Origin of the sequence: Collinsella sp. AF29-7AC (genome assembly GCF_003475665.1) — a bacterium.
In the GTDB taxonomy this organism is placed as follows: Bacteria; Actinomycetota; Coriobacteriia; order Coriobacteriales; family Coriobacteriaceae; genus Collinsella.
In genome coordinates this window covers 1-57285 of record NZ_QRQX01000005.1, presented here as the reverse complement: position 1 = coordinate 57285, position 57285 = coordinate 1, and the positions used below count along the sequence as shown (strand labels likewise).

The window sequence follows — 57285 nt, the reverse complement described above, 5'->3', positions numbered from 1 at the left end:
TCCTCAGCACGGTATGCGACGCGGCCGGCAAAAGCCGCGGGCACGCCGCCCTCCGCAAGCTGCGCCGCGTCGACGAAATCGTCCGCCGCGAACCCGAGTTTTTCGCGCACGAAGGTCCTCTTCCCCGAATGCGCGCCACCTACCACGAGCATCATAGGAGCATGCCCCCCACCACCAGCATGGCAAGCATCGCGAGCTCGGCCCATTGCAGAAACCATCCGGCCAAATCCCCCGTCACCCCGCCGAAGCGGGACAGGGCAACATGGCGGTACCACGCGAGCACCAAAAGCCCCGCCACCGCCATAAAGGCGCCGACGGCCTGAGCGCACGCGACCATCCCTGCAGCCGAAGCCGCAGCGAAAGCGCAAAGCGGCACGACGATCGCCGCGCGCTTCTTCGCAGGCGAGAGCCCCGCGGCCATGCCGTCCGCCCGCGCGGCAGGCCAGCATTCAACGGCGAGTCCCGAAAGCGCGCGGGAGAACACGAGCGAGCACAGAAGCGCGAGGAACGCCCCCGCCGTAAGCGGCAGCGCGGTGAACAGGGAAAACTGCAGAATAAGGTACACAACAACACCGATGACCCCGAAGGCGCCCGCCCGCGGATCGTGCATGATCTCGAGCTTTCGCTCGCGCGGGGCCCAACTTGCAAGCGCATCGGAGGTGTCGCAGAGCCCGTCTAGGTGGATGCCTCCCGTCACCGCCACAGGCAGCGCCGCGAGCACGGCCGCGACGATGGTCGCGGGCACGCCGAGCAGGTTCGCCACGTGCCCCCACGCCGTCATGAGGAAGCCTTCCGCAAGGCCCACCAGGGGAAACGCGGCAAGTGCATGGGTTGACCCGAAATCGGTCCAGACCGATTTCGGGACGGGGATGCGCGAGAACGTTCCGAACGCCGCGCCGATTGCCTCTGCTATCTTCACCTTGTAGGTCCTTCGCCTTTCATCCACACGGGAATCCCGCATACCACTTCGACTGCATGGTCGGCCAGCGCCGCCACGCCCGCGTTCACGCGCGCGAGCGCGCGCCTCCATGCCTCGGTCCCTTCATCGTAGCGCATCCCATCGGCGAACACGTCGACGGTGACCACCACCGTATACGCAGCGGCCTGAGCGAGCCGTTCGATGCCTCCGAGTACCTCGCGCGCCGCAGCGTCGGGGTCACGCGGGGACAAGCCGCCTTCCGCGAAAAGCTCGTTCGCAACCAGGTTGCCCACGTCCTCCAAAAGAAGCGTGCAGCCGCGCGGAAGCCCGGACACTGCGGCGCCCACGTCACGCGTTCGCTCGAGGGTGGAAAACCCCTTGCCCTCGCGCAGCGCCCGATGGCGCGCGATGCGGCGGGCGCCATCTTCCCCGAAGGGCTCCATCGTTGCCAGGTACACGCGAGGGCCGTCGTGCCCGAGGCACAGGGACTCGGCGTAGGCGCTCTTGCCGCTCGCGGCGGCGCCGATGACGAGCGTCACCGTCATTTCCCGGCCTCGAAATGCTCGTAAGCAGCCATGCCAGTCGCCGTGAACGTCTTCCCATCCCGGTACACGCGCAGCGCCGAATCCAGAAGGGGGAGATACGCCATGGCGCCCGCGCCCTCGCCCAAGTGCATGCCTGCGTCGAGGGGCGCCTTTATGCCGAGCTCGCGAAGGAGCTCCCGGCTTGCGGGTTCGCTTGATGCGTGGGTGCCCACGAGGTAGCCCAAGGCGTTGGGGCACAGGCGCGCCGCGCACAGGGCCGCCGTGCAGGATATGACCCCGTCGAGGAGCGCCGGCGCCTTCGAGACCGCGGCCCCCAGGTAGAAGCCGCACATCGCAGCGATGTCGAAGCCGCCCACCTTCGAGAGCACGTCGATCGGGTCGGCGGGATCGGGCGAGTTCGCGTCGATAGCGCGGTCGACCACGTCGCGCTTGCGCGCGAGCGAGGCGTCCGAGAGCCCCGCGCCGCGCCCGACAAGGCTCCGCGCGTCCGCCCGGATGAGCACTGCGGCCACCGCCGCCGAGGTGGTCGTGTTGCCGATGCCCATCTCGCCCGCGGCGAGAAGGCGCACGCCGGCGCGGGCAAGCCCGCACGCGACGGCGATTCCGACCTCGATCGCGCGCACGGCCCCATCGCGAGACATAGCGGAGCCGTGAGCGATGTTGCCGCTCCCCCGCCGCACGTTCGCGCGCACCATGCGCGCGTCTTCTATGCCCCGGGCCATACCCACGTCGACGGGCACGACCTCGGCACCCGCGAACGCCGCCATGCGGCAGGCGCTCGCGGCCCCCTCGCACATGTTGCGCGCGACGGCTCGCGTCACATCTTGCCCGCTTTGCGACACGCCTTCGGCAACGACCCCGTTGTCGGAGAAGAATACCGCGAGCGCACGGGGAAACTCGGCCACCTCGGCGCTCCCCTGAGCTGCGGCGATACACGCGACGGCGTCTTCAAAGTCGCCCAATCCCCCCAAGGGGTGCGCGATGGAGTCCCACGCGGCGTACGCGGCGGCACGGGCGCACTCGTCTGCGGGCGCGATCCGGGAAAGCGCGGCTTCGAGCACGGCGCCCGGCGCCGACGAGAACGCGCGCTCGACTTCCTCGCGGATGCAGGCAAGCGCGGTTTCGGTTGCTTCAGCCATGCCGCCTCCTCTCTGCGAACGACGCTGCGGCAGACGCGAACGCGCGCGCAACGTCGGGGTTCGCAGGATAGTACACATGCGGGAAGCCCGCCACCAGGGACGGGGTGGTCGTCATGCACGGCCAGCCCTTGTCGCGCCGGGGCTTCTGCGCCCAAAAGTCGCCGCCCGGGCAGGTGGACTGCCAGTAGTGGAACTCGTGCGCGCGGATGCGTGTGCCGCGCGGCCCGTAGAGCCCGTCGCGTTGGGAAGTAAGCTCCACGTACCCGAAATGGGACAGCCTTCCCCCGTTCTCGCTTGCGCCCTCAAGGGCGCCCGCAACAGGCCAGCGCCGCCCCTCGCTATCGGCGATTTCGCGCTGCAGGTACAGAAACCCACCGCATTCGGCGACCGTCGGCATGCCGGATTCCACCGCGCGCCGCACCGCCTCGCGCATCGGCGCGTTCTCGGAGAGCTGCCGCGCATGGAGCTCCGGGTAGCCGCCCCCCAGATAGAGGGCGCTTGTCCCCCGGGGCAACTCGCTATCACACAGGGGGCTGAAAAAGGCCAGCTCGCGACCCAGATCCTCGAGCGCGCGCAGGTTCTCCTCGTAGTAGAACGAGAACGCCTCGTCACGCGCAACGGCGACGATGGGCCGCGCTCCCGCGATCGGCTCCAACCGGTAAGGTTCCTCGCGGATATCGGGTGCCGTCGCCGCCATTTCGAGCAAGCGGTCGACGTCGACGCTCTTTTCCACCAGCTCGGCCATCTTGTCGATGCGCGCGGAGAGCTGCTCGACCTCGTCGGCGGTCACAAGCCCCAGATGCCGGCTTTCGAGCGAGAACGCCTCGTCGGCGGGGATATTCCCCAAAACCGCGACGCCCGTGTGCTTCTCGATCGCAGGCGCCGCGTAGGCGCAGGCAGCGGCGCTCGTCTTGTTCAGCACGACGCCGCGCACGTTCGCACAAGGCAGGAACTCGGCGATGCCGCGGATTACGGCGGCGAGCGATAAAGACGCCCCGCGCCCGTTCACCACTAAAACGACCGGCGTTTCCGTGTCGCGCGCAACCTGGTAGCTGCTCGCGTCGGCCACGCCGGGCGCCATGCCGTCGTAGAAGCCCATAACCCCCTCGAGCACCGCGACATCCGCGCCCGCGGCGCCGCGTGCGAGCAGGGCGCGCAGCGTCGGGGCGTCGGTGAAGAAGCCGTCTAAGTTGCCCGAGCGCGCACCCACGACGCGGCGGTGAAAGAGCGGGTCAATGTAGTCGGGGCCGCATTTGAAAGCCGCGCATGCAAGGCCGCGACGCGCGAGCGCGCGCAGGAGCGCGCACGTGACGACCGTCTTGCCGCTCCCGCTCGAGGGCGCAGCGACCATGAAGCGCGGGATGGACGTGCTCACCGGGCGCCGCCTTCCCCACCTGCGGCGCCGCAGTTAGCAAGCGAGACTACCTCGACGGATGGGTTCCCCTCGACAGAGAGGTCCTCCCCGACAGGCGACTCAGCAAGCGCGCCGACTTCGGCAAGCTCCTCGGCATCCGCGCCCGCACCACGCGCGCTGACGAGGAACACGGGGTTTTGCGCCTTCATAAGATGGTGCGAGCCTACAGCCTCGGCACGGGCGGCCGACACCTGGCACGCCTCGAACCCCTTAAAGCGCGAACCCGAGAGGAGCGCGCACGCCTCGGTGAGCGTCTCAACGGTGACGCATGGCACGCACAGGCGAACCTGCGAGTTCTTCTCGAGCGCCGCCTCCACGATGGAGGGAAGCTCGCCCGCGCTCCCGCCGACGAACACGGCGTCGGGGACAGGCAGTTTCGCGAGCGCTTCGGGGGCGACACCGGGGACCGCATGCACGTTGCCGCACCCGAATGCATCCGCGTTCTCTCGGATGAGCCGCACGCCGGCCGCGTTGCGCTCGACCGCCCATACCGACCCCGCTCGCGCGACGAGCGCCGCCTCGATCGACACGCTCCCCGTGCCGGCGCCGACATCCCACACGGTGTCGGCCGCGGTAAGGCGCAGCTTCGCGAGCGCGACGGCGCGCACCTCCTGCTTGGTCATGGGAACGTCGCCGCGGATGAAGAGCTCGTCGGGAATGCCCGAGGAAGCGTACGGCCAGCGGGAGCTCGCGGCGCGGGATGCGCCCGCAGAGTCCGCCGCGAAAGAAGCCGCCGCGGGCGCAGACGCGCCGGCCGGCGCCTCGGAGGCTGCGCTAGAGCCCGCAGGCGACCCGGCGCAGCCTGCGAACTCGATAAGCATCACGTTCAAGTCGTCGAACGTCTGACCTGCGATTTCACTTGCGGTCGCGCAGGTGATGCGCTCGTCGGGGTACGACAGGCGCTCGGCCACCGTCACGCGCGCGTCCGCGAAGCCCGCCTGCACAAGCTCGCCCGAAAGCCGCGAGGGGTCTTCCCCGCCCGACGTGGCGAGGAAGAGCTCACCTGCGCGCTCGGCCTCGGCCACGATGTCGCACGCCAAGCCGTGAGCGCTCGCGAAGCGCCAATCCTGCCATGGACGCGCGAGGCGCGCGGCGAGATACGACGCTGAGCTTATGCCGGGAATGACGCGCACGTCCACCCGCGCGTCGCCGGAGAGCGCCTCCACCAGGCGGCGCGCGCCGCTGAACAGCCCCACATCGCCCGTCATCACGACCACGGCGCGCTGCCACGACGCCGCATCAATGAGCGCGGCGACGATGTCCGCCGTCTTCACGAGCTCGCATCTCACCACGTCGGGCGGCACGTCGATGCCGACAAGCGCGCGATGAGCGCCGATGACCACGTCGGCGATGTCGATCGCGTCGAGCGCCGCACGCGAGAGCAAGTCGGGGTTTCCGGGCCCCGCCCCGATGATCGTTACCTTTCGCATGGAATCTCCCGATACCCGCGCGGCGTGACCATACGGCCGCCTACGCGCTTCGTGTCCGCGTTGCCGACGAACACGGTGGTGAACATGTCGGCGTCGAACTCCCCCAGCTCGGAGAGCCTGCACATGCCCGACTGCTGCCCCTCGCGCCCGATGTTGCGTACCCAACCGCAGAGCGTGTCGGGGGCCTTCCATTCGAGCATAATCTTAGCCGCGCGCGAGAGCCTGTCGGCGCGCTTTCTGCTGCGCGGGTTGTACAAACAGATGCAGAAGTCGGCGCTCGCAACGGCAGCGAGCCTGCGCTCGATGACCTCCCACGGCGTGAGCAGGTCGGAGAGCGACACGACCGCGAAGTCGTGGGCAAGCGGGGCGCCGAGCACCGCCGACCCGCTCTGAGCCGCGGTGGCCCCGGCGATAACTTCCACGTCTACATCGGGGTAGTCCTCCGCAAGCTCCAGCACGGGGCTCGCCATGCCGTACACGCCCGCGTCACCGCTGCACACGAGCGCCACGGCTTCTCCGCTCTGCGCGCGCGAAAGCGCCAGGCGGCACCGTTCGACCTCGTGCATCATCGGCGTCGCGAGATGCGCCGCGTCGGGCACGGCGGCGAGCGCGAGCTCCACGTATTTCGTGTACCCCACAACGATGTCGGCCGCCTCGAGCGCGCGCCGAGCCGCAATCGTCATGCCGTCGGGGCCGCCCGGGCCGATCCCCACCACGAAGAGCTTTCCCATCACCGCTCCTTAAACGAAAGTTCGATAGTTACCTTGGAAAACGCGACGGTCACGCCGCCGTGAGCGAGCTTCGGGAAGATAAGTTTGCCCCCGCCCGCGAGCGCCGCGCGCTCGCACACATTGTCGACCCCCACCGTCGCACGCACGAAATCAGATGGCGAAACGCTGCCTTCGACCTGCGACAACTCCTCTGCGGAATACGTCGCAAGCGGGATATTGCGCGCGCGGCAGAAGGCGAGCAGACCCTCCTCGTGCGCCTTCACGTCGATCGTCGCCGCCTCGCGCACGGCCGAAGGCGAGATGCCCGCCTGCCCGCACGCGAGAAGAAACGCCTCCCCGATCGCTTCGGCGCACGCACCGCGACGGCACCCTATGCCCGCAACGATGCAGGGCACGACAAGGCGAAGCGACTCGGGCGCAGGCGCCTGCGCCCGCACGCCCGCCGGCTTCCCCGTCACACCGGCGGGTACGACCTCGCCCGTTGTCTCCGCCGCGCGAACGGACGCACCCGCATTCGCGCCAGCGAACGGCGACACGACGATATCGGCCCGAGCGCGGTCGGACGCAATGTCAACCCCCTCAGGCGGCTGTCCCGAAATCGGCATGTCGGAATAGAGCGCCACGCGCCCGCCCGAAAGCAGCCGCGCCGACACTCGCTTGATGGCCTCGGGATTCGAAACGGCGAGCCCCGCACAGCGCGCCCACGTATCCACCGCCCACACGCCGCGGACGTCGGTCGCCGTGGTGATGACGGGGATGGCCCCTGCCGCGCGTGCCACAGTTTGCGCAAGCTCGTTCGCACCGCCCAAATGCCCCGACAAAAGCGGGACGGCAAAGCGCCCCGCCTCGTCGATCGCCACAACCGCGGAATCGCTTGCCTTCGAGGCGACATGCGGCGCGATCGCCCGCACGGCGATGCCCGCCGCGCCCACGAACAGAAGCGCGTCCGACGCTTCCCACGCGAGCGCCGTCCATGCGCGCAGGTCGGCCTTCCCCTCGCCGAACCCGCGCGAAACGGAAACGTCCCAGCCAGGGTCATCTTCACCTGTCTGCGCGCAATCGGAAAGCGCGTGTGCGGTGCGCTCCGCCAACGCATACCCCCTCTCAGTGAACGCTATGCAGGAAACCCTCATCTAGCGCACCACCATCGTCGAGAAGTAGCTGCCCCGATCGGGCACATCGTCGAGCGAGCGATACACGCGCTCGCCCGGAAGCCCACAGTCCTCTACGAGCTCGGCACCGTCGAAGGCGCCCTCCTCGCGAAGGATGCGCTTCGTGTCCGCAAGCGAGCGACGCGCCTTCATGACCACCTTCGTCCCCGGCCAGCCGATTGCGCGGCGCACGTCGTCGTAGCCGCCGGGCACGATGTGCAGAGGCGACGACATCTCGGGCGTGAGGTCGCGCTCGAGCGCTGCGGCGACCGCGCAGAAGCTCGGCACGCCGGGAATGGCGCGCGCCTCGAACCCGCAGGCGCGCACGTCGGGCGCTATGCGCTGGAAGGTGGCGTAGATGCTCGGGTCCCCCAGGTTCAGCAGCGCGACGTCGCGGACCGCATCCAGGTGCGCGACAAGCTCGCGAACAAGCGAGGCATGCTCGGCCGTGCGGCGCTCGGCGTCGCGCGTCATCGAGAATCGCACGGGGATCACCGTCTTGCTTGTAAGGTCGACGGCGCCGCGCACGATGTCGAGCGCGACCATGGCCCCGTCCGCCGTCTGCGGTGCGGCGATGACCGGACACGATTCGATTGTGCGGACGGCCTTGATCGTGAGCAGCTCGGGGTCGCCAGGCCCCGTGCCCACCCCGTACAGCACGCCTTTACTCATACGTAGCCCCCAATTCCCCGATAACTGCATCGGCGCCCGACGTGCGGAAAAGCTCTCGGCGCTCGGCGTCGAACACGACCGCGGCGATGTCGCATGCGCCCGCCGCGCGGCGGCGCAACCTGTCATCGATTGCCGCAGCGAGCGAGGCGCGCGCAGCGTCCCCCACGCCGGCGGCCTCGATTACCTCGAGCGCCGCCGTGGTCGTGACCGACGACATGATCTCGCGCACGGTCTTCGCGCCAGCGCCGGCCAAGGCCGCGTGGGCGGCCAGAATCTCCGCGCGGCAGTCGGCGGTACGCGAATGGGTGTCCATGATGCCGCCCGCAACCTTCACCAGCTTGCCGATGTGTCCCACAAGAAGGACATTGGTAAATCCCTCGCGAACGCAGCAATCAATCGCATCGCCCACGAAGTTGGAGATGAAGACCACCGGCGCACCGTTTAGGTGGAAATGCCCCGAGATGAACTGTGCACCGTAGTTGCCGGGCGTGAGCACGACTCCGCGCCGCCCCATAGCCGCATGCTGCCGGATCTCGAGCTCGATGCTGTCGCGCAAGGCAGCGAGACTGCGCGGCTCGACGATGCCCGTCGTGCCCAGGATGGAGATGCCGTCCTCTATCCCCAGGTGCGGGTTGAAGGTCTTTTCGGCAAGGGAAACACCCTCGGGTACCGAAATCGTCACAGCGATATTTCCAGAAAAGCCGTGCGCGGCGCACACCTCGCGCACCGCCGAAGTGATCATCGCGCGCGGCGTCGCGTTGATGGCGGCCGCCCCCACCGGCTGCTCGAGCCCGGGCAACGTCACGCGCCCCACGCCCACGCCGCCATCGACGGAAACTTCCGATTCGCGCGCGGGCACGCCCTTGCTGCCCGCAGCACCCGTGCCCGACCCCGCATGTTCCACGCGCGCGTACACGAGCACGCCGTCGGTCACATCGGCATCGTCGCCTGCGTCCTTTCGCACGGCGCACTGGGCGCACCCCTCGCCGATACATGCGTCGACCACGTTCGCCTCGACGGGCAGCCCGCCGGGGGTGACGATCGACACGCGGCCGACGGGCTTTCGTGACAAGAGCATCTCGCAGGCCGCCTTCGCCGCGAGCGCGGCGCAGCTCCCCGTGGTGTAGCCGCAGCGCAGGCGGGTCGTCCCGGTATATATGTAGTGCTCGAAGGCCACGCTAGCTGCTCGCCTTCCGATACCCTGTGGCAAACGAAGGGTCGTAAAGCTTGCTGCGCTCGTACGACTCCGCTTGCGCGCCGTTGTGCGCAAGCCCGCCGCGAGCTCCGAGCACGCGGCCCACCACCACGAGCGCCGTGCGGTCGATGCCCTCTCGCGCGCCCGCATCGGCGAGCGTGCCCACTGTGCATCGCACCACGCGCTCCTCAGGCCAGGTCGCCTTGTACACGAGCGCCGCCGGCTCGTCGGAGCTGCGGCCCGCGGCCAAAAGCTCGGCGGAAAGCTCGGCGAGCATACCCGAGCTCAGGAAGATGACCATAGTCGAGCCGCTTTCCGCCATGGTGCGCATGCCCTCGCCCGCGGGCATGGGGGTGCGCCCGGAAAGCCGCGTGATCACGACCGACTGGCTGATTCCCGGCAGCGTGTATTCCTGGCGAAGCGCCGCCGCGGCACCGCAAAAGCTCGACACGCCGGGCACCACCTCGTAGTCCACGCCGCGCGCGTCGAGCGCGTCCATCTGCTCCTGGATGGCGCCGTACAGGCACGGGTCGCCCGTGTGCAGGCGCACCACTTCCTCGCCCCGCGCATCCGCCGCGCACATCACGTCGAGCACTTCCTCCAAGGTCATGTGCGCGCTGTCGTAGACGATGCAGGATTCCTTGCACTCGGCGAGCAGCTCGGGGTTCACAAGGCTCCCCGCCCAAACGACCACGTCGGCCGCGCGCAGAAGACGCGCCCCGCGCAGCGTGATAAGGTCGGCGGCGCCCGAACCTGCGCCAACGATATAAATCATCCGAGCCTTCCCTTCCCGTTTCTCATCGCAACCGTTTACGCCGCCCTTCGCGCAGCAGGCAAGACACGGCGCCCGCAGCGGCAATCGGCGCAAATACGTAGGCAGGAGGCGCAATGCCGCCCGCCCTGGCTTTGACACGCCCACAAACGCCCACTATCATAGTGGTAGTTTCGGCAACGAGCATATGACAATCGAATAAAAGGAAATGACCGGCGCGGCGCCCACACAGCCCACGCTGGCTTGCGGAGGGAACCAGGTGGGAATCCTGGGCAAGGGACATTACTGTGTAGGACGCGCGGGCGAACCGCCTCGCGCCCCAAGCCAGACTGCTTCGCCTTTTCCTCACGGCATCGCCGTGGCGTTATCTCCTTGTGAACCCCGAGGAGTGCGCTTCCCTTTCGAATGCAAGAAACAGGCGCGCTATCCCTTTGCGGACGAGCGCGCTTTTCTTTCGCTTGTGCCGATAAGCAACTGTCGCCGGGGGACCGGCAAACCGAGGAAAGGGAAAACCATGTCCGACCAGATGTCACGCCGCGGCTTCATGGGCGCCGCAGCAACCGGAGCCGTCGCGCTCGCCGGATTCGCGCTCGCGGGCTGCTCCAGCACCTCCGCGAGTCCCGAGAAATCGAGCGAAAAGGAGAAGGCCGTGAAGCCGGTCATTCTCGTCACGAGCTTCGGCACGAGCTACAACGACTCGCGCCACATCACCATCGGCGCCATCGAAGACGCTATCCGCGAGAAGTACTGGCAGGACTACGACATCCGCCGCGCCTTCACCGCGCAGATCATCATCGACAAACTGAAGAAGCGCGACGGCATCACGATCGACAACATGACCGAGGCGCTCGACCGCTGCGTGGAAGACGGCGTGAAGGAAATCGTCGTGCAGCCGACGCATCTCATGGCTGGCCTGGAATACGCCGACGTGAAAGACGAGCTCGACAAGTACGCCGACAAGTTCGACAAGATCTCGCTCGGCGACCCGCTGCTCACCTCCGACGACGACTACAAAAAGGTGGCCGCAGCCATTAAGGAGAACATGGCGTCCTTCGACGACGGCGAGACGGCGCTGTGCCTCATGGGCCACGGCACCGAAGCCGATTCCAACGCCGACTATGCCAAGATGCAGGAAGTGTTCAAGAACGAGGGTTTGACGCAGTTCTTCGTCGGCACCGTCGAGGCTGAACCGACCTGCGAGGATGTTATCGCCGCCGCGAGCGCCGCAGGCTACAAGAAGGCCGTGCTCGCGCCGTTCATGGTGGTCGCGGGCGACCACGCGAACAACGACATGGCAGACGAGACCGACCCCGACAGCTGGGCTGCGAAGTTCGTGGCCGCCGGCTTCGAAGTGACGTGCCTGCTCCAGGGTCTGGGACAGAACGTCGCGGTCGACGACATCTACGTCTCGCACGTGGACGACGCCATCGCCAAGCTGTAAACTCGCCGCGCACGGGGGCGCCGGTCGCGTCCCCGTGCAACGGGCATGCGCCTTTCCCCGACTGACGACGCATGCCCGTTGCATTCGCATTCCGACCGCCCACCGCACGGCACGGGCGGTCGAAGCGATTGAAAGGAACCCCCTCCATGTTGAAGAAAACCCTCGTCTTCGCCCTGTCGGCGGCGCTTTGCGCGTTCTCGCTCGCCGGCTGCGCCGGAAATTCAATCGACAGCGCAAAGGCAAGCGATGCCGATTCCCAGGAAAAGACCGAACAGGCGGCCGATGCGCCCGCGGGCGCAAGCGCTGCCCCCATCACCGCCGACAAGGTGGCCGACGGCACCTATCCAATCACCGTAGATTCCAGCTCGAACATGTTCAGGATCGTGGACGCCCAGCTCATCGTGGAAAACGGCTCCATGCACTGCGTGATGACGCTTTCCGGCACGGGCTACGGCAAGCTCTTCATGGGCACGGGCGACGAGGCTGCCGCCGCGAGCGAGGCCGACTTCATCCCCTATGTGGAAAACGCGGAAGGCAAGTACACCTACGACGTGCCCGTTGATGCGCTCGACGAGGACACCGCCTGTGCCGCGTGGAGTATTAGAAAAGAGCAGTGGTACGACCGCACACTTGTGTTCGAATCCGCCGGCGTCGATCTGCGCGCCGACGCACTGAAGTAACGCCATGCGGTCGATTCTTCCCAAGGGGGAAAACAGGAAGCTCCACAGCATCGCGGCGCGCGCGATCGCCTGCGTTCTCGTCGCCCTGCTCGCGCTTCCCTTCGCGGGGTGCAGTGCGAGCCCGAACGCGACCGGTGGCACGGCGGGCTCTCAGGAATACACGGTGAGCGTCTCGCTTTCCGGCGGGTCAGGGCGCGCAAGCATCGCCTCACCCACCACAATTGTGAAGGATGGCGACACCTACACCGCGACCATCACCTGGTCGAGTTCGAACTACGACAAGATGACCGTCGACGGCGTGGACTACGCGCCCGTAAACGACGGCGGCAACTCCACGTTCGAGATACCCGTCACGCTCGACGAGGACATCGCCGTGTCGGCCGAGACCGTCGCCATGTCGACGCCGCACACCATCGACTACACGCTCCACTTCGACTCATCCACCATGAAGGAGAAATCGGGCGACGATGCAAGCGGCGGCTCCCCTGCGGGAACGGCTTCAAGCGCCGCGGCCGACTTCCACAACGCCGATTTGGGCTGCGGCTGGGAGCCGACGGGAGCGCTTCAGCTTGAATACGCCGAGCACTTCACTGTCGACGAGTTCGAAGGCGGTCTGCGGCTTATCCGCGTTTCGAATGGGGAGCGTTTCCTCGTGGTGCCGCAAGATGCGAAGGTACCTGATGGGTTGAGCTCCGACATCGCGGTCATAAGGCGCCCCGCCGACAAGGTGTACCTCGTGTCGTCGGCGACGATGTGCCTGGTCGACGCGCTCGATGCGAACGACAATATCATCATGTCGGGCACGAAGGCCGACGATTGCTCGGTCGCAGGCTTCAAAAGCGCGCTCGAAAGTGGGGCGATCGCCTACGGCGGCAAGTACAGCGCGCCCGACTACGAGCGAATATCGGCCTCGGGCTGCACGCTCGCCATCGAGAACACCATGATCAACCACACGCCCGATGTGAAGGAAAAGCTGCAGAAGCTCGGGCTCGTCGTGCTCACCGAACAGTCGTCGAGCGAGCCCGAAGCACTCGGGCGCGTCGAGTGGATTAAGCTTTTCGGCGTCCTGTTCGACAAGGAAGACGAGGCCGCGCACCTGTTCAACGAGCAGAAGGCCCGCGTCGAGCAAACGTCGGGGCTCGCGTCGTCAGGTAAAACCGTGGCGTATTTCTACATTAACTCGAACGGGGCCGCCGTCACGCGGCGGGCGGGCGACTACGTGGCGCAGATGATCGAGCTTGCAGGCGGCAGCTACGCGCTCGATGACGCGCAGGCGTCGTCGACGTCAGGTTCGTCAGTAACGCTCGAAATGGAGCGCTTCTACGCGACGGCGAAGGATGCCGACATTATCGTCTACAACGGCACCATCGACGAGTCAGTTACCACCTTGAACGACTTCGTAGGCAAAAACGCGCTATTGTCGCAGTTCAAAGCCGTGAAGAACGGCAACGTCTGGGTCACAAGCGCCGACATGTACCAGCAGATGACTTCTACCGCCGACATTATCGACGAGCTGCACGGGGCGTTCACCGGCAATGACGCGAGCGACTTCCATTATCTGAGGAAGCTCGGTTAGCGCCATGAGAAGCCGGTTTTCCATGGCATACGACGAATCGGGGCGCGCCGCGCGGTGTCGCGTCGTGACGGCGCTGCTCGCTGTTGCCCTCATCGTGCTCGTCGGGGCCAACCTGTGCATCGGGAGCGTGCTCGTGCCCGCAGACCACATCCCCGGCATCCTTTCGGGCGGCGCGGCCAATTCCATGGAAAGCCAGGTCATCTGGGAGATTCGCCTGCCGCGCGTGCTTTCAGCCGTGCTTCTCGGCGGGGCACTTTCGCTTTCCGGGTTCCTGCTGCAGACGTTTTTCAACAACCCCATCGCCGACCCGTTCATCTTGGGCGTCTCCTCGGGCGCAAAGTTCGTTGTCGCGCTTACGATGATCGTGCTTCTAGGCGCGAACCAGGCCATGTCCTCGCCGGCCATGGTGGCCGCAGCGTTTCTGGGCTCGCTTATCACCATCGGCTTCGTGCTCCTCATCGCACGGCGCATAAGTTCCATGGCCATGCTCATCGTGGCGGGCGTCATGGTGGGATACATCTGCTCGGCGGCGACGAACTTCCTCATCGCCTTCGCCGACGACCAGTCCATCGTGAACCTGCACAACTGGTCTTTGGGTAGCTTCTCGGGTTCGAGCTGGCACGACGTTGCGGTCATCGCGGTCGTGGTGATCACCGTGAGCGCATGCGTATTCGCGATATCGAAGCCCCTTTCCGCCTTCCAGCTGGGAGAAGCCTACGCGAAAAGCGTCGGCGTGAACGTCGCACGCTTCCGCGTGGTGCTCGTCCTTCTAGCGAGCATGCTCTCCGCCTGCGTGACCGCGTTCGCTGGTCCGGTGTCGTTCGTAGGCATCGCGGTTCCGCATCTCGTGAAGTCGGCGCTAAAGTCGTCGAAACCCATCCGCGTGATTCCTGCGTGCTTCTTGGGAGGCGCCATCTTCTGCGCGGGCTGCGATTTGATCGCACGTACGCTGTTCTCTCCCGTTGAGCTTTCCATCAGCGCCGTCACCGCCATCTTCGGCGCGCCGGTGGTTATCGCGCTCATGTTGAAAAAGCGGGTGAGGTAGATGGGGGAATTCGTGCCGCGGCCCAAAAAGCTCGGAGGGAACATTCCATGCTTAGACAGTCCTGAGCTCGCACGAAAGCGCCAGAAGGCACTTTCGGCTCGTGCGGAACTGCGCGCGGAACGACTCCTCCGAGCGGAGTCGAACCTCGAAGCCCCGGTCGAAACGCAGGCTGACGGAGTTCCGCTTTTCCGCATAAGCGACCTGTCGGCGGGCTACGACAAGAAGGTCGTAGTCGGAGGCGTCGATCTGGAGGTTCGCGCGGGCGACGTTGTGGCGCTCATCGGGCCGAACGGCTCGGGCAAGTCGACCATCTTGAAAACCATCACACGCCATCTGGCACCGCTTGCCGGCGCGGTCGAGCTCGACGGGCGGGAGATTTCCCGATGGAAGACGGCGGAGTTCGCAAGGAACCTTGCCGTTATGCTGACAGATCGCCCCCGGACCGAGCTCCTCACCTGCCGCGATATCGTAGAGGCGGGAAGGCATCCCTACACCGGGCGAATGGGCACACTCTCGCCCGACGACCATAGTCGGGTCGACGAGGCCATGAAAACCGCACATGTGGAAGAGCTCGCCGAGCGCGACTTCATGCAGATAAGCGACGGGCAACGCCAGCGCGTCATGCTCGCACGCGCCATCGCGCAGGATCCGCGTGTGCTCGTGCTCGACGAGCCCACGTCGTATCTCGATATCCGCTACCAGATCGACCTGCTGCGAATACTTCGACACCTTGCGAAATCGCGGAATGTGGCTGTCATCATGTCCATCCACGAACTCGAGCTCGCGCAGAAAAGCGCCGACAAGGTGATTTGCGTGAAGGACGGCCGGGTCTTCCGCGCCGGCGTACCCGAGGACATATTCACGCGCGAGACGATTGGCGAGCTCTACGGCCTTCAGCATGGCACCTTCAACGAGCGCTTCGGCAGCGTGGAAATTGGGCGCCCGCACGGCGATGCGCACACGTTCGTCATCGCCGGCGCAGGTACGGGGTCGGCTGTGTTTCGCCAGCTCATCCGGCAGGGCAAGGCGTTCTACACGGGCGTTCTGCACGAAGGGGACATCGACTGCGAGCTCGCGCGCGACCTGGCGGCGGAATGCGTGGCCGAGCGCGCCTTCGAGCCGATCGGGGATAGAACCATAGCCCGCGCCAAAGAGCTCCTCGTCCACTGCGCGCGCCTTATCGTGTGCCCCGCCGCCTTCGGCACCATTAACGCCCGCAACGCAGAGCTCGTCGAGTTCGCACGCTCGCACAGTATCGAGGTCATGCGAGCGTGCGAAGGCGCATCGGAGGATTCCCAATTGGGGTGGAAAGGATAAACTGGACTTTCTTTTAAGGATCCTCAGGCTACAGCTCCTACGCCGGCGAGGTCTACAAGGCGCCGGAGAACCTCGTAAACAGGAATTTCCACGCCGACGAGCCCAACCTGCTGTGGCTCACCGACATCACCGAGTTCAGGCTCCCGGGCGGCGAGAAGGTCTACCTGAGCCCGGTCATCGACTGCTTCGGCGGGATGCTCGTCGCCTGGTCGATCGGGCTGCACCCCGACAAGCGCCTCGCGAACTCGAGCCTGCGCCTAATCCAAGCGAGATTCCAGACTCGACAGGCCATTGAGAGTCAGGTCGTTGGCGACCTCCGAGACGCGCTCGATAGGAACCGAGCCGTCAGACAGCGCCCATGTGCGATAGATTCCGATAATACCCGACAGCAAAAACGCCAGATAGTAGTCGAACATCTCGTCCTTGAGACCGTGGGGCAGCAGATCGCGCTCGGCAATCTCGTGCTCGAGCGGCACGCGCAAACGCGTCATAAAATCGTCGAGCGGGATGTTTTCAATCAGCTGGCGATTGAGCACGAGGTTATTGCAAAGTGCCTCGTTGATGGTCTTAAAGAAGGTAGCCGCCGCTCCGAGGGCGCGCTCGTTAGGGTCACTGCCCATAGTGGAAAGCGTCTTTTCGACCGAGTCGACGATCATCTCGACCACATCGGCGGCAATGGCATCGAGCAGGCCGTCAACCGTACCAAAGTGAACGTAAAAGGTCTTGCGGTCGACATTGGCCTCGCGCGCAATGGCACTCACCGTAATGTCTGCCAGCGGCTTTTCCATGAGCAAGCGCTCAAAAGCGGAAAGGATGGCATTGCGGCTGCGAACGATACGGCGATCAATACGCGGTTTACTGGTGGCCATGGGTGTGTCCCTTCGATATGCGAGCATTCATCAACAGATGAGAGATAATCTACGTAAGAGGATTATCCCCCATACAGCTCAAATATGCCCCGCATCATGAAGAACGCACGACTGCCCTACCGCGACTTAGGGTGCTTCTTCTTATTGAGCGCCGACGGAGATACGCGGATACCGTCGCCCGTCTGGCGGACATAGGCTTTATGAGCCGGCTTAGCGGTCCCAGAAGCCTTCTGAGCGTGCTTCCTGGGATCAACGGTAACAGCATTCGTGGGGTGCGGCTTAGTGGGCGCAGAGGGCGTCTGAGGCTCGCGGCCGAGCTTGCGCATCACGCGATCCCAGCGCGCACGGATGCTCTCGTTGTGGGCGCTCTTAAGGCCCAGCAGGGGCGCAGCCAAAATGGTCGGCGCAATAAATGTAATGAGGCGCCACAGCAGATAGCCGGCGGTCGAAGCCGACCCAAAGAAATGACCCAAGAACAATGCAAAGCCGCCCTCAGCGCCACCAGTTCCACCGGGCAAGGGAACCGCAGAGCTCAGCAGCTGGACAAAGGCGCTCGCGGCCATGACCGAAAAAAAGTCGACCTCGTGGTGGCCAAAAGCAAGCATCAGGAAATATGGAACCAGATAGAAAAACGCGAGCTGCAGCATGGTGATAAACACGGTGAGCAGCATGGAAGAAAAATGTCCGGCCGAAAGCTTGAACTTCTCGGAGAAGGAGTAGATCTCGCCGTCGACAAACGTGCGCCATCCCTCGATCTTAGTGGCCGAGACACCTATGCGCTCGAGCCAATTGATGATGCAATGGGCGACGCGCGTGACGGTCTTAGGCATGAGCGCGACGGCGAAGATACCAAGCAAGATGCAGCAGTGGCCGCCAAAACTAAAGACGCACAGCAGCGTCATGTCGCCATAGCGCTCGGCAAAAAACGGCATGCGAGCAAGCAATAGGATAGCGCCCCAGGCAACGAGGCCAAACTGATACACGATAAAACGCGTGAACTGCGTGGCGCCGGCCTCGCCGACATTTTGGCCCGCTTTGGTCAGGCGGTAGATCTGGGCAGGCGTAGAGCCCATCATCATGGGTGTCAGATTACCAAAGAAGATGCCACTCGCCTCGACCGAAATGAGGTCGCGGATACCGACGGGCGAATTGGGGTCGAGCCAAACGGCAATCGCATAGGCCACAATGCCAAAGAACAGATACATAAACATGCAAAGACACGCGACAACGAGCCAGGGCGCCTGGACGCTCGACATAGCAGCCCAGAACTGCCCCATCTGCCCGGTTACCACCAGATAGACGATATAACCCACCAGCACAACGCCGATAAAGATTGCGCCGCGGCGTGCGCTCTTATTGTCATCGCCGCCCGAGGCCTCAACCTCGACCTGGGGCTTGGACGTATGCTGAGAGGACTCCGTCATGAGACTCCTTCTAACAGTCAAAATATCTTGATTATTGTACCCGTAAGGGCCATAAGCAGAACGCAAAGCTCTTGTTCAAACGGGAATGACAGACAGTTGTTTGATAAAAAAACCCGGCCTTCCGTGGAAAGACCGGGTATCAGATGCGTGGTAGCCCGTACCAGATTCGAACTGGTGATCTCCGCCTTGAGAGGGCGGCGTCCTAAACCGCTAGACGAACGGGCCACATGACATCTGCACTGCCGTGCTGCGAGGAAATATATTACGGGACAAAAAACATCAGCGCAAGAAGAAATTCCAAATTGCCGAAAAATTGTCGACAGGTTATGGAACGCGCAGGTCAACTAATTAGCTAATTCAAGTTGAGATGAACCAAAAGGGTTTCGCGATCGTTGGGGATGTTGTCCTCGATAACGGCTTCGAGGGCGGCGTTGAGTAGCTGGCCTAGCTCGGGCCCCGGCTTCACACCGGCACGAATCAAGTCGCCGCCGTTGATAGCAAGCATCTTGAGCGAATAGGGCTCCCCCGCCTCCAACAAATCATGGGCGAGTGAGCGCATCTCTTCGATCGTCTCGACGTAATAGAAGCACGACGGCGCCTTGCCCAGCGTGTCGGCACGCTTAAGGTCCATAAGCTCGTCCATCAGGCGCGGCGTATCGACGCCCTCGCCCGAAAGCAAGCGCATCATATTGAGCAAGCAGGAGCGCTCGGGGCGCAGCGGCTTGTCGTGGTACTTAATGAGCAGGCACACGTCGCGGACCAAGTCGTGCGAAAGCGCCAAGCGATCCATGATGGCGCGCGCCTTCTTGGCCCCGAGCTCGGGGTGACCGTAAAAGTGGCCGCTGCCCGCATGGTCGACCGTAAAGCAATCGGGCTTGGAAACGTCGTGCAAAAACGCCGCCCACATTAGGCTCATTGAGGGTGTAAAGCCGTCGCACAGCGCCAACTCCCCCGCCACCGTCAGCACACGGGCGATATGCTCGTAAACGTTAAACGCATGATAGACGCTGCGCTGATCAAACCCGCGACCCGCTGCAAACTCGGGCACGGCGGCGCAGATGAGCTCGGGGTAGCGCAGCATGGCGTCTCCCCCGTGGCCGGTCGAAAGGATACCCTCGAGCTCAATGCCCACGCGCTCGCGCGCCACAGCATCGAGCAGCGGCGCGCACTCGGCAAGCGCCTGTTTAGTCTTAGGCTCGATCATAAAATCCAGACGGCAGGCAAAACGCACCGCGCGCAACATGCGCAGGGCATCCTCGTTAAAACGACGCTTGGGATCTCCAACGGCGCGGATGAGCTTGCGGTCTAGGTCGCCCTGACCATCGTAGCGGTCGACAAGACCACGCTCGGGATGCCAGGCCATAGCGTTAACGGTAAAGTCACGACGCGCCAGATCGTCCTCAAGCGACGCCGCACGCTCCACACTCTGGGGATGGCGGCCGTCGGTGTAAAAGCCGTCTAGGCGGTAGGTGGTGACCTCAATGCGCTCATCATCGCAAATAGCCGTGATGCCGCCAAATTTTATGCCCGACTCGACCACGGCAATATCAGCCGCTTCGAGCGCCTCTTTGGACTCCTGCCACAGGCCGCTGCAGCACATGTCAACATCGTGGCTGGGGCGTCCCATCAGGGCATCACGTACCCAACCGCCCACGTACCAAGCCTCAAGACCTGCTGCCTCAAGCGCACGCAGGACACGGATAGAGGCATCGGTCGGCTGCGTACCGTTGAGCGAAACATTGCACATGCCTATGGCCTCCTGCGACTATCAAATTGGCTATCGATTGCGTCTGCAAGAAGTCTAGCAAGAAACAGCCTCCACTGCACACGCAAGTCCGATAAACAAAAACGCATCCGTCCTGGTCTAAGACGGATGCGAAATAATTGAACTATTCAGGCAAGGTGCCGGAACTAGCAAACCTGACGGATTGCAATACCCTTCTGATACTCATCGACCTTGGCAAAATCGCCCAGACCCGGGCACTCGACCACGTTGGCGCCGGTGGCCATCGAGAGGCGCAGGGCATCCTCGACGCGCTCGGGGGCGTCGTGCCACACGGACAGGAAGGCGGCCAGCGAGGAGTCGCCCGCGCAGACGGTCGACAGCAGCTTGACGTCGAAGGTGCGGTTGGCAAACCAGATGTGCTCGCCGTTGGAGAAGTACGCGCCGTCGCCGCCGAGCGTCAGCAGTACATTCTTAGCGCCCTTGGCGTGCAGCTCGGCCATGGCGCCCTTGACGGACTCGTCGTCGCCACCGCTCACCTTAATGCCAAAGATGTCGAGCAGCTCGTCGTCGTTAGGCTTAATGAGCAACGGCTCCATAGCAATGAGGTCGGCCAGCTGATGGCTCGAGATATCGAGCACGAACTCGGCGCCCTTCGCCTTCACGCGACGCAGGACCTCTGCCAGGAAGCTCTCGGAGGTGTTGGGGGGCAGCGAGCCGCTGATAACCAGGCAGGTCATGTCATCGAGCGAATCGATAAGCTCAAACATCTCCTGCTCGTTGGCTTCGTTGATGGCGGCACCGGCGTTGACCATGTTGTACTCGGTGTCGGGACCGGCGTTGAGGAACACGTTAACACGCGTGATGCCGTCAGTCCACACGGGCTTGACGGGCACGCCCAGGGCCTCGGCGCCCTTAACGATATACTCACCCGAGAAGCCGGCGAAGAAGCCCAGGATCGTGGTGTCGACGCCGTAGTGGTCGAGCGTAAACGAAACGTTGAGACCCTTGCCGTTGGGGGTGTAGACAGCGTTACGGGTGCGGGTAACGGTGTTGGCGGACAAGCCATCGCAGGAGATGTTGTAGTCAATAGCGGGATTTGCAGTAAGCGTGTAAATCATGAATGTTCCTTTCACGAAGCAACGTGTTAATGAAAGTATATTCCACGCTTCGGCAAAAGGCTACAACAACTCGGTGAACGGTGTGGAACGCGTGAAGCGCGGCTCCGAGGTTCGAGTGGGACAAAAAACGGCGCCCCGGTCGAAACCGGGACGCCGTATGCGCACGAGTTTGTCGTGTTTCGCTTACTTGCGATCGAGCTTGCGAACGGCAACGCGCTTGCTGTACTCGTCGACGTGACCAAAGTCGCCGATGCCGACGGACTCAGCAACGTTGGCGCCGGTGGCCATAGCGAGCTTCATGGCCTCCTCGACGTTGTCGCGATCCCTGTACCACTTGTGCAGGAACGCAGCGAGGGTGCAGTCGCCGGCGCAGACGGAAGAGACAAGCTTGATGTTGAACTCACGCTTGGCATACCAGATGTCCTCGCCGTTGGAGAAGTAAGCGTCACCGCGGCTACCACGGGTGAGCAGCACGTTCTGGACGCCGGCCTCGTGAGCCAGCTTCATGGCAACGCGGACCTCGTCGTCGGTGTCGACCGGCACGCCGAAGATAGCCTTCATCTCGTGATGGTTCGGCTTAATGAGCAGCGGCTTCTTGTGAGCGAGCTCCTTGAGCTTGTCGGAGGACAGGTCCAGGACGACGTCGGCGCCACGGGCCTGAGCGTGCTCCATGACCTGAGCCAGGAAGTCGGGCGTAGCTTTGGGAGGCACGGAGCCGGAGACGATCAGGCACTCAAGGTCGCCCGCGGTGTCCAGGATGTTGTAGAGCTCCTCCTGATGCTGCGGCGTGATCGGAGCACCGGGGTTGAGGATGCCGTACTCGTGCTGGCCATCGTTGACGTAGGTGTTGATGCGCGTGATACCGTCGGTCCAGACCGGGCGGCAGAGGCAACCCAGGTTCATGACCTCCTCGACGATGAACTTGCCCGTGAAGCCGGCGAAGAAACCGAGCGCGACGGTGTCGACGCCCATCTTCTTAAAGGCGAAGGACACGTCGAGGCCCTTGCCGTTAGCCGTGTAGCTGGCCGAGCCGGTGCGGACGTTCTCGTCGGGCTCGAGCGGAGAGCTCGAAACCGTCATGTCGACAGCCGGGTTAGCGGTTAGCGTGTAGAACATTTACAGTACCCCCTGTATATGTGAGGGCCGCGTGGCCGGCCCATTCCAACCACGCGGTTACCTCTGATACCAAATTAGCGAGCTGCGGACTCGAGCAGTGCCTTGACCTCGGCAGCGGTGATGCAGGCGAGCGCCTTCTCGGCGAGCTCGTCGCACTCGGCCTTGGTCCACTGGCTGATGGTCTTGCGGGCGCGCAGGATGGACGGAGCGCTCATCGAGAACTCCTCCAGGCCCCAGCTGATCAGCAGCGGCTCGAGCAACGGATCGGCAGCGGCCTCGCCGCACATACCGACCATGATGCCGGCCTTCACGCCGCTCTCGATGATGTTCTTGAGCGAGCGGAGCACGGCGGGATAGTAAACCTGGTACAGGTTGGAGATGGTGTCGTTGCCACGGTCGGCGCACATGGTGTAGCCGATCAGGTCGTTGGTGCCGATGGAGAAGAAGTCGGCGACCTCGGCCAGGCGGTCAGCGAGCAGCGAGGCTGCAGGCGTCTCGACCATGATGCCGACCTCGATGTTCTCGTTGAACTTGCGACCCTCTTCGGTCAGCTCGGTCTTGCACTGCTCGACGAGCTCCTTGACAGCCAAGACTTCCTCGACGCAGGTGACGAGCGGGATCATAATCTTGACGTCACCGAAGGCGCTGGCGCGCAGCAGGGCGCGGAGCTGGACCTTGTACTGGTCGGGGTTGGCCAGGCAGTAACGCACGGCGCGGAAGCCCATGAAGGGGTTCTCTTCCTTGACCATGTGCAGGTACGGAATCTCCTTGTCGCCACCCACATCGAGCGTGCGGATGATGACCGGAGCGCCCTTGAGCGCGCTGGCGACCTTACGGTAGGCGTTGAACTGCTCCTCCTCGGAAGGAAGCTCAGCAGAGTCCATGAACAGGAACTCGGAACGGAACAGGCCGATAGCCTCGGCGTCGTGATCGAGCGCGTTGGGCACGTCATCGGGATTGCCGATGTTGCAGGCAATGATCTTCTTGATGCCGTCGGCAGTCACGGACGGCTTGCCGCGGAAGGCCTCGAGAGCCGCCTTCTCGGCAGCGAAAGCCTCGGCCTTGGCAGTGTAAGCGGCGAGCGTCTCCTCATCGGGATCGGCCTCGACGATACCCTTGCCACCGTCGACGACAACGGTCATGCCGTTGCGCAGTGCGGTGCAGCTGTTGGAAACCGAAAGGACAGCAGGGATCTCGAGGGCGCGCGCAATGATTGCGGAGTGCGACGTGCGGCCACCAGTCTCGGTGACGATACCGGCAACGTGCGCCTTATCGATCGTGGCGGTCATGGACGGCGTGAGGTCGTGCACGACAACGACGGTGTTCTCGGGCAGGACGGAAAGGTCGACGACCTCCTTGCCCAGCAGCTCGGCCAGAATACCGGTGCGGATGTCGGCGATGTCGGCCGCGCGCAGACGGAACATCTCATCGTCCATGGACAGGAACATGTTCTCGAACATGGTCGAGGTGTCCATGAGCGCCTGCTCGGCGCAGGTGCCGCCGTCAATGGCGGCGTTGATGGCGTCGGTCATGCCCGGATCCTGAGCCAGGACAATGTGTCCGCTCATGATCTCGGCCTCGGCCTCGCCCACCGTCTCCTTCATGTGATCGGCCTGAGCCTGGGTCTTCTCGCAGAAGACCGAAAGAGCGGTCTGATAGCGCTCCTTCTCTGCTGCCGAATCAGCAACCTCGTGCGGCTCAAACGTCAAGTCGGGATCGACGGCGACCATGACGGTGCCGATACCGATGCCCTCGGAAGCGTTGACTCCCTGATACATTCCCATTCCTCTCTCCGTGTCATGTGATAAAGCGTTTTGCCATATCCATGACAAAAGAGCGCAGCTACCTTAAGACAGGTCACTGCGCCCCCAAATATGAACTTAGTTGTTCAACATGCGACCCGTTTGAGTTCTACTCGCCAAGACCGCTCTTGATGAGCTCGATGGCAGCAGCCAGAGCCTCGGCCTCGTCGGCGCCGTCGCACTTGACCTCGACCTCGGTGCCGCAGGGGATACCAGCAGCCATGAGGGCCATCGGGGACTTGCCGTTGACCTCCTTCTCGGGGGTGACGACCGTCACGTCACAGGCGTACTTGCCCATGGTGGAGGCGAACAGACCAGCCGGACGCATGTGCAGACCCTGAGGATTAACGAGGGTAGCCTTCTCAGAAACCATAGTTGACTCCTTTTTTGTGTTTAACCCCTGTCATGCATGTGGCAGGAGTCAGATTCACGACGTTGTTTATATTAACTCACATCAAACGGTTTTTCATTGTGTTTCGCACGAATTGTTGGACAGATGTCGTTCGCTGTCCGCTCGCCTGCCGGGCGGGGCGGTTAAGTTTGCTGCTCTACAGTCCTGCGCAAGACGGAAAGCACATTAAGTGCTTTCCTTTGCGTGCGGAACTCGCGACAAACTTAACCGCCCCGCCCGGCAGGCAAGCTGCGGAAACTCGGTCGGTCCAGAGCAATATCATGTGAACGGAATTCTGGCTAATTTTTTGTTCGCCTGGTTGATCTAGTTGATGGAGCCTATCTATACCCTCTTGTGGACTGAGGAGTGTCCCAAACTGCCGGCAGAAAAGGAACGTCCCTAAGTGCCGAGTTGAGATGAAAAAGGCGGAGGCCCTGGTGAGGGTCTCCGCCTATTTACAGGGGGCGATGTTATTCGCTGACTGCTGGATTAGACCAAGCGAGCGTTGATCGTCTTGGCGATCTCGGCGGCGTCGGTGGAACCCTTGACGGTGGCACGGAAGTCCTGGTCCATGAGTGCCTCGGCGACCTTGGACAGGATCTTGAGGTGCGTGGTGCCAGCCTGTGCACCCGGGATGAGCAGCGCGATGGCCACGTTGACGGGAGCGCCGTCCATGGTGTCCCAACCGGTCACGCCGGACTCGTCCTTGACGACAATGACAGCGGCCTCGGTAATGGCGTCAGATTTGGCATGCGGGATGGCAAAGCCCTCCATCATGCCCGTGGTGCCCTCGGCCTCGCGGGCCAGGAAGGCGTTCATCACGGCGTCGGCGTCGCCGGCGATACCGGCCTTGACAGCCTGGTTGGAGACAAAGCTCAGGGCCTCGTCACGAGAAGCGAAGTCCTCGGCGACAAAGACGTTCTCGACCTTCACGAAGTCGGCAGCCTCGGCCTTGGGAGCCTCGACAGCAGCGGCCTTGGGGGCCTCAACCGGCTTGGCTGCAGGGGCAGCCTTCTGGTTCTTCTCGAAGTCGTACTTCTTGAAGGCCACGAACAAGATGCCACCGACCACAGCACCGATGAGGATCGCGAGGACCCACAGCGGACCGTTCTCGACAACGGGCAGGACCAGGAAGCCGCCGTGGGGCGCCGGATCGTGAACGTTGAACATAATGGTCAGGATCGAGGCGATGGAAGAACCGAGCATCATGATGGGCATGACGGGCCAGATGTTCTTGGTCATGAACGGAATGGCGCCCTCGGTGATGTGGGTGCAACCAAGGATGAGGTTGACGACACCGGCGTCGTGATCCTCCTGGCTGAAGTACTTCTTGCCGACGACGACGGCGAAGGTGGTGATCAGCGGCGGAACGATGCAGGCGGCGGAAACGGCAGCCATGAAGTTGGTGCCGAAGTTGTAGGTCTCGGTGCCAACACCGGCGGCCAGGGCCTCGGTGAGCATAGCCGTACCGGTGACGTAAGCAGCCTTGTTAACCGGGCCACCCATGTCAAAGGCGCACATGCAGCCAATAGCAAGACCCAGGACAACGGCGCCAGAGGCAGACAGACCCTTGAGGAAGTCCATCATAGCGGTGTTGATGGCAGCCATGGGGCCGGAGATGCCGAGCATGACCAGACCGACGATGGCAGTCGAGAACAGCGGGTACAAAAAGATTGCCTTGAGGCCGTCCAGGTTCTTGGGCAGACCGGCAAAGACCTTCTCGAGCAGCAGGATGACATAGCCAGCGAGGAAGCCGCCGACGATGCCGCCCAGGAAGCCGAAGCCCACACCGGCGCCACCGGCGTCGATCATGCCGGTATCGGCGTTAACGGGCAGACCCTGGATGGCGATCATGCCGGCAACAAAGCCGGGGACGAGCGCCGGACGCTTGCCGATGGACTCGGCGATGTAGGCGGAAAGCACCGGAACCATGAGGTTCATGGCGATACCGCCGATAATCTTGAGCATAGCGGCAAAGCTGTTGTAGTCGGCAGCCGTCGAATCGAAGGACGTGATGCCCCACAGGAACGAAACGGCGGTCAGAACACCACCGGCGACGACGAAGACCAGCATGTGGCTGACGCCATTCATGAGGTGCTTGTAGATGACGTGGCCGATGGACTCCTTCTCCTCGACCTCGTCCTCGACATCGGCGGCAGCGGCAACCGTATCGTCGCCCTTGGCGGCGAGCGCGCGGTCAATCAGCTTTCCGGCGGCCTCGACGGACAGGGCCTTGGAAACGCCGACGGAAACCATGGGCTTACCGGCGAAACGCTCAGCCTGGACATCCTTATCGGCTGCGACGACGACGGCCTTGGCACCGGCGATCTCGCTCTTGGTGAGCTCGTTCTCGACACCGACCTGGCCATGGGTCTCGACCTTAATGGTCAGACCTCGCTCGGCAGCTGCCTTCTCCAGCGCCTCCTTCGCCATGAAGGTGTGCGCGATACCGGTCGGGCAACCGGTGGCGGCGATGATGTCAAACTTAGCCATGTGTCCCTCCTTCTTGAGTACTGCGCCCGCAGGCGCTCCCCTACACGCGCGTCCTTGCGCGCTTTTCCACAACTGAAAGATACCAACCCAGCGCTTTCGCGGAAAGGAAAATGTCCCAATTCTCCGGTGAAAGGTTCTTTCATAACCGTAAACGGTAGGTGAAAGTTTACCATCAACACTTGAAACGGCAAGGTGTATCTTGTAATTGAAAATGCCCGTATACTATGGCATTGAAAAACGAGTCCTATATTTCATGCCAACCAGGAGCCATCCATGACCGATAGCAGCAAGAGCGCGCTCTCCCTTATTAGCACTCATCAGGGATATAGTGGATCCGAGCAGCGCATTGTCGACTATATATTGGAGCACCAGTCCGAAGCGCCGCGCCTGACGGCCGCCCAGCTTTCGCGTGCCGCAGCCACGTCCGAGGCGACGGTTTCGCGCTTTTGCCGCAAGCTGGGCTTTGGCAGCTTCCGCAGCTTTCAGTTTTCGTTGGCGCGCGACTTGGAGAGTCAGCGCAACGAGGGCCTGACCGACGAGGTCTCGCTCGACAACATGGAGCAGAGCCTTAAAAATATCTTGGCTGCCAAGGTCAGCGAGCTTAACGCGACCATCGACGGGATTGACCACGATACGCTAACGGCCGTTGTGCACGCGTTAAAGAATGCGGGCGTTATTGAGTTTGCGGCCGTAGGCAACACCAACGCCGTCGCGCTCGACGCGACGTTTAAGTTTTCGCAGCTGGGCCTTCGCTGCATGGCGAGCACCATCAGCGAGACCTCAATTGGTTTTGCGCTCACGTTGCGCCCCGGCGACGTTATCGTGCTGATCTCGAACTCCGGCAAGTCGCGCCGTCTGAATCGCATGGCAAAAGCGGCTCGCGACTGCGGTGCCACCGTGGTCGTCATCAGCAGCGACAGCAAGTCTCCACTTGCGCGCCTAGCCGACTACACCTTTAATACAGTGAACCACGAGGCGCTGCTGACAACGGGCGACTTCGCGTTCTCCAAGATGAGCGCCACGATGATCATCGAGGTTATCTACAACTTCCTGCTGCCCGAAATTGAGGACGCACGAGAGCACATCAGCTACTACGAGGAGCTCATCCAACCGGACAAGGTCGTGGAGTAGGTTTTAACGGGGGACGTTATGTACCGTTCCCACAAAACTATGCCGGTTTACTACGATGAAATCGGAATATGCGACCACATCGCGTTTTAAAAGAAAACCGCAAGCGTTCTACCTGCGGTTTTCTTTTTACAATTTTAGCTGTGCTCGAGCTATGCCGATTCATCGTAGTAAACCAGCATAGTTTTTGCCGATCGGACCTGAAAAGGAAGCGGCGGGGCAAGAATTACTGATATTTTGTCCCTCAACACCGCCAGCTCGTTCTAACCTCGAGCCTCTTCCAACATCTGCCTGGCGTGCGCTAGGCTTGCCTCCGACTGATCGCCGCTGAGCATGCGGGCAATCTCGGCGGTACGGGCGTCCCCAGTCACCTCGTCCAGATGCGTCTGAGGAACGTTGCCGGATTCCTTGCTCACCACGTAGTGTTTGTCGGCCATAACGGCGACCTGCGCCAGGTGGGTTACGACGATGACCTGATGCGTGGCGGCAAGATCGGCCAGCACACCAGCAAGAGCACGAGCCGTGGAACCACCGACACCGGCATCGACCTCATCAAACACGAGCGTATCGACACCATCGGCATTACCCAAAACCACCTTGCTCGCCAGCATAACGCGGCTCAGCTCACCGCCCGAGGCGATGCGGCGCAGAGGGCGCGGTGTGAGGCCGGCACCGCTGCGATACAGAAGCTCGTAGCTCGAAGGGCCCGCGGGTGTCCACTCAGCGCGAGGGAGATCGCGGGACTCCCAGACCAGCTCAGCGCCGCCCATCTCGAGGCGTGCCATCTGACGACCCACCTCGTGACAAAAACGCGGGGCTGCCGTATTGCGTGCGCGCTTAAGCGCCTTGGCAGCGGCGAACAGTTCGTGCTCTGCCGCGCCGAGTGCCTCGCGTGCCTTCCTAATCTGCACGTCACCATCGTCCACCAGCGATAACAACTCCCGCGAGCGGTCACGCATGGCAAATACATCGTCCATGGTGGGACCCCACTGCCGCAGAAGTCCCTTAAGGTCGGAATACCGCTCTCGCATGCGAGCGAGCTCGCGAGGATCGAACGCAACACCATCGCGATAAGCACGCAGCTCATTGGCGCAATCCTCGAGTGAGATGCAGGCGTCCGAAAGTGCGTCGGCGATGTCACCCAGTTTGCGATCGACGGTCGCCATGCGCGACAGTTCTGCCACAGCGCCGTTCACGGCATCGAGCGCTCCCCCTTCGGAAGTAAGCGATGCATGGGCGTCGTTGGCCGTCGCCACCAGCACCTCGGCATGCTCGGAGCGCGGCAGCAGCTCCTCGAGCTCCTCATACTCACCCGGCTTGGGGTCGATCTCGGCGATGCGCTCCAGGGCGAAGCGCGCCTCCTCGACGCGACTCCCCTGCGCACGCGACGCCTCCTCTACGCGACGGACCTCCTTGGCAGCCGCACGCGACACCCTAAAGCAGGCACGGTACTTTTCCAGTGCCTCGAGCGCAGAGCGACCAGCCCAGGCATCGACCATGGCAACATGATGTGCCGGATCGAGCAGGCGCTGATGCTCGTGCTGGCCGCACAGATCCATCATCACGCCGACGCGCTCGGAAAGCTCGCGCACGCTGGCAATGCGACCATCAATCTTGACGCGGCTGCGGCCCTCGGCAGAAAGGCTGCGCTGCACGGTGAAGCCCTCCGTGTCGTGCGGGCCATCGAACAAGCGCGCCTCGACGCTCGCAAGCGCCTCGCCCTCGCGCACGGTCGAAGAATCCGCGCGCTCGCCCAAAATGAGCTTAAGCGCCGAGAGCAGCGCAGTCTTGCCGGCGCCGGTCTCGCCGGTCAGGACAGTTAGGCCCGCGCTGGGCACCAGCGTCGCCTCGCGAATGAGCGCAATGTTTGAAACCTGCAGCTCATCGATCATGACGAACTCCGTAGAATACGCGGCTCACCGAGTTATAGAAGCTCTCGGGGCCATAGTCGAGCAGCAGAACATCGCCGGGACCGCGACGCACGGCTACGCTCTCGACGGTACCATCGCAGGTAATAAACTGTCCGTCGATAGCGATGGCAGGTACACTCGGTCGGTCGTCAGACATAAAAATCTCGACGACATCGCTCGGCGAGGTCAAAAAGGCACGGGCCTGAATAGTATGCGGCGCGATAGGCACGCAGACCATGCCCGTGTAATCCGGGCTCACGATAGGACCGCCGGCACTGAGGGCATAGCCCGTGGAACCAGTTGCCGTAGACACGACCACACCATCGCCGCGCAAGCGATCGATATGGTGGCCCGAAACGGTGATATCGAACTCGACCATATCGGAAAGCGGCCCGCGCGTGAGCGCCATGTCGTTGAGGGCAAAAGAACGCACGACATCCTTGGTGCCGTCCTCGCGCACAGAAACGATGTCTGCAGCGATCGTGGCGCGACGACTCACGTGGAGCTCACCGGACAGGGCATCGCTCACAACCTGCAGAATATCGCGTTCCTCGGGACTGGCCGCCGTCAAAAAGCCCAGGTGACCATAGGAAAGACCCAGAATAGGAATCTCTCGATAGTTGAGGATGCGGGCGGCGCGCAGCAGCGTGCCGTCGCCGCCGAGCGTGATGACAAGGTCGGCACCATCCACGTCGGGCGTACTCTGGATCTTGGAGCGCTGGTCGGCAGCCCAAGCGACCTCGTAGCCCTGGCGCGTCAGCCAGAGCTCGAGCATCAGGCCGCTCTCGACCGCCTCTTGCTTGTAGTAATTGGGAACCAGAAAGACCTTCATAGCGTTGCAGCTTTCTCACTCAAAGCCGATACCTGGGATTGCAACTCGTCATCGGAGTGCTCGCTGGGGGCAAACCTCGTGCCGTACAGGAAAAACTCCACGTTGCCCTTGGCGCCATGGATGGGCGACACGCACACGTCAAGCGGGAACAGGCCCTTGGCGGCAAAGAGCTCAATCGCCGCCACGAGCGTGTCAACACGCACAGTGGGATCTGTCACGATACCGCCCTCGCCCACCAGCGCCGCCGGAGCCTCAAACTGCGGCTTCACGAGCGTGCAGAACGACCCCGTCGGCGTCAGGCACGCCAGCACGGCGTCGATGATGTTCGCGATGCTCGTAAACGACACGTCGCACACGGCCAGGTCGATTGCGTCGCCGTAGCCGAGCTCGGGCAGCTGCGTCACGTTGGTGCGCTCGTGGAGCGTCACGCGGTCGTCTTGGCGCAGCGACCAATCAAACTGGGCACGGCCCACGTCGACCGAAACGACCGTGGCGGCACCGCGCTTGAGCAGGCAATCGGTAAAGCCGCCGGTAGAGCAGCCTACGTCCAGGCAGGCAAGGCCCGTGGGATCGATACAAAACGCATCGAGCGCACCCTCAAGCTTAAGGCCGCCGCGCCCAACGTACGGAATGCGCCCCTTAACGTGCAGTGGCAGGCCCGGCGTCACCTTAAGCCCCGGAGAGGTCAAACGCTCACCGCCGCTCGAGACCAAGCCGGCCATAAGAGTGCGAAGGGCATCCGCGCGATCGGCGCAGATGCCCTGTGAAATCAGTTCGTCATCGAGACGCACGCGTTTCATGAATGCCATCAACCATTCGTATCCGGGGATGCAGCCTGCCTATCTTGGGACTCGTTTGCCGCATCCTCATCGTATTCCTGCTCGAGCTTGTCGGCCTCACGCGGCGTCAGCTCAAACTTGTCGACCATATCGACCGCACGGGAACCAAGCTCAATAGCCTCGTCAAACAAATCGAGCGAACGCTCCAGGGACGTATCCTTGGAGCGAACGGTGGCGATGATCTGGTCCAGGCGATCCGAGATCTCATCGAAGTTGCGGACGGAACCCTCTGGCATGGCTACTCCTCGACGGAGTCGGCCTCGACGGCCTCAGCAGCGTCCGGATCCTCGGCAAGTACACCGGCGGCAGCCTGAGCGGCAGCGACCTTGGCGGCCGCCTCGGCAGCCTGCGCCTCCTCGCGAGCGCGATCCTCGGCCAGCAGCTCTTGGTACAAATCCTCACCCGGCAGCTCCTCGCTGCGAGCGATCTTGCCCAGCACGCCGTTGACAAACGATGCGGACTGGTCGGTGCCATAGGCCTTGGCAAGTTCGACGGCCTCGTTGATAACAATAGCGTCCGAGACCTCCTCGTCGGTGAGGAAGCGCATCTCGTAGACGGCGATACGCAGCAGGTTGCGGTCGGCGCCGGGCATGCGCATAAGATCCCAGTTCTTGGCGACGGCGCGCAGGGCACAGTCGATGCGATCGATATGCTCGTAGGCACCGCGACAAAGCTCCAGCGCATAGGGGTCGAGGGGACCCTTCGAGATCAGGAAATCGCCCTCGAGGACGCGCTCGAGCGGACTGTCCGTGGCCTCGGCCTGGAACAGCAGCTGCAGCGCCTGACTGCGGGCAAGCGTGCGCCCGCGATAAACCTTAAGGCTCAAAGGTTACTCCTTGGGGAAAACGAGGCCGTCGATGCAAACGTCAACGCGCTCGACCTCAACGCCCACCTGGGCATCGATGGCAGCGACCACGGCAGCGCGAACGGCCTCGGCGAGTTTCTTGAACGGATAGCCAAAGAACACCACAACGCGCACGGTGAGTGCGAGCTTGTCGCCGGCGACCTCGGTCTCGACCGCCGGCTCGGAAGCCGGGGCCTTGGACGAGAGCATCATGGAGACAAGGTTGGTGGCAAGGTCCTTGACGCCAACGGAGGCGATGCCCTCGACATCCGTGACGGCGCGCGAGACGATGGCGGTCAGAACATCGGGCGAAATGCCGATGCCGTCAATCTTGATTTCCTGGGGCATGAGTCCTCCTAGAAGAGTTGGTTGCTAGACGCGGGAGACGAACTTGCCGTCGCGGGTGTCAACCTTGATGACCTCGCCCTCGTTGAGGTACATGGGGACCTGGATGACAGCGCCGGTGTCGATCGTGGCCGGCTTGGTGGAACCCTGAACGGTGTCGCCCTTAAAGCCCGGGTCGGTCTGGACGATGGTGGTCTCGATGAACATCGGCGGGGTCACGCCCATGAGCTCATCGTCGGCGAAGAGCAGCTGGCAGATGTCGTTCTCGCGCAGCCACTTGGAGTTCTCGCCCACCATGTCCTCGGGAACAGGAACCTGCTCATAGGTCTCATTGTCCATGAAGATGTAGTCGGTGCCATCGTTGTAGAGGTACTGGAACTCACGGGTGGTGAGCATGACGCTCTCGAACTTGGTGCCGGCGTTGCAGGTGTTCTCGACGACGCGGCCGCTCTTGATGTCGCGGGTCTTGTAGCGCACAAATGCGCCGCCCTTGCCCGGCTTGACATGCTGGAACTCGACGATGGTGTAGACCTTGTCCTTAATGCGGAGACCGAGGCCGTTCTTGAAGTCGGCGGTAGAAATGGTAGGCATATCGACCTTTCTTGTTATGGGCAGAACGCACAAGCGTCCAAATTACATACGACCAAAATTATACACTTGCAGACGGCGCCTGCAGCGAGCGCATAAAAAGAGAATGCGGGGCGTCCGAATCGATCCGGACGCCCCGCCCCAAAATCTATCGAAATGAGCTAGCAATCGATGACGTGGAGGTCATGCGGCGTCTTGGTGAAGGGCTCGTAGCCGTTCTCGGTGACCACGCCGTAGTCCTCCAGGCGCACGCCGCCCACGCCGGGCAGGTAGACGCCGGGCTCCATGGTGATAACCGAGCCAACCTCGATGATATTCTTGCTGCGGTTGAAGTTGGGCAGCTCGTGGATGTCGATACCAACGCCGTGGCCCAGACCATGGTTGTAGTAATCGCCATAGCCGGCATCGCCGATGATCTTCTTGGAAAGCTTGAAAATGTCGTTGCCCTCGACGCCCGGATGGATAGCGGCGACGCACTCCTCGTGGGTGCGGCGTACGAGCGCGTACAAGTCGAGCTGCTCCTGGGTGGGCTCGCCCATCACGACGGTGCGCGTCATGTCGGAGCGGTAGTCGCAGTAGCCCGCGCCGTAATCCATGAGGACGAAGTCGCCCTTCTCGATCACGCGATCACTCGGGACGGCATGCGGGTTGGCGGTGTTGGGGCCGCTTGCCACGATGGAGCCGAAGGCCAGGCTGTCGGCGCCGTTGGCGAACATAAAGTTCTCGAGCTCGTTGCGGACCTGTTTCTCAGTCATACCGGGCTTAATATAGCCGAGCATGTGCTGGAAGGCGGCGTCGGTGATCGACTGCGCGTGGCGCATGAGCTCGATCTCCTCGGCGTCCTTGATGGCGCGCATCTTACGGATGTCGTCATGCATCAGCGGCAGCATGCAGGCAACGGAGCGGTCCTCCAGGCCACGCTGAATACCCTGGTAGAAATTGATCTGCATGTCGTCCTCGACAGCGCAGACGCGGCACTTGTTGGCCGCGATCTTGCCGGCGACCCAGCCGGGGATGGTGCCCTCGTCCATGTCGTAGACCCAGGGGCTGCCGGCGGGCGTGTTCTCCTCAAAGCTGTTGAGATAGCGCGAGTCGGTATGGAACAGGCACTGGTCAGCCGTAATAAACGCAGCGTGCGGGAACTCGAAGGTGTAATCGAAGACGCCCTTGACGCCCGTAAGCCAACGAAGGTTGGCCTCGTCGCGCACCACGATAGCGTCGTAGCCGCGCTCAACCATCAGGGCACGGACACGCTCGATACGACCGGCAGGACCGGCAGCAAACTCAGACATGCAGATTCCTTTCTTGTTGTCTCAAAAAGTGCGGGACGGGTCTCAACCGAACGACGGAATAGCATGTGATCCACGACCGATTGAAACCCGCCCCTCAACATGATACGAAAGACGATGGATGTCAATAAATCTTAGAGCAGTTCTTTGCGAGAAGCCAAGTAGGCGTGAGCATGGCGCTCAAGAACCTCGTCCTCAACGCTCGTGAGACGAATGGCGCCGAGTGACGCGGGCAGCGGCAACATACTGCGGTTCGAGCGGACAAACTGCTGCCTGCGGAACTCCTCGATATATGCGGCGGGCTCCAGATCGAAGGCAAGCTCCTCGATACCAAAGTCCTCCAGGCAGTCATCGACCTCAAAGACGTAATCGATATCGAAGTCGCAGGCATCATGTGCAAGGCGCGCCTCAAAGCGCATGCCCTCGGACAACAGCTGGTAGGCAGGGACCTGCGAAGCGGCATCGCCCAAGCAGGCGCGCAGGGTGCGTTCCCCCATCTTGCCAAAATCGAGCGCATGGCGAGCGCTCGGGTTCGTGGCCGTCAGCACGTCCTTGCGGGCAGTCTGAGACCATTGGACGGCATTGACGAGCGCGACCTCCTCACCAGCAAGAATCTCGGGAACAGTCTCAATAAACTGATTCCAGCGCGACTTGCTGCTCGAAAGCATGGTGCCAACAAGTACCGCATAGCCGAGCTTGAGGTCCTCGGGGTCCGCTTCGCGAACAAGGTCGAGGTCACACACGACCAAGCCCGGTTCGGGACGGAACGCGATAGCGGGAAGCGCATTGGCCGACGAGGCGACGAGCGGCTTCATGGTCGTCGCGACCGTGAGCATGGCGTCGAAGGTCGTCGGCAACAGCGCGCACTCAGTTCGGCCGCACCACTGGTTGGCGCACCAGCTAACAACCGAGCAGGTTGCGGCATCGCCAACGGCGACAACCAGATCGTCGCAGGTAACGCCGTTGGCAGACAGGGCGCCAAAGATAGCATCGGCGTCGGCCAGCGTAGCACCGGCAGGCGAAACCTCGAGGACGAGCGGCGACACGGCAAAGCCGGCATCGACCAGAGCGTGCTCAACGATCTCGCCAAAGCGGTCGGAAACAGCGCTGTTCCAGACAACCATCGCACGCTTGGGCTTGCCCACGGCCGAGGCAAACATACGCGACAGCTCACTAAAAGCGTTAAAGCCGACGCGAACATCGACACTGCGATTTTGGAAATTGATCAGTTGACGGCGAATCATAGCAGTCCACGCTCCAAAAGCATCTCGGCACAAAGGTAGGAAACGTCCTCGAAGGACTTGTTGCGAATATCAAGGGTAATATCTGCGGCCTGGCGATACAGCGGACGGCGATGCTCAAACAGGCGCGCGGCATGCTCGGGCGAGCGGAAATCGGGGCGCGTGTCGGACCGACGAATCTGGCGAATCGAATCCTCGAAGTCGCCCTCGAGGTACACGCACGTACCCATATCGTGCATCAGCTCAATATTCACCGGTGTCTCGACGATACCGCCACCGCACGAAACCAACAAGCTGCGCTCGCTTTGGAGCGAACGGAGCGCCGAGGTCTCGAGCTCGCGAAAACGATCCTCGCCCTCGGTCTCAAAAATCTCGGTTACCGACTTGCCGCAACGGCGCACGACCAGGCGGTCGGTATCGATAAAACGCCGATTGAACATGGTGCCGACGTTGCGCGCGAGCGTCGACTTGCCCGCGCCCAAAAAGCCGATAAAGAAGATATGGTCGCAGCCGTGTTTGATGTGCTGAGACATGGTGAAACCTATTCCTCGCAGGGAAGGTCGCGCAGGGCCCGGCGCTCAAAAATACGGAAGATCTGCGTATACCACAGGTCCTGCGTCGCCTGCGGCTTTACCAGGATGGTATCGACGCCGGCTAAATTGCCACTCCACACGTCAGTGTAGAGCTGATCACCGATCAGTACCGCCTCGTCGGCCGTGGCGCCGAGGCGCTTAAGACCCGCCTTGAGGGCAAACGGCGCCGGCTTCATGGCGTGGCTAATGGCCTCGAGTCCCAGCTCGCGCGCAGAGCTCATGACCTGGTCGCGATGCCAGTTGTTGGACACCATGCACAGCTTAAAGCCTTTGGCGCGGGCGGCGTCAAGCCAAGCGGAAACCGCGGCGGGAACCTGCTCGGTGTCGCGCGGCACCAGGGTGTTATCGCGATCGAGCAGAATGGCGCGTTTGCCGTCGGCCCACAGGGTATCAAGGTCGATGCGATCGACCGAGGCAACGTATCGTTTGGGGCTAAAAATCCTCATGCTAATTCCAAGACTGTTGATGCTCTTCGTAGGTTTGCGAGAAGTACTCCTCGTCCTGTGTAATGTAGAAATACAGGTCATCGGAGTCGGTCGGCTCAAGGGTGGCCTTGAGCGCCTCGAGCGACGGAGAGCAGATGGGCGTGGGCGGCAGGCCCTCGTGCTTATAGGTGTTATACGGGCTATCGCTCTGCAGGTCGTCGGCGGTAACCTCGCCGCCGGTGACATACATCATGGTCGCATCGCTGTTGAGATAACGCAGACCGTCGAGCTTGCCGGCAAGGCGGTTGTAAAAAACCGAGGCCACGTGCGCACGTTGATCGGCGTTGAGGCCCTCGCGCTCAACAATAGAGGCCAAGTTAACGATGTCGTAGTCGGACATCTCCACACCGTAGCGTTCCATGATCTTCGCCTCGCAGCTGGCAAAGTCAAGCGACTTGTACTCGGTCTTAAACTGATCGAGCATGGCGCGAATCACATCATCGGCCGTCGGCGAATCGCCCAGCGAATAGGTCTTGGGGAACAAGAAGCCCTCGAGCGAATCATTGGCCGCGCCCCTAAGGAAGCTATAGTCGTCCACGTAGTTGGAGGCCTTGGCCTGGTTGAGGAAGTCTTCCTTAGAGATGCTATTGTAGGCCTGGGCCACACGGTCGGCGACTTGATCGACCGTCAAGCCCTCGGGAATCGTCAGCGCATTGGAGCCAGCGTTGGGGCCTTCCATGAGTTGCTGAACCACCTTAGTCGCGTCCATGAGCGTGGTGAACGAATAAGTACCAGGCTTGAGCGACATATCGGCGTTGAGCTTTTTCACCGCCGCATAGTAATCCTTGGGATTTTCGACGATATGGTTCTCAGAGAGAATCGAGGCGATCGTATCGCCCGAAGCACCGTCAGGAATGGTCACCTTAACCTGCTGACCAGCCGTGACATTCGAATCCTCACCGACAAAGAAGCCCTTGACGGCCGGCACGACAAAGAAAACGATCGCGACAAGCGCTAGCACGGCGACGACGACGCCGATAATCATAGGCACCGGGGAGCTTTTCTTTTGGGCACCGCGACGAGCATGCGTGTTGTAGCTCGATCGCGTGGCCGGAGCAACGCCGTGCGAACCGCGAGCGTGATGCGAATGCGATTGGGGGGCCTGTGCTCGCTGGGTAGGTGCCTGCTGCTTAAAGCGGGTACCGCCTGCAGGCTGGGCCGTACGAGCAGTGGGCTGTCGAACCGTCCGCTGAGCAGGTTGAGCCAAACGAGAGGAGGACTGCACCGGGCGCGCGGCAGGCTGAGCTGCGCGCTGCGTCGGCTGTGCCGGACGCTGGCCAGGCTGGGCAGGGCGCGGCGCAGGCTGCCGTGTACGATTCTGCTGGCGCGGATCGGAAGCGCTAGGCATGCGAAACCTCCTCGTTTTTACGATCGAGCCATGTCTGCAAGAACAGGCTGGCGGCGATCATGTCAATCTTGCCCCTCATCTGCTTTTCGTTGAGTCCCTGCTCGCGCAGGATTCGCTTGGCCTCCTGCGAGGACAGACGCTCGTCCTCAAACTCCAGCGGAAGTTCGAGCTCGTCGGCAATCTTTTGGGCCACTGCGGCGACGCGCTCGGCCTGGGGGCCGGGCTCACCTGCCATGGTCAAGGGACGTCCACTTACCAGGATATCGGGCTCATAGTCCTCGACCAGGTAGCGAAACGTCTTTGCCATACCAGTGACCTCGGCAGCCGAAAGCACCTTGACAGGCATCGCCATCTTGCCATCACGGCTCGAGACGGCAATGCCAATCCTGGTCTCCCCTATGTCCAGTGCGAGCGCGACCACAGCGACTACTTAGGTTCTTAGGCGCCGAGCGCGGTCTTGGCGGCCGCGAGGGCATCGGCGATACCGGCAGCATTCTTGCCACCGGCCTGGGCCATGTTGGGACGACCGCCACCGCGACCATCGACCAGGCCCGCGATCTGCTTGATCACGTTGCCGGCGTGGAAACCGGCCTTCACGGCGTCATCGGAGCCGGCGGCGAGCAGGGCCGGGGTGCCCTTCTCGGTAACGCTGGCAACGACGCAGGCGACGGGGCCGGCAACCTTCTGGTGCACGGTATCCCACACATTGCGCAGGTCAGCAGCCTCAAGACCCTGAAGCTCAGCGACGACGAGCTTGTAGCCGTTCAGCTCGACAGCGCCCTCGATGGCGCCAGAGATAGCATCGGAGGAGCCACCGGTGAGTGCCTTCTTGAGCTTGTTGGACGTCTCGCGCAGCTCGGCCTGCAGGTTCTCCACGCGGGCGGGAACCTCGTCAACGCGGCACTTGAGCGCAGCGGCAGCGGCGTCAACGAGCGCCAGGCGGTCGGCCATGTAGTCGAGAGCGCCCTTGGAGGTCACAGCCTCGATACGGCGGACGTTGGAGCCCGTGGAAGACTCGGAGATGATCTTGAACAGGCCGATCTCGGCAGTGTTGGCGGCATGCGTACCACCGCAGAGCTCACGGGAGAACGGCTGATCCTCGGCGCCCACGGAGACAACGCGGACGACGTCGCCGTACTTCTCGCCAAACAGGGCGACAGCACCGGCGGCCTTGGCCTCGTCGATGCCCATGACGCGGGTCACGACCGGCTTGGAAGCGAAGATCTGCTGGTTGACCAGGTCCTCGACAGCCTTGAGCTGCTCGGGGGACAGGGCCTCGAAGTGCGTGAAGTCAAAGCGCAGGTGCTCGGGCGTCACCAACGAGCCAGCCTGGGAGACATGCTCGCCTAGGACCTGCTTAAGCGCGGCGTCGAGCAGGTGCGTGGCGGTGTGGTTGCGACGCAGGAAGCCACGGCGCTCGGCGTCGAGCGCGGCGGTCACGGTAGCACCGACGGTCAGCGTGCCCTCGGCGACGTGGCCGACGTGGGCATACAGGCCGTTGTGGTTCTTGGTATCGGAAATGGTCAGCGCAACGCCCTCGGCGGAAAGCTCGCCGGCGTCGCCCTGCTGGCCGCCCATCTCGGCGTAGAACGGGGTACGGTCGAGCACGACCTCGACGTCCTCGCCCGCAGCGGCGGAATCGACGGACTCGCCGTTGCGCACGATGGCGACAACCTTGGCGCCATCGATGACGTCGTTGTCATAGCCGTCGAACTCGGTCGCGCCAACCTTGTCGGAAAGCTCGACCCACACGTCGTTGAAGCTGCCCCAGGCATCGCCCTTGGCGTTGGCGCGGGCACGGGCCTTCTGGTCCTCCATGCAAGCGGTAAAGCCATCCATGTCGACGTCGTGACCGGCGGTGCCGGCGATCTCGACAGTCAGGTCAATGGGGAAACCAAAGGTGTCGTGAAGCTTAAAGGCAACATCGCCCGGAAGGACAGCGCCGTCGGCGAGCGCGGCCAGGGCCTCGTCCAGGTAAACGCGGCCGTTGTCGAGCGTCGTTGAGAAACGCTCCTCCTCGGAGGCGACGATGCCCTTAACGAGCGCGACGTTCTTGAGCAGCTCGGGATAAGCCTCGCCCATCTGAGCGTTGACCTCGTCGATAAACTTGGTCAGGAAGGCGCCCTCAATGCCCAGCAGACGACCGTGGAACACGGCACGACGGAGCAGGCGGCGCAGGACGTACTCGCGGCCCTCGTTACCGGGCAGGATGCCGTCCGAGATCATAAAGTCGACGGCACGGGAGTGGTCGGCGATGATGCGCAGGGAGCGGCTGGCGCCGGAGTAATCGTCGGCGTCATAGGTCTTGCCGCTGATCTCCTCGCCGAGTTTGATGAGGTGCTGCATCAGATCGCCGTCGTAGTTAGCGGTCTTGTGCTGCATGATGGCGGCCATGCGCTCCAGACCCATGCCCGTATCGAGGTTGCGGTGCGGCAGCTCCGGCATGGAGCCGTCCTCCTGGCGGTCGTACTGGGTAAACACGAGGTTCCAGAACTCAAGGAAGCGGTCGCAGTCGCAGCCAGGCTTGCAATCGGGGCTGCCGCAACCGACCTCTTCGCCCATGTCAAAGTAGATCTCGGAGCACGGACCGCAGGGGCCGGTGGGGCCAGCGGCCCAGAAGTTGTCGTCCTCGCCCAGGCGGGAGATGTGATCCTCGGCAACGCCCAGAGAGCGCCACACGTCGTGGGTCTCGTCGTCCTCGGTAAAGACGGTAAAGTACAGGCGGTCGAGCGGAAGCTTGAACTCCTTGGTGATGAGCTCAAAGGCCCAAGCGCAAGCCTGCTGCTTGGAGACGCCGCCAAAGGAGAAGTCGCCGAGCATCTCAAAGAAGGACAGGTGACGGCCGTCTTCGCCGATGCAGTCGATGTCGTTGGTGCGGACACACTTCTGGCAGGAGATCGCGCCGATCTCCTTCATGGTCTTCTTGCCCTGGTAGTACTCCTTAAACTGGTTCATGCCGGCGTTGGCAAGCAGCAGCGAAGGATCGTCGGGGACGAGGGACGAAGAAGGATAGAGCTTAAGACCGCGCTCCTCAAAGAAGTTGAGGAACTTAGAGCGAATCTCGGCCGTAGTCATTGACGGGTAATCAGCACTCATAGAGGGAATCTCCTCGGTTTCACATCGAAACAGTTCAAACGTAACGATATTACCATCCCACCGCGCCTGTGCAAAAAAGAGGGCCGCCAAACAGCGACCCTCCAGCGAAAGTGCACGTTATTTAGGTCTGTCAAATACTTTGAAAAAAATGATTTTGGTAAAATTTCATATAAGAATCGTCCGGAAGGAGCGATCGATGAATAGCAAACGGTTTGTCGTGAATGCACTAACCTCAGTAGCCCTTTTAGCAATCTTCGCTTACTCGAGCTGGTATGTGAACCAGCCGAGATTTGGCTACGCATTGTACGCAGTAACATCTGGCGATAAAGCGTATTACACCCTAAGCGCAATTGACACCATCTTTTTCTATGTGGCTGGCCCCTTATCAATCGCTTTGATCGCGTTTATTGTTATTTACAACATCAAGAAACGCTAACAGGGCCTATTTGGAATCCGAATCGTCCATGGAGCCGTCGATGCCGGTTTTGGTGTCGTCGTCAGAGCTTGTGTCGTCGTCCTTGGCAAAGGGGTTCTTAAAGAAACCCGTCGCGTCGGGCTGCAGGCCTGAGAGCTTAATCCAGGGATTATCGAGCTCGGGCTTGGGCATGGCCTTGGCCTCGGGCGCGGTCTCGTTGCCGATGAGCTCGGACTCATAGATGAACGTATCGTCTCCGAGCGCGTCGTAGGCGGCGACCGGGTTACCCTCGGTATCGCGATACGGAGTGCCCTTAAACACGGCGCCGTCGTATGCCACGAGCTGACGGCCGGTCTCGTTCTCAAAGTAGTAGACGAAGATGCCCTTGAGGGCCGCGCACAGCGGAATGGCGATAACCATGCCGATGGGGCCCATGAGTGCCGAACCGATAACGAGGGCCGTCAGGCTCATAACGGGATGAACCTGCACCGAGCTCTGCATGACCTTAGGCGAAATGACATTATCGGTGACGTTTTGAGCCACCATGGTCACGACAAGCGTCCATAACGCCAGCATAGGGCTGAACATAAAACCGAGCACCGTGGCGATCGCCGCGCTCACCCAGGGACCGACAACCGGAACCAAGTGCATAATGCCGGTAAAGATGGCCATGAGCGCTGCGTATGGATGGCCAATGAGCGTAAAGCCGATAAAAGCCAAAAAGCCACCGCAGATGGAAGTCACGACCATGCCGCGCATATAGCCGCCGACCGAACGTGAAAGGATGGCAACCATAAAGCGGTACGAGGTCTCTTTTTCCTGTCCGATGATGGTGCAGACCTCGTGGTGCATACGGGGATAGTCGCAGGCCAACCAATAGGCAAGCACCAAGCCCAGGAAGATGACGAACAGCTGCGAGGCCGTATTGGTAATGAGCGGGAATACACCGCGACCGAGCTCGGCAGCGATTTGCGAGACGTACTTGGACGCTACGGTAACCAGCGAAGAAAGATTGTCGTCCAGATACTCCTTGAGCGGCGTGTTGTTGAGCGTCTTGGCGTGCGAGAGCATCTCGTTGAGATCGCCACCCGCAACACGAAGCTGCTCGGGCAGGCGGCTCAGGACTTCCATGATTTGACCGAGCAAAATAGGCGATAGGATGCAGACGACGCCGACGAGCACGGCAACAACCACAATGAGTGCGATGAGCGAACCGAGGCCACGTCCGACGCCGTGATGCTCGAGCCAGTTGGTGATCGGAGACATCACAAAAGCGATGATGGAACCGACAGCGAGAAACTCGATGACCGGTGCCAGCATGCCCATAAGGTTAAAGATGACGGCAGCGATGACAATGCAGCCGACGACGCCCCAAATGCGCAGCGTCAGAATGCGGGTATCGCGAAGCGTGCGGTCGATTTGTTGGGGGTGCTCACTCATGAACGAACCATCACTCCGTCGGGGTCGATCTTATCTTGAATCTTCTTAAGGGTACGGCGCAGCAGGCGCGAGACCTGCACCTGCGAGATGCCAAGCTTCTTGGCAATCTCGATCTGGGTCATGCCCTTAACGAAGCGCAGCTCGATAACCTCGCGCTCGCGCGGCGAGAAATCGCGGATGGCTTCCTCGATTACCAGGCGGTCATCGGTAAAGTCGAGCTCGTTGTCGTCGTCGGCATAGCGATCGAGAATCGAAGGCGCATCATCGGAATCGGACGCACCGGGGGCCTCGATGGGCACCGAGGTGTAGGCCGAGGACGATTCCATGGCTTCGAGCACCTCGTCGACGGTCACGCCAAGGTAATCGGCGATTTCCCCAACCTTGGGCGAGCGCTGAAGCTCGTTGGTAAGCTTATCGGTGGCCTGGTTAACCTTGGCAGAGAGCTCCTGCAGACGACGCGGCACGCGCACACTCCAGCCCTTGTCGCGGAAGTGGCGCTTAATCTCGCCCAAGATGGTGGGCGTGGCAAACGTCGTGAACTCGAGTCCGCGCTCGGGATCAAAGCGATCGATAGCCTTGAGCAAGCCCAAGTACCCGACCTGCAAAAGGTCATCGAGCGGCTCGCCGCGGTTCTTGAATTTGTTGGCAAGAAACCTTACCAGGTTCATATGGGACATGACGAGTTGCTCGCGAGCATCCGGATCACCGGTCTCCTTATAACGACGAAACAGCTCGCGGGTTTTCTCCTTGTCCCAAGCGGTCTTGCCGCTCCGGGAGCGTTCGGTCATATTAGATATCCGCCTTGAGGTCGAGGGAAAGCGTTAGGGGCGCTGTAGTCTTTTCGTAGGAGTCGCACACACTCGCCAAAATGAGCTCGGCATACACGGCAGCCTGGTCATCCTCATCGACAGTCGCCTGGTCGCCAAAAGTAAAGGTCATGCCCACATGCGATTCGTCGACATCGAATTTGATCGAGATATCGTCGGAATCAACAGCCGTGCAGCCAAAGATGAAGGCTTCTTCGGCAGCCATACGAATGTCCTCGATGCGATCGACGGACATAGAGCACAGGGCGCCGACGTTGGCGGCCGTCATGCGCACCAAGCGCGCGAGACGCGGATCACCGGCAACGCTCAGCGTAATGGGGCAGGTTGCTTCGCTACTCATCGCAGGACTCCTCGGAGGTCTCGGCAGGCGTATAGGTGTAATACTGAGCAGGCTTAGCAGCGGGCTTCTGAACATCATCGTCGTCAGCAGCGGCATCGTCGTCGCCAATCAGAACGCGCTCAGTGGGCTGCTCGGCCTCGGCGGCGGCAGCGGCGAGCTTGCGATCGGCGTCGGCTGCAGGAGCCTTCACCTTATTGAAGAGCTTCTGCACGGCGCCAGCAGCAGAATCAGTTACGCTCGATACGGCATTGCTGGCCTCAGCCACGCTGCCCGTGACCTCGGAGATGTCGCGAACGACCGCCTCAACCTCAACGAGGTTAGACGTCAGAGCATCAACGGCAGTCTTGCTCGACTTGAGGAGCGGCTCAACCTGTGCCAGCGCGGGGGTGAGCTCATCGACAGCGCCATCGAGCTTTGCCACCACGGGCTGTGCCTCGGCAAGCGTATTGTTAAGGTCGCTCACGGTCTTATCGAGCGAGTCAACGACGGTGCGGGTCTTGCGCAGCGTGAGCGCGAGCTCGACAACAGCCCACACGCCGGCAACGGCGAGCACCAGCAGGGCGATTTGAATGGGACTCATACAAGCCTCCCGAAGGAATCGAAATACAGACGTTTTTCATGGTACCCCAAAGAAGGGCAAAGATACCCAAAGGGAATGTGCGAGGCGCCAATGGCCTACTTGGGAGCGTTGCCGCTACGGTCGCGCTCGCTTTGCTCCACACGCCACTCTTCCCAACCGCGGCCGGCAGGCTGCCAGAACGCGCCGCGCTCCAACCCCTCGGGCAAATAGCGCTGATCGACCCAGCCTTCGGGATAATCGTGCGGGTACTTGTATACACCATACTCGTCGCTGCCGGGACGGTGACGATCGCGCAGGTAGCTGGGCACCTCGCGAAGACCACTGCTGTGGATATCGGCCAGCGCCGCATCGATCGAGGCCTCGCACGCGTTGGACTTAGGCGCCAGACACACATAGAGCGCAGCCTGAGCCAGGTTGATGCGACACTCGGGATAGCCAATGACCTCGGCAGATTTAAATGCGGCATGCGCCACCAAAAGCGCCTGCGGGTCGGCGTTGCCAACATCCTCGGAAGCCTGAATCATAATGCGGCGAGCGATAAACTTGGGATCCTCCCCTGCATCGATCATGCGCGCGAGCCAATAGATCGTGGCATCGGGGTCGCTGCCGCGCATAGATTTAATAAACGCACTGATAATGTCGTAGTGCATGTCACCGTTTTTGTCATACGAAAACCCACGACGTGGATTGGCGATCTTCACGTCATCCACGGTAATGGGATAGCGTTCCCCGGCCGCCGGCGCTGGCGTTCCCTCAATATCGGGACGCGTAACGGCAATCTCACTCGCAAGCTCGAGCGTCGTGAGCGCCGAGCGCGCATCACCCGCGGCCAGCGTGCAAATGGTCTTGACTGTATCCTCATCGGCCGAGAACTTACCGTTTAAACCCTGCGGCGCCTCGAGCGCACGCTCAATGAGCATGGCGATATCCTCGTCCTTCAGGTGCTCAAGCTCTACCACACGCCCACGCGAGAGCAATGCCGAGTTGACCTCAAAGTACGGGTTTTCCGTCGTGGCGCCAATCATAATGACGGTGCGGTTCTCAACCGCATGCAGTAAGGCATCCTGCTGCGACTTAGAGAAGCGATGGATCTCATCGATAAACAGAATGGTGCGGCGGTCGTAGGTGTTCAGACGGGTCTTAGCCTCATCGATTACGCGGCGCAGGTCCTTCACAGTGCCCGTCACGGCGCTGACCTCGACAAACTCGCTCTTGGTATGGTTGGCGATAATGTGGGCCAGCGTCGTCTTGCCCGTGCCAGCCGGGCCGTACAGAATCACGCTCGACAGCACGTCATGCTCAATCGCGGCGCGCAGCCACGAGCCCTTACCGACGGCCTTTTGCTGGCCCACATACTCGTCGAGCGAATCGGGGCGCATACGCACCGCAAGCGGCGCATTTTTAAAGGAGCGCTCGCGCGTCGAAGCAGAAAAAAGGTCGTCCATAGCCATCCCGTGCATTAATCAAAATCGTTGTTAACCAACAGTATACCGAAAGGATACGAACTACCGTTCGTTAATATAGGTGCGGTGCGGAAACTTTAGACCTGGGAACAATTTGCTCGTCAGCTCGCAGAAATAACCATCCGTCATGCTTGCGATGTAATCGACGACGGCCTGATCCTTGTCGTCCTGCCAGGCATAGGTGCGATCGTAGTAGGAAAGCTGCTGCTCAATGCGCGAAACATGATGCTTAAAGATGTAAGAGAACTCGTCGCCTTTATTTAGATCCTGCAGGCAACGGTCGTAGAGCTTTTCGAAGGCCTCACGCAACTCTGCCTCGGAATCACCTTCGATACCGCCCTTGCTATAGATCTTCTCGTAGTTCTCGCGCTTCGCCCGGCGGATCTCCTCAAACAGGTCCTCGCTCATCTCGATACGCGGTTTGCCATAGCTATGCTCAACGATATCGATGGAAGCGTGCGTGAGAATCCAGCTGTTATAGGCGCCGCCCCGACCATCGTCAAAAGCGTCGGGCGACAGCAGGCCCGCCGCAATGGCGTCCTGACGATCACGACCGACGTAGGCGAGGATATCCGAGATACGCACCACACAGCCCTCGAGGGTCATGGGGCGCAGGTGCTCGATCGCGCCATAGCCCGTGGCAATGCAGTCCTCGACGGTACGGTCGAACTGGTCAAACGACGCCATGTCCGAGAGTTCAAAGACACGCTGCTCGTACTCGCCGTTATGGCACAGCACGCCGTCGAGCGTCTGGAGCGACACGTTGCGGCCGTACAGCGCGTCGAGCACGCGGACGGACTGCACGTTATGGAAAAAATAACGACCCGTACGCTCGTGATAGATATCGTTGAGGAAACGCTCGCCGGCATGGCCAAAGGGCGTGTGGCCCAAATCGTGGCCCAGGCCAATCGCCTCGATCAAATCGCAGTTGAGGCCCAGGGCACGGCCGATATCGCGGGCAATGCGCGAGACAAGCTGCACATGAAGGCCGCGCCGCGACAGGTCGTCGTTGCTGCGAAAGCTAAAGACCTGCGTTTTGCCTGCATAACGCGTGTACGCAGGAAGATGAAGAATCTTTTCGGTATCGCGCATAAACGCCGGACGCATAAGCGTGCCTTTGTCGGCAGCGCGATCTATACGACGAATGACCTGGTCGTCGCAGCATCGATAAGGATTAACGACACCCGAGGCGCGGTCGGCGGCGATACGCTCGACCAGCTCGGGCGACAACGCCGCGGGAATGCGGTCCATGCGCGCCTTAATGACGGCCGTTTCTTGATTAGTTGCCATGGCATGCTCCTTAAAAAGGATGCGCAATCGGTTACAATGTCCAGCCCACGACCTCGATTATGGCAAATATCGGCACCAAAAACGGGAGCAATGGCAGGGAGCGCGATTTTGTGAAGAGGCAGGAGAGGGCCAGGACAAGGAGCGCGACGGCAAATGCCACGATGCCGCCCAGAGGGTCGAGCGTGCAAAGCGCGAAAAGCGCCTTGGCATCCCCCATGCCGATGCCGGGGGCCTGGCGGAAACGCCGCCAAAGCGACTCGGTCAGCACAAGGGAAAGGTACACGATAACGGCAGGACCGGCGTGGTCAAGCGCCGTGTTCAAGCCCCTGTCCAGCCAAACGCCTGCAAACGCCGCCACGGCGCATGCGGCGGCAAGCGCGTTGGGAAACCGCCGTTCACGGACATCAATCACCGCACCGGCAAAGGCGCAGATCCAAAAGGGAATATAGACCATTGAACACCTCCCGGGGCAGTCTCTCAAAAGCAAAAACCACCATAGAGGTGCCTGTCCCCTTCGTAGTGGTTTTGGTGGTGGTTATTTAGCGCCCTGCATGACCTCGTCGAGGGTAACGCTGACGGCATGCTGCGTCGGGACCCAGTCGACCTTTAGGAACAGTGCAGCCACCGTGATGGGGATATAGCTGAACATAAAGATCGGGAAGGTAAACAGGTTGGTCACCAGGCGCCACTTTTGCGCACAATGAATGTGCTTGTACTCGAAGATGGTCGTAAGTAGAGCCAGGATAAAGAAGGTCTGATACATCATCGCGAAGGTCATAATGAGCGAGGCGGCACAAGCCTGCATCTCGACCTCGGTGGCCATGAAGCCATGCGAAAGTCCGCCAACGATGAGGAAGGTCGCGTTGGCGAGCATGGAGATCAGGGACAGCAGCATACCCGGAGCAATCGTCATAAACATGTCGTAGGCGGCAAAGCGGTGATAACGGAAGGTCGACTTGACCAGATGCTTACCGTAGGTAAAGAACACCTGGTAGAAGCCCTTGGTCCAGCGCATACGCTGCTTCCAGGACGCCTTAAACGTCACGGGTTGCTCGTCAAAAAACTCCGCCGGCGCATAGCCAATGCGAATGCCGTGAATGGCGCAGAACGTGGTGAACTGAATATCCTCGGTCAGCGTGTGGAACTGCCAGCCGTGCATACCCTCAATAACGCTAGCCGAGATAAGGTAGCCCGAACCCGATACGGCGCAGGACGTCTTGCAGATGTTGCGCGCGTTGTTGAGGAAACGCGCCTCGCGCAGATACCAAGTGGCATTCGCTGCCGAGATCCACGAGCTTCCGAAGTTCTTGGAGTTACGATAGCTCGTGACCACATGGAAGCCCTGGTCAAAGGCATCATTCATCTTGGACACATAATCGCGGGCGATAACATTATCGGCATCGAAGATAAAGTAACCTTCAAAGGTGTCGGGATACTCGTTAAGGATACGGTCGAAACCAAAGTCCATGACCCAACTCTTGCCTTTACGGGCCAGGTCATTGCGCTCGTACACAATGGCGCCCGCCTCGCGCGCGAGCTGCGCCGTGTTGTCGGTGCAAGCATCGGCGACGACAAAGACCTCGATAAGCTCTGAAGGATAATCCTGGTCCTTGATGGAGCGAACGAGGTTGGCAATCACGGCCTCCTCGTTATGCGCCGCGATAAAGAAAGCATAGCGGTGCAGCTTTTTGGCCTTGGGAGGCGCGACCTCGCCGCGGAGAGCACCGATGACAAAGAAGACCACCTGGTACAGAAAGCAGACCGTGAGCAGCGTGACGACAATCTGGTTGAAGATCACGATGGGTGTGTTGGTTTGTAAAAAGGCGAGCATGCAGGCTCCCAGGAACGTGTTACGTAAACAACCGTATATCTTACCGCAGGCTTACCGAGTTCAAGAAACCACCTAATACTGGCTAGGCTTCGAGCAGGCCGAGCTGCGGTACGATTTCGTCGCCGGCAGCAGTGCGACCAAGCGAACGCGGGGCTAAGTCGTCGAGGACGGCGGCGAGATCCCACGGCAGCTCGTCGCGGCACTCAATGCGCTCTCCCGTCACGGGATGATCGAACGCCACGCGCCAGGAATGGAGGAATTGCCTGGTCAGACCCTGATCGGCACGCGCATCGCACTTACCGTAGAGCGGATCGCCCACGCAGGCGTGGTTGATATGGCGCATGTGCACGCGAATCTGATGCGTGCGACCGGTAAACAGGTGACACTCAACGAGTGTGTAGCCGTCATCAAAGCGCGTGGAATCAAAGCGCTCAAGGACCTTAAAGGTCGTGATGGCCTGGCGCGCAAAAGGATCATCGGAAACCGCCATCTTGACACGGTCACGTGTAGAACGGGCAATGCCGGTGTTAACGGTGCCCTCATCCATGGCGATATGACCGTGAACGAGCGTAATGTAGCGGCGGTCGAGCGTGCGCGTACGGATAAGATTTTGGAGCGCGCGCTGGGTGTCGTCGTCCTTTGCCGCAAGCATAAGACCCGAGGTATCGCGATCCAAACGATGTACGATACCGGGGCGGTCCTCGCCCTGCACGGTGCCCAGATGGTCGATACCGCAGTGATAGACCAGCGCATTCGCGAGCGTACCGCTCTCATGACCATGCGCAGGATGGCACACCAGGCCGCGCTGCTTGGAGAGCACGATGAGGTAGTCGTCCTCATAGCGAATGTCGAGCGGGATGGCCTCGGGAATCACGTCGGTGGGATCGTGCGGCTCGGGCAAATCAACCGAAATACGGTCACCGGCTCGCACGGCGTACTTTTTGGACAGGCAGGTCTCGCCATTGACTACTACGGCCCCGCCCTCAATCAGATGCGCACAGGCAGAGCGCGTGGGGCAGCCGTCGTTGGCGCCCAGATAGGCGTCGAGACGCTGGCCAGCGGCATCGTCGGCAACAAGGATATGGATGTCGGCCATTAACGCTCATTCCTTTCGCGAATCTTGCGGGCACGCTCCCCACGTTGTTTAGCCTTGCGCTTGGCGCGGGCCTCGTCACGGGCGTTAAGCTCGGCGGTCGCATCGACCTCACGGGCCGCGGGGCTCAAGAACATGTAACCGAAGAGGGCGAGCACGACGCCCACGGTAATGCCGATATCGGCCACATTGAAGACGGGGAAGTCGATGAAGGTGGTGGCAATAAAATCGGTCACGAAACCAAAGGCCAAACGATCGATAGCATTGCCGATAGCACCGCCCGCAACCATCGCCATGCCCACAACCTCAAGATGGGCGAGCTGAGGTGCACGAACGAGGTACACAGCAATAGCGATAATGACCGCCAACGCCAGCACGGCGAACGCAACGCCATGGCCCTCGCCCATGCTAAAGGCAGCTCCGATATTGCGGACAAACAGAAAGTCAATCACACCGGGGATAACGGTCACATGCAGAGCATCGCCCACGGCACGAACCGCAAGCTTGGTCAGCTGGTCAACAAACAGCACGGCCAACGCCACGCAACCAGCAACACCCAACCGCCAACGCAAAGTCGGCGTCATATCCCCAGCACGACCCAAATCAATCCCCTACCCTCAAGAACATCGAATTCCGTTTAACGCAATTAACCATCTTATATTGCCACACGCAGAGCGCACGACATATTCGCTAACGCCAGATAAATAACCAGCATAAAAAGAAAGCGGCATTCCGAAAAACAGAATGCCGCTTTTATTCAGCGGAGCAAATGGGCCGAAGGCGTCCAAATTCTCCCTATAACTAAAATGCCGAGTTACCGTGCCTTAAAGGGCATTCGCGCAGCGCTTGCAGATATGCGCGTGGCCGTTGTACTCGCCGACGGTGGTGCGGTAGTTCCAGCAACGGTCGCAGCACTCGCCTTCGGCAGCCTCGATGGCAACGGAAAGCTCCTCGCCCTGGGTCAGCTCAACATCGGAGACGATGTAGAACTCGGCCAGGTCGACAGCCTTATCACCGGTCAGCAGCGCATACATCTCGGCGGGAACGACCGCCTTGACGCGGACCTGCTGGCTCTTGGTGAAGGTACCGGCAGAGCGGGCATCCTCAAGGGCCTTGGTCACGGCGCTACGGAGCTCGAGCGAAGCCTCGAGCACGCCCTCGAACTCGTTAGCCTCGTCGACCGTGATGGGCGACTTGTACCAATCGAGCAGCGCGGCGTACTTCTGGTGGTCGACGCAGCCAGCAGGCGCATAGGCCATGGCCTCATCGACGGTGTAGGACAGGATCGGCTGCAGATCGCGCATGAGCATCGAGAAGAGCTCGGCGAGCACGGTCTGGGCGCTGCGGCGCTCGAGCGAGCCGGGCTTTTCACAGTACAGACGGTCCTTCAGGGCGTCGAGGTACACGTTGGAAAGCTCGGTAACAACAAAGTCGTAGAGCGCACGGTAGGCGCGCGGGAACTCGTAGCTAGCGAAGGCGTCGTCGACCTCGGCCTGGACCTGGGTCAGACGGGCGACCATGAGCTTGTCGAGCGGCAGCAGATCGGCAAAGGCGACGCCGTCAGTCTCGGGCTCAAACTGGCCCTCGAGCTCGGAGAGCAGGAAGCGCAGCGTGTTGCGGAAACGACGGTAGGCATCGGACGTACGAGCAAGAATCTCGTGGTCGATGGACACGTCGGAGCTGGTATCGACGGAAGCAACCCACAGGCGGATGATATCGGCGCCCATCTCGTCACAGACCTTGTTGGGGTCGATAACGTTGCCGAGCGACTTGGACATCTTACGGCCCTGGCCGTCGAGGGTGAAGCCCTGCGAGACGACCGCCTTGTACGGAGCATGGCCGTTGGCACCCACCGAGGTGAGCAGCGAGCTCTGGAACCAACCGCGGTGCTGGTCGGAGCCCTCGAGGTACACATCCGCCGGATACTCCAGCTCGGGACGGTACTCGCAGACGGCCTTCCAGGAGACGCCGGAATCCCACCACACGTCGAGGATGTCCTTATCGGCCTTGAGGTGATGGCCACCGCACTTGGGGCAGACGCAGGCCTCGCCCAGGTAGCTCTCGGGAGCATCGGTGAACCAGGCATCGGAGCCCTTCTCGTGGAAGAGCTTGATGACGGCGTCGAGCGTGGCGTCGTTCATGACCTTCTCGCCGCAGTCGGCGCACGTGTAGCTCGGGATGGGCACGCCCCAGTTGCGCTGACGGCTGATGCACCAGTCGGGACGCTGCTCGACCATGGCGCCGATGCGGTTTGCCGCATGGGCCGGATACCACTTGACGTTCTTGCGGACCTCCTTGCCAGCCTGCTCGCGCAAACCGGTCTTGTCCATCGAGACAAACCACTGGTCGGTGGCACGGAAGAGCACCGGGTGCTTGCAGCGCCAGCAGTGCGGATAGCTGTGCGTGATCTTCTTCTCGAGGACCAGGGTGCCGCGCTCGCGCAGGAACTCGATGATGTGCGGGTTGGCCTCGTCGGTATCCATACCGCTGAAGGGGCCACCGGTGCCAAACTCCTCACCGGTGTAGAACTTGCCGTCGTCGTCGACCGGCATGCAGATGTCGGTGATGCCCTCCTTGAGGCAGGCAAAGTAGTCGTCGACGCCGTGGCCGGGCGAGTTGTGGACGATACCGGTACCGTCATCGACACCGACGTAATCGGCCAGCAGCGCCACGCCCTCAACACCGTCAAAGATAGGCTGCTTGTAGTGGATGTGGTGGAAGGTCTCGGCGGGAACCACATAGGGCTTGCCGTCGACCATAACCGGGGTGTACTCCCAGCCAAACTCCTCGCAGCACTTGGGAGCTAAGTCCTCGAGCATGACCTCGGCACGGCCATCGTGCTCAACGGCGACATAGGCGGCACCGGGCTTGAGGGAAACGGCCTGGTCGGAGGGGATGGTCCAAGGGGTGGTCGTCCAGATGATAAAGTCGACCGGGCCGTCGAAGTTCTCGAGGCCGGCGGGCTTGGAAGTCATCTCAAAGCGAACGAAGATGGAGGGGCTCGTCTCGTCGGAGTACTCAATCTCGGCCTCGGCCAGTGCGGTGTGGCAGTGCTTGCACCAGTGAACCGGCTTGTGGCCGCGATAGATCATGCCCTTATCGAACATGGCCTTGAAGACCTCGATATCGGCAGCATCATGCTGGTGATAGAGCGTCAGATAGGGGTTGTCCCAGTCGCCGAGCACGCCCAGACGACGGAAGCCGGCCTTCTGCAGCTCGATGTTCTCGACAGCGAACTCATTGCAAAGCTCGCGGATCTTAGCCGTGGAGGTCTGGTTGAACTTCTCGGTGCCGAGCTTCTCCTCAACCTTATGCTCGATCGGCTGGCCATGGCAGTCCCAACCGGGGACGTAGGGAACCTCATAGCCCTGCATCATCCAGTAGCGGTTGATCATGTCCTTGGAGATCTTGTTCATGGCGTGGCCGATGTGGATCGGACCGTTGGCGTACGGAGGGCCGTCGTGCAGCACGAATTTCTTGTGACCCTCGTTCTTCTTCAGAACCTGCTCGTAGACCTTATTGTCCTGCCAGTCCTTGAGTCGCTTGGGCTCGGACTTGGAAAGACCGGCACGCATGGGAAAACCGGTTTTGGGCAGATTCATCGTCTGCTTGTACTCGTTTGCCACGGTACCCCTTTCATGTCGTGGGCGCGCACGCCCGTTGGGCACCAAAAAGCGCCCGTCCCTACAAGCTGGGACGAAGCGCCGCAAAACGAGCTGTACGCCCGCAAAAGCTCTTCGCTTAACCACCCAGCTTAGATGCCCTCGCCCGCGAATTTGCGCGCTCGCATCCGTTACTCGGCCGGCCTGTATCGACGACCATCTCGGCGATGTCTACTAAGACGTGCCTGCGCGGCACGTCCGTTGGGACCGCAGCTCCGGGGTGATTTTCATCGGTCGCATGCACGGGCTCTCAGCGCTCCCCGCTCTCTGTGGCATGCGGATGGCCGACTACTCGTCCCCATCAACGCTTATGCGGAGTATGCTAGCACGTTCCGCGCCGGCGAAAAACCCTCAACACTGGTTTTATACGTTCGAAATTTCTCGCGGCCGTAAACCTTCTCTTGGAGCAAAATACCAGAAAGCACTTTATCGTACGAAAGAAGGTTGCTATGCGCACGATTGGGATGAGCGATTATACCGTTGGCGAGGACTGCTTTGCCGAGTTGCCCGCCGCGCTGGCCGAATACGGAGCGACCAAGGTTGCGATTATCGGTGGCAAGCGAGCGCTAGCTGCGGCGCTTCCCGGCATCGAAGCTGCGCTAGCAGACACCGACGTCGAGATTCTGGAGACGCGCGTCTATGGTACCAACAGCACGCGCGCCAATATCGCCAAGGTCGTGAACTCCCCTGCCTGCCAGGAAGCTGATGTGCTCATTGCCTGCGGCGGCGGCAAGGCGCTCGACACTGTGAAGACCGCAGCCATCGAACTCAAGAAGATCGTCTTTACGGTACCAACGATCTGCTCCAACTGCTCGGCCGCGACCGCCATTGCCGTTGTCTACAACGACGACGGCTCGCTCGAGGGCTATTCGTATCCCAACCGCCCGGCGCACATCTTCATCAACCCCAAGATCATCGCCAAGGCACCGGCGGAGTACTTCTGGGCCGGCGTGGGCGATGCCCTGTCTAAGCAGCCCGAAGTCGAGTACGCCACGAGCGCCGGCAACTTGGAGCACACGGCCGGCCTTGGCCTGGCACTTGCGCACACCTGCTCCGAGCCGCTGTTTACCTATGGCGTGCAGGGTCTTGAGGACGTTCGCCAGAACCTGTCGAGCGAGGCCGTCAAGCAGATCGCACTCGACATCGTGGTCAACACGGGCTATGTCTCGAACCTGACCAACCAAAAGGATTACTACTACAACTCGAGCGTGGCGCATGCGTTCTACAACGCCACCTGCAGCATTCCGCGCGAGGGCTCTTACCTGCACGGCGAGGTCGTGAGCCTGGGCGTGCTCGTGCTGTTTGCCTATACGGGCGATACCGAGAATCTTGGGCGCTACGCAGCCTTTAACAAGCAAATGGGCCTGCCCGTGACGCTTGAGCAAGTCGGCCTTTCCGAGGCCGATATCCCAGCCCTGTGCGAACACGCGCACGCCACCAACGAGTGGAAGCAGGGCAACCCTGAGCCCTTCACCGACGAAAAGTTCGCCGCCGCCATCAAGGTCGCCAACGCCTACGGCCACACGCTCTAGGACTGGCCCAAAACCACCACAAAGGGGACAGTGAACTGCGCCCCGAAAATTGGACTGAATAAATAGCGACTACGCCGCAAGGGCCCGGCTCCGGAACTCCTTCGGCGTCAGGCCCTTCAATCTTACCTGCCTGCGCCGCGTGTTCCAATGGACTATGTACCCCTCCAGGTCGCGCTTGAAGTCCTCGAAGCTGCCCCACTCCCTGCCGCGGTAGAACTCGTCCTTCACGTGGCCGAAGAGCTGCTCGGTGGCGGCGTTGTCGATGCAGTTCCCCTTGCGCGACATGCTCTGGGTGATGCCCGCCCCCTCCAGCCTGGAGGTGTAGGACTCGTGCTGGTACTGCCAGCCCATGTCCGAGTGCATGGTCGGTGCCGCCCCGTCGGGCAGGGCCTCGAGGAGCCGGTCGAGCATCCTGTGCTGCTGGGCGAGGTCCGGCGAGGTCGATATGTCGCTCGCCACAATCTCCTTCGTGCAGAAGTCGAGCACCGGGGCCCAGTAGGCCTTGGCGCCGGCGACCTTGAACTCGGTGACGTCGGTGCCGAGCTTCTGCCACGGCCCCTCGGCGCCGAAGTCCCTCGCGATGACGTTCTCGAACGTGCTCCCCACGGGCCCCCTGTAGGAGCTGTACCGGCTGCGGGAGCCCCGGCGGCGTATCCCGCACCGGATGCCCATCTCGCGCATCATCTTGAGCACGGTCTTGTCGGCCACGACCGCGCCCAGCTCGGCGCGCAGGCACATGGCTATCTGCCGGTGCCCGCAGCCGTTGGCGGTGCGTGAGAATATCTCGGCCGCGGCGTCGCGCAGCTCGGGCCTGGTCGGCCTCCGCGGGTGCGCCAGCGCGTAGTAGTAGGTCGACCTCCTGAGCCCCGAGCACTCCAGCAGGTGGCGCAGGGAGTGCCCCTCCGCCCTCAGCGCCCTCACCGCCTCGGCCGCCGCCCTGGTCAGAACCCGTCCCGCTCGACCAGGGCGCGCAATTTTTTTAGGTAGGCGACCTCGGCCTCGAGCCTGCGGCAGCGCTCCTCGAGCTCCTGCTCGCGGGTGCGGGCCCGGGGTTTCGACCTCGACCCCCTCGGCCTGCCCTTCGGGCCGGGCCGCAGCGCCTCGGCGCCGCCCTCGCGGTAGAGCCTGCACCAGCGCTCCAGCGGGGACTTCGACCTGATCCCGAACTCGGCCATGGCGTCGGCCTTCGCCATCCCGTCGTCGACCACGGCCGACGCCGCGGCGACCCTCTGCTCGAATGTGTAACTGGATTGTTTCCCGCCCATTGTTAGCGTCAATCTATTTTTCACCAGTTTCGCTAAACAGGCG

54 protein-coding genes, 1 tRNA gene and 1 pseudogene (1 of these 56 only partly in view) are annotated in these 57285 nt (G+C 61.8%); 9 read left to right on the top strand and 47 right to left on the bottom strand.

What is annotated here, in order from left to right:
• The 11 genes in view from DWZ15_RS03220 to cobM are tightly spaced (at most 41 nt apart) and all read right to left on the bottom strand, a layout consistent with a single transcriptional unit that may run on beyond the window.
• Window positions 1-110, bottom strand: partial view of a histidine phosphatase family protein gene (locus tag DWZ15_RS03220; protein WP_233544620.1) — the start only. Its footprint begins 847 nt before the window's first position; only the first 110 of its 957 coding nucleotides appear in the window; the start codon lies at window positions 108-110; its stop codon lies off the left edge, out of view.
• Between the two features lie 41 nt (window positions 111-151).
• Window positions 152-919 (bottom strand): adenosylcobinamide-GDP ribazoletransferase, encoded by a 768-nt coding sequence (locus tag DWZ15_RS03215; RefSeq protein ID WP_158572484.1) that lies wholly within the window; start codon window positions 917-919, stop codon window positions 152-154.
• Window positions 916-1464 (bottom strand): bifunctional adenosylcobinamide kinase/adenosylcobinamide-phosphate guanylyltransferase, encoded by a 549-nt coding sequence (locus DWZ15_RS03210; RefSeq protein WP_118449460.1) that lies wholly within the window; start codon window positions 1462-1464, stop codon window positions 916-918. Before DWZ15_RS03210 ends, DWZ15_RS03215 begins: the two co-directional genes overlap by 4 nt.
• On the bottom strand, window positions 1461-2603 hold the full coding sequence (cobT, locus tag DWZ15_RS03205) for a nicotinate-nucleotide--dimethylbenzimidazole phosphoribosyltransferase (RefSeq protein ID WP_118449331.1): 1143 nt from the start codon (window positions 2601-2603) through the stop codon (window positions 1461-1463). The genes DWZ15_RS03210 and cobT overlap by 4 nt, the downstream gene beginning before the upstream one ends.
• On the bottom strand, window positions 2596-3978 hold the full coding sequence (locus tag DWZ15_RS03200; protein ID WP_233544619.1) for a cobyrinate a,c-diamide synthase: 1383 nt from the start codon (window positions 3976-3978) through the stop codon (window positions 2596-2598). The genes cobT and DWZ15_RS03200 overlap by 8 nt, the downstream gene beginning before the upstream one ends.
• The gene (cbiE, locus tag DWZ15_RS03195; protein ID WP_118449329.1) at window positions 3975-5447 is read right to left on the bottom strand and encodes a precorrin-6y C5,15-methyltransferase (decarboxylating) subunit CbiE; all 1473 of its coding nucleotides are present in this window, start codon (window positions 5445-5447) and stop codon (window positions 3975-3977) included. Before cbiE ends, DWZ15_RS03200 begins: the two co-directional genes overlap by 4 nt.
• Entirely contained in the window at window positions 5435-6178 is a 744-nt protein-coding gene (cobJ, locus tag DWZ15_RS03190; RefSeq protein ID WP_042435525.1) for a precorrin-3B C(17)-methyltransferase, read from the bottom strand. Before cobJ ends, cbiE begins: the two co-directional genes overlap by 13 nt.
• Window positions 6178-7311, bottom strand: a complete 1134-nt coding sequence (locus DWZ15_RS03185; protein ID WP_118449327.1) for a cobalt-precorrin 5A hydrolase — start codon at window positions 7309-7311, stop codon at window positions 6178-6180. The genes cobJ and DWZ15_RS03185 overlap by 1 nt, the downstream gene beginning before the upstream one ends.
• On the bottom strand, window positions 7312-8001 hold the full coding sequence (cobI, locus tag DWZ15_RS03180) for a precorrin-2 C(20)-methyltransferase (protein WP_117583471.1): 690 nt from the start codon (window positions 7999-8001) through the stop codon (window positions 7312-7314).
• Window positions 7994-9178, bottom strand: coding sequence for a cobalt-precorrin-5B (C(1))-methyltransferase CbiD (gene cbiD / locus DWZ15_RS03175; protein WP_233544618.1), 1185 nt, complete (start codon window positions 9176-9178; stop codon window positions 7994-7996). The genes cobI and cbiD overlap by 8 nt, the downstream gene beginning before the upstream one ends.
• A gap of 1 nt (window position 9179) precedes the next feature.
• Window positions 9180-9971, bottom strand: a complete 792-nt coding sequence (gene cobM / locus DWZ15_RS03170) for a precorrin-4 C(11)-methyltransferase (protein ID WP_118449325.1) — start codon at window positions 9969-9971, stop codon at window positions 9180-9182.
• A gap of 511 nt (window positions 9972-10482) precedes the next feature.
• On the opposite strand from cobM, the gene DWZ15_RS03165 reads away from it, so the two are divergent.
• The 6 genes and pseudogenes from DWZ15_RS03165 to DWZ15_RS10660 all read left to right on the top strand — a co-directional run.
• A complete protein-coding gene (locus DWZ15_RS03165) occupies window positions 10483-11409 on the top strand; it encodes a sirohydrochlorin cobaltochelatase (RefSeq protein ID WP_118449323.1) in 927 nt (308 codons plus the stop codon).
• A gap of 146 nt (window positions 11410-11555) precedes the next feature.
• Window positions 11556-12089: a hypothetical protein gene (locus DWZ15_RS03160; RefSeq protein ID WP_117716075.1), complete on the top strand. Its 534-nt coding sequence runs from the start codon at window positions 11556-11558 to the stop codon at window positions 12087-12089.
• A gap of 4 nt (window positions 12090-12093) precedes the next feature.
• Window positions 12094-13665: an ABC transporter substrate-binding protein gene (locus tag DWZ15_RS03155; RefSeq protein WP_118449321.1), complete on the top strand. Its 1572-nt coding sequence runs from the start codon at window positions 12094-12096 to the stop codon at window positions 13663-13665.
• 22 nt (window positions 13666-13687) lie between these two features.
• A complete protein-coding gene (locus DWZ15_RS03150) occupies window positions 13688-14710 on the top strand; it encodes an iron ABC transporter permease (RefSeq protein ID WP_118449319.1) in 1023 nt (340 codons plus the stop codon).
• Window positions 14711-16027: an ABC transporter ATP-binding protein gene (locus DWZ15_RS03145; protein WP_118449317.1), complete on the top strand. Its 1317-nt coding sequence runs from the start codon at window positions 14711-14713 to the stop codon at window positions 16025-16027.
• 29 nt (window positions 16028-16056) lie between these two features.
• Window positions 16057-16281 (top strand): annotated as a pseudogene (locus DWZ15_RS10660) (DDE-type integrase/transposase/recombinase); the annotation flags it as partial.
• A gap of 3 nt (window positions 16282-16284) precedes the next feature.
• Here the strand turns inward: DWZ15_RS10660 and DWZ15_RS03135 are convergent.
• From DWZ15_RS03135 to DWZ15_RS03095, 9 genes are all read right to left on the bottom strand, one after another.
• Window positions 16285-16896: a TetR/AcrR family transcriptional regulator gene (locus DWZ15_RS03135; protein ID WP_158572483.1), complete on the bottom strand. Its 612-nt coding sequence runs from the start codon at window positions 16894-16896 to the stop codon at window positions 16285-16287.
• A gap of 116 nt (window positions 16897-17012) precedes the next feature.
• Complete coding sequence (locus DWZ15_RS03130) at window positions 17013-18320, bottom strand: lysylphosphatidylglycerol synthase transmembrane domain-containing protein (protein WP_118449313.1); 1308 nt, start codon at window positions 18318-18320, stop codon at window positions 17013-17015.
• 148 nt (window positions 18321-18468) lie between these two features.
• A tRNA-Glu gene (locus DWZ15_RS03125) sits at window positions 18469-18545 on the bottom strand.
• Window positions 18546-18672: 127 nt separating this feature from the next.
• Window positions 18673-20067: a CCA tRNA nucleotidyltransferase gene (locus tag DWZ15_RS03120; RefSeq protein ID WP_117736313.1), complete on the bottom strand. Its 1395-nt coding sequence runs from the start codon at window positions 20065-20067 to the stop codon at window positions 18673-18675.
• 164 nt (window positions 20068-20231) lie between these two features.
• On the bottom strand, window positions 20232-21164 hold the full coding sequence (locus tag DWZ15_RS03115) for a 1-phosphofructokinase family hexose kinase (protein ID WP_117583462.1): 933 nt from the start codon (window positions 21162-21164) through the stop codon (window positions 20232-20234).
• Between the two features lie 183 nt (window positions 21165-21347).
• On the bottom strand, window positions 21348-22280 hold the full coding sequence (locus DWZ15_RS03110; RefSeq protein ID WP_055250439.1) for a 1-phosphofructokinase family hexose kinase: 933 nt from the start codon (window positions 22278-22280) through the stop codon (window positions 21348-21350).
• Between the two features lie 74 nt (window positions 22281-22354).
• Window positions 22355-24058, bottom strand: coding sequence for a phosphoenolpyruvate--protein phosphotransferase (ptsP, locus tag DWZ15_RS03105; RefSeq protein ID WP_118449311.1), 1704 nt, complete (start codon window positions 24056-24058; stop codon window positions 22355-22357).
• Window positions 24059-24191: 133 nt separating this feature from the next.
• On the bottom strand, window positions 24192-24455 hold the full coding sequence (locus tag DWZ15_RS03100) for an HPr family phosphocarrier protein (RefSeq protein WP_022094575.1): 264 nt from the start codon (window positions 24453-24455) through the stop codon (window positions 24192-24194).
• Between the two features lie 507 nt (window positions 24456-24962).
• Window positions 24963-26966 carry a fructose-specific PTS transporter subunit EIIC gene (locus DWZ15_RS03095; protein ID WP_118449309.1) on the bottom strand — a complete coding sequence of 668 codons (2004 nt, stop codon included), beginning with the start codon at window positions 26964-26966 and terminating at the stop codon, window positions 24963-24965.
• A 273-nt stretch (window positions 26967-27239) separates the two neighbouring features.
• On the opposite strand from DWZ15_RS03095, the gene DWZ15_RS03090 reads away from it, so the two are divergent.
• Window positions 27240-28097, top strand: coding sequence for a MurR/RpiR family transcriptional regulator (locus DWZ15_RS03090; RefSeq protein WP_117655428.1), 858 nt, complete (start codon window positions 27240-27242; stop codon window positions 28095-28097).
• A 260-nt stretch (window positions 28098-28357) separates the two neighbouring features.
• On the opposite strand, the gene DWZ15_RS03085 is transcribed toward DWZ15_RS03090, so the two are convergent.
• From DWZ15_RS03085 to alaS, 14 genes are all read right to left on the bottom strand, one after another.
• Window positions 28358-29986 (bottom strand): DNA repair protein RecN, encoded by a 1629-nt coding sequence (locus DWZ15_RS03085; RefSeq protein WP_118449307.1) that lies wholly within the window; start codon window positions 29984-29986, stop codon window positions 28358-28360.
• A complete protein-coding gene (locus DWZ15_RS03080) occupies window positions 29976-30836 on the bottom strand; it encodes an NAD(+)/NADH kinase (protein ID WP_117639364.1) in 861 nt (286 codons plus the stop codon). The genes DWZ15_RS03085 and DWZ15_RS03080 overlap by 11 nt, the downstream gene beginning before the upstream one ends.
• The gene (locus DWZ15_RS03075) at window positions 30833-31636 is read right to left on the bottom strand and encodes a TlyA family RNA methyltransferase (protein ID WP_117779231.1); all 804 of its coding nucleotides are present in this window, start codon (window positions 31634-31636) and stop codon (window positions 30833-30835) included. The genes DWZ15_RS03080 and DWZ15_RS03075 overlap by 4 nt, the downstream gene beginning before the upstream one ends.
• Before the next feature lie 8 nt (window positions 31637-31644).
• Complete coding sequence (locus DWZ15_RS03070; RefSeq protein ID WP_089571754.1) at window positions 31645-31911, bottom strand: exodeoxyribonuclease VII small subunit; 267 nt, start codon at window positions 31909-31911, stop codon at window positions 31645-31647.
• 2 nt (window positions 31912-31913) lie between these two features.
• A complete protein-coding gene (nusB, locus tag DWZ15_RS03065; RefSeq protein WP_118449305.1) occupies window positions 31914-32501 on the bottom strand; it encodes a transcription antitermination factor NusB in 588 nt (195 codons plus the stop codon).
• A 3-nt stretch (window positions 32502-32504) separates the two neighbouring features.
• The gene (locus tag DWZ15_RS03060) at window positions 32505-32867 is read right to left on the bottom strand and encodes an Asp23/Gls24 family envelope stress response protein (RefSeq protein WP_118449303.1); all 363 of its coding nucleotides are present in this window, start codon (window positions 32865-32867) and stop codon (window positions 32505-32507) included.
• A 24-nt stretch (window positions 32868-32891) separates the two neighbouring features.
• Complete coding sequence (gene efp, locus DWZ15_RS03055) at window positions 32892-33455, bottom strand: elongation factor P (protein ID WP_117757241.1); 564 nt, start codon at window positions 33453-33455, stop codon at window positions 32892-32894.
• A 158-nt stretch (window positions 33456-33613) separates the two neighbouring features.
• Window positions 33614-34744, bottom strand: coding sequence for a Xaa-Pro peptidase family protein (locus tag DWZ15_RS03050; RefSeq protein WP_117637706.1), 1131 nt, complete (start codon window positions 34742-34744; stop codon window positions 33614-33616).
• Between the two features lie 131 nt (window positions 34745-34875).
• On the bottom strand, window positions 34876-35985 hold the full coding sequence (locus tag DWZ15_RS03045; protein WP_118449301.1) for a hypothetical protein: 1110 nt from the start codon (window positions 35983-35985) through the stop codon (window positions 34876-34878).
• Window positions 35982-36515, bottom strand: a complete 534-nt coding sequence (locus DWZ15_RS03040) for a shikimate kinase (RefSeq protein WP_118449299.1) — start codon at window positions 36513-36515, stop codon at window positions 35982-35984. Before DWZ15_RS03040 ends, DWZ15_RS03045 begins: the two co-directional genes overlap by 4 nt.
• A gap of 8 nt (window positions 36516-36523) precedes the next feature.
• The gene (locus DWZ15_RS03035) at window positions 36524-37021 is read right to left on the bottom strand and encodes a YqeG family HAD IIIA-type phosphatase (protein ID WP_118065361.1); all 498 of its coding nucleotides are present in this window, start codon (window positions 37019-37021) and stop codon (window positions 36524-36526) included.
• Between the two features lies 1 nt (window position 37022).
• A complete protein-coding gene (gene mltG / locus DWZ15_RS03030) occupies window positions 37023-38408 on the bottom strand; it encodes an endolytic transglycosylase MltG (protein WP_233544617.1) in 1386 nt (461 codons plus the stop codon).
• Complete coding sequence (ruvX, locus tag DWZ15_RS03025) at window positions 38401-38829, bottom strand: Holliday junction resolvase RuvX (protein WP_118449295.1); 429 nt, start codon at window positions 38827-38829, stop codon at window positions 38401-38403. The genes mltG and ruvX overlap by 8 nt, the downstream gene beginning before the upstream one ends.
• Window positions 38830-38846: 17 nt before the next feature.
• Window positions 38847-41504: an alanine--tRNA ligase gene (alaS, locus tag DWZ15_RS03020; RefSeq protein ID WP_118449454.1), complete on the bottom strand. Its 2658-nt coding sequence runs from the start codon at window positions 41502-41504 to the stop codon at window positions 38847-38849.
• 196 nt (window positions 41505-41700) lie between these two features.
• On the opposite strand from alaS, the gene DWZ15_RS03015 reads away from it, so the two are divergent.
• Complete coding sequence (locus DWZ15_RS03015) at window positions 41701-41940, top strand: hypothetical protein (RefSeq protein ID WP_117564125.1); 240 nt, start codon at window positions 41701-41703, stop codon at window positions 41938-41940.
• 6 nt (window positions 41941-41946) lie between these two features.
• Here the strand turns inward: DWZ15_RS03015 and DWZ15_RS03010 are convergent, their stop codons facing one another.
• The 11 genes from DWZ15_RS03010 to ileS form a co-directional block, all read right to left on the bottom strand.
• Window positions 41947-43359: an AI-2E family transporter gene (locus DWZ15_RS03010; protein WP_118449293.1), complete on the bottom strand. Its 1413-nt coding sequence runs from the start codon at window positions 43357-43359 to the stop codon at window positions 41947-41949.
• Entirely contained in the window at window positions 43356-44147 is a 792-nt protein-coding gene (locus DWZ15_RS03005) for an RNA polymerase sigma factor SigF (RefSeq protein ID WP_118449291.1), read from the bottom strand. Before DWZ15_RS03005 ends, DWZ15_RS03010 begins: the two co-directional genes overlap by 4 nt.
• Window position 44148: 1 nt before the next feature.
• Entirely contained in the window at window positions 44149-44526 is a 378-nt protein-coding gene (locus DWZ15_RS03000; RefSeq protein WP_117736300.1) for an ATP-binding protein, read from the bottom strand.
• The gene (locus DWZ15_RS02995; RefSeq protein WP_117776908.1) at window positions 44519-45106 is read right to left on the bottom strand and encodes a hypothetical protein; all 588 of its coding nucleotides are present in this window, start codon (window positions 45104-45106) and stop codon (window positions 44519-44521) included. Before DWZ15_RS02995 ends, DWZ15_RS03000 begins: the two co-directional genes overlap by 8 nt.
• Window positions 45107-45201: 95 nt before the next feature.
• Window positions 45202-46551: a replication-associated recombination protein A gene (locus DWZ15_RS02990; protein ID WP_199580019.1), complete on the bottom strand. Its 1350-nt coding sequence runs from the start codon at window positions 46549-46551 to the stop codon at window positions 45202-45204.
• A 60-nt stretch (window positions 46552-46611) separates the two neighbouring features.
• Window positions 46612-47859 carry a deoxyguanosinetriphosphate triphosphohydrolase family protein gene (locus tag DWZ15_RS02985; protein WP_117583442.1) on the bottom strand — a complete coding sequence of 416 codons (1248 nt, stop codon included), beginning with the start codon at window positions 47857-47859 and terminating at the stop codon, window positions 46612-46614.
• A gap of 31 nt (window positions 47860-47890) precedes the next feature.
• On the bottom strand, window positions 47891-48313 hold the full coding sequence (locus DWZ15_RS02980; RefSeq protein WP_089571722.1) for a prepilin peptidase: 423 nt from the start codon (window positions 48311-48313) through the stop codon (window positions 47891-47893).
• Between the two features lie 81 nt (window positions 48314-48394).
• On the bottom strand, window positions 48395-49690 hold the full coding sequence (locus tag DWZ15_RS02975) for a glycosyltransferase family 2 protein (protein ID WP_118449287.1): 1296 nt from the start codon (window positions 49688-49690) through the stop codon (window positions 48395-48397).
• An 82-nt stretch (window positions 49691-49772) separates the two neighbouring features.
• Window positions 49773-50786, bottom strand: coding sequence for an RluA family pseudouridine synthase (locus DWZ15_RS02970; protein WP_117583439.1), 1014 nt, complete (start codon window positions 50784-50786; stop codon window positions 49773-49775).
• Window positions 50786-51385: a signal peptidase II gene (gene lspA, locus DWZ15_RS02965; protein WP_233544616.1), complete on the bottom strand. Its 600-nt coding sequence runs from the start codon at window positions 51383-51385 to the stop codon at window positions 50786-50788. The genes DWZ15_RS02970 and lspA overlap by 1 nt, the downstream gene beginning before the upstream one ends.
• 222 nt (window positions 51386-51607) lie before the next feature.
• Window positions 51608-54409, bottom strand: a complete 2802-nt coding sequence (gene ileS, locus DWZ15_RS02960) for an isoleucine--tRNA ligase (protein WP_118449283.1) — start codon at window positions 54407-54409, stop codon at window positions 51608-51610.
• Between the two features lie 485 nt (window positions 54410-54894).
• Between ileS and DWZ15_RS02955 the strand changes: the two genes are divergently transcribed.
• Window positions 54895-55977 (top strand): iron-containing alcohol dehydrogenase family protein, encoded by a 1083-nt coding sequence (locus DWZ15_RS02955; protein WP_118449281.1) that lies wholly within the window; start codon window positions 54895-54897, stop codon window positions 55975-55977.
• A gap of 69 nt (window positions 55978-56046) precedes the next feature.
• On the opposite strand, the gene DWZ15_RS02950 is transcribed toward DWZ15_RS02955, so the two are convergent.
• Both DWZ15_RS02950 and DWZ15_RS02945 read right to left on the bottom strand, forming a co-directional pair.
• Window positions 56047-56898, bottom strand: coding sequence for an IS3 family transposase (locus DWZ15_RS02950; RefSeq protein ID WP_199580018.1), 852 nt, complete (start codon window positions 56896-56898; stop codon window positions 56047-56049).
• A 20-nt stretch (window positions 56899-56918) separates the two neighbouring features.
• The coding region (locus tag DWZ15_RS02945) for a helix-turn-helix domain-containing protein (protein WP_118449279.1) at window positions 56919-57285 on the bottom strand (367 nt) is incomplete at its 5' end.

What these genes read in the sequence shown, in the direction of transcription:
- DWZ15_RS03135 (WP_158572483.1), bottom strand. Translation starts at nt 16,896, where the DNA reads ATGGCCACCAGTAAACCGCGTATTGATCGCCGTATCGTTCGCAGCCGC.
- DWZ15_RS03115 (WP_117583462.1), bottom strand. Translation starts at nt 21,164, where the DNA reads ATGATTTACACGCTTACTGCAAATCCCGCTATTGACTACAACATCTCC.
- cobJ (WP_042435525.1), bottom strand. Translation starts at nt 6,178, where the DNA reads ATGGGAAAGCTCTTCGTGGTGGGGATCGGCCCGGGCGGCCCCGACGGC.
- DWZ15_RS02995 (WP_117776908.1), bottom strand. Translation starts at nt 45,106, where the DNA reads ATGAGTCCCATTCAAATCGCCCTGCTGGTGCTCGCCGTTGCCGGCGTG.
- DWZ15_RS03085 (WP_118449307.1), bottom strand. Translation starts at nt 29,986, where the DNA reads ATGATCGATGAGCTGCAGGTTTCAAACATTGCGCTCATTCGCGAGGCG.
- efp (WP_117757241.1), bottom strand. Translation starts at nt 33,455, where the DNA reads ATGCCTACCATTTCTACCGCCGACTTCAAGAACGGCCTCGGTCTCCGC.
- DWZ15_RS03100 (WP_022094575.1), bottom strand. Translation starts at nt 24,455, where the DNA reads ATGGTTTCTGAGAAGGCTACCCTCGTTAATCCTCAGGGTCTGCACATG.
- alaS (WP_118449454.1), bottom strand. Translation starts at nt 41,504, where the DNA reads ATGAGTGCTGATTACCCGTCAATGACTACGGCCGAGATTCGCTCTAAG.
- DWZ15_RS03095 (WP_118449309.1), bottom strand. Translation starts at nt 26,966, where the DNA reads ATGGCTAAGTTTGACATCATCGCCGCCACCGGTTGCCCGACCGGTATC.
- DWZ15_RS03130 (WP_118449313.1), bottom strand. Translation starts at nt 18,320, where the DNA reads ATGACGGAGTCCTCTCAGCATACGTCCAAGCCCCAGGTCGAGGTTGAG.
- DWZ15_RS02975 (WP_118449287.1), bottom strand. Translation starts at nt 49,690, where the DNA reads ATGCTCGCCTTTTTACAAACCAACACACCCATCGTGATCTTCAACCAG.
- DWZ15_RS02985 (WP_117583442.1), bottom strand. Translation starts at nt 47,859, where the DNA reads ATGGCAACTAATCAAGAAACGGCCGTCATTAAGGCGCGCATGGACCGC.
- DWZ15_RS03210 (WP_118449460.1), bottom strand. Translation starts at nt 1,464, where the DNA reads ATGACGGTGACGCTCGTCATCGGCGCCGCCGCGAGCGGCAAGAGCGCC.
- DWZ15_RS03045 (WP_118449301.1), bottom strand. Translation starts at nt 35,985, where the DNA reads ATGATTCGCCGTCAACTGATCAATTTCCAAAATCGCAGTGTCGATGTT.
- DWZ15_RS03160 (WP_117716075.1), top strand. Translation starts at nt 11,556, where the DNA reads ATGTTGAAGAAAACCCTCGTCTTCGCCCTGTCGGCGGCGCTTTGCGCG.
- DWZ15_RS03050 (WP_117637706.1), bottom strand. Translation starts at nt 34,744, where the DNA reads ATGTCTGAGTTTGCTGCCGGTCCTGCCGGTCGTATCGAGCGTGTCCGT.
- DWZ15_RS03080 (WP_117639364.1), bottom strand. Translation starts at nt 30,836, where the DNA reads ATGAAGGTCTTTCTGGTTCCCAATTACTACAAGCAAGAGGCGGTCGAG.
- DWZ15_RS03075 (WP_117779231.1), bottom strand. Translation starts at nt 31,636, where the DNA reads ATGAAACGCGTGCGTCTCGATGACGAACTGATTTCACAGGGCATCTGC.
- DWZ15_RS02970 (WP_117583439.1), bottom strand. Translation starts at nt 50,786, where the DNA reads ATGGCCGACATCCATATCCTTGTTGCCGACGATGCCGCTGGCCAGCGT.
- DWZ15_RS03185 (WP_118449327.1), bottom strand. Translation starts at nt 7,311, where the DNA reads ATGAGGGTTTCCTGCATAGCGTTCACTGAGAGGGGGTATGCGTTGGCG.
- DWZ15_RS03060 (WP_118449303.1), bottom strand. Translation starts at nt 32,867, where the DNA reads ATGCCCCAGGAAATCAAGATTGACGGCATCGGCATTTCGCCCGATGTT.
- DWZ15_RS03000 (WP_117736300.1), bottom strand. Translation starts at nt 44,526, where the DNA reads ATGAGTAGCGAAGCAACCTGCCCCATTACGCTGAGCGTTGCCGGTGAT.
- cbiE (WP_118449329.1), bottom strand. Translation starts at nt 5,447, where the DNA reads ATGCGAAAGGTAACGATCATCGGGGCGGGGCCCGGAAACCCCGACTTG.
- DWZ15_RS03165 (WP_118449323.1), top strand. Translation starts at nt 10,483, where the DNA reads ATGTCCGACCAGATGTCACGCCGCGGCTTCATGGGCGCCGCAGCAACC.
- DWZ15_RS03155 (WP_118449321.1), top strand. Translation starts at nt 12,094, where the DNA reads ATGCGGTCGATTCTTCCCAAGGGGGAAAACAGGAAGCTCCACAGCATC.
- DWZ15_RS03035 (WP_118065361.1), bottom strand. Translation starts at nt 37,021, where the DNA reads ATGAGGATTTTTAGCCCCAAACGATACGTTGCCTCGGTCGATCGCATC.
- DWZ15_RS03090 (WP_117655428.1), top strand. Translation starts at nt 27,240, where the DNA reads ATGACCGATAGCAGCAAGAGCGCGCTCTCCCTTATTAGCACTCATCAG.
- DWZ15_RS03120 (WP_117736313.1), bottom strand. Translation starts at nt 20,067, where the DNA reads ATGTGCAATGTTTCGCTCAACGGTACGCAGCCGACCGATGCCTCTATC.
- DWZ15_RS03150 (WP_118449319.1), top strand. Translation starts at nt 13,688, where the DNA reads ATGGCATACGACGAATCGGGGCGCGCCGCGCGGTGTCGCGTCGTGACG.
- DWZ15_RS03070 (WP_089571754.1), bottom strand. Translation starts at nt 31,911, where the DNA reads ATGCCAGAGGGTTCCGTCCGCAACTTCGATGAGATCTCGGATCGCCTG.
- DWZ15_RS03010 (WP_118449293.1), bottom strand. Translation starts at nt 43,359, where the DNA reads ATGAGTGAGCACCCCCAACAAATCGACCGCACGCTTCGCGATACCCGC.
- cobI (WP_117583471.1), bottom strand. Translation starts at nt 8,001, where the DNA reads ATGAGTAAAGGCGTGCTGTACGGGGTGGGCACGGGGCCTGGCGACCCC.
- cobT (WP_118449331.1), bottom strand. Translation starts at nt 2,603, where the DNA reads ATGGCTGAAGCAACCGAAACCGCGCTTGCCTGCATCCGCGAGGAAGTC.
- DWZ15_RS02980 (WP_089571722.1), bottom strand. Translation starts at nt 48,313, where the DNA reads ATGGTCTATATTCCCTTTTGGATCTGCGCCTTTGCCGGTGCGGTGATT.
- ptsP (WP_118449311.1), bottom strand. Translation starts at nt 24,058, where the DNA reads ATGTATCAGGGAGTCAACGCTTCCGAGGGCATCGGTATCGGCACCGTC.
- mltG (WP_233544617.1), bottom strand. Translation starts at nt 38,408, where the DNA reads ATGCCTAGCGCTTCCGATCCGCGCCAGCAGAATCGTACACGGCAGCCT.
- DWZ15_RS03110 (WP_055250439.1), bottom strand. Translation starts at nt 22,280, where the DNA reads ATGTTCTACACGCTAACCGCTAACCCGGCTGTCGACATGACGGTTTCG.
- DWZ15_RS03145 (WP_118449317.1), top strand. Translation starts at nt 14,711, where the DNA reads ATGGGGGAATTCGTGCCGCGGCCCAAAAAGCTCGGAGGGAACATTCCA.
- DWZ15_RS03040 (WP_118449299.1), bottom strand. Translation starts at nt 36,515, where the DNA reads ATGTCTCAGCACATCAAACACGGCTGCGACCATATCTTCTTTATCGGC.
- cobM (WP_118449325.1), bottom strand. Translation starts at nt 9,971, where the DNA reads ATGATTTATATCGTTGGCGCAGGTTCGGGCGCCGCCGACCTTATCACG.
- DWZ15_RS02955 (WP_118449281.1), top strand. Translation starts at nt 54,895, where the DNA reads ATGCGCACGATTGGGATGAGCGATTATACCGTTGGCGAGGACTGCTTT.
- DWZ15_RS02990 (WP_199580019.1), bottom strand. Translation starts at nt 46,551, where the DNA reads ATGGACGACCTTTTTTCTGCTTCGACGCGCGAGCGCTCCTTTAAAAAT.
- DWZ15_RS03005 (WP_118449291.1), bottom strand. Translation starts at nt 44,147, where the DNA reads ATGACCGAACGCTCCCGGAGCGGCAAGACCGCTTGGGACAAGGAGAAA.
- DWZ15_RS03015 (WP_117564125.1), top strand. Translation starts at nt 41,701, where the DNA reads ATGAATAGCAAACGGTTTGTCGTGAATGCACTAACCTCAGTAGCCCTT.